Here is a 56,808-nt window from a genome sequence, read left to right as displayed (position 1 = left end):
CAAACGGCGCAACAATGCATTTTGCCGTTTTTGCTGATCCAGCAGCGCTTCAAGCAGCTCAATCTGCTCATTTGTACGCGAGCTGGCGCGATTGATAAAGAACCAAAGAACCAGCCCGACCAGCAGAACCACCAAAGAAACAACAATAGACGCAATATTAAGCGCGCCCGAATTTATGACTTCGTTCATTTCACCACCTCATGTTGACGCGACATTTTACCACTGGCGTCAAGGAAGGAAATCATTCACTGAGAAATTACCATTCATTACCAGGGGATGAATTTATTGACGATGCAGATTCCGCTGAAAAATTGTACATCCTGATCGCACATCACGTTAAGCATTTGAGTCCAGAGCAGCAGGCAGCCTACCAGCACGACAATCAGGATCAGCCACTTATATTTTCTCACTCCACTCTCCAGTACATTGTCAGGTGTAACCAGGTTAGCATGGCAACATTAAACCGCGACTAACTGTATCTCTATTCGCGATTTTTCGGAATGCATGACTTGTTTCAGTCAGTGAATCAGGTAGCTTTAAGATATGATTTAGTGTGAAGCAAGGAGCTGATATGCGAACACTTATTCGCGCCGTTATCGTTGTTGCGCTGCTGTGGATTGGGCTTCTGCTGAGCGGTTATGGTGTGCTGATTAGCAGTCACGAAAATGCTGGTGGGCTGGGATTACAATGTAAATATGTAACAGCGCGTGGCACCAGTACCGCACAATATGTACATTCAGACAATGGTTTTTTCGGGCTGGCAAATTGCCCTCTGATACGTAAAAGCGACACCGTTATCGACAACGGCTAGCATCGGGACAAAAAAACCGCCATGTCGGCGGTTTTTTTCTTTCGTTTGTCAGAACGGATACTGGTTATAACCCATCTGTTCTGAAATTTTGCGTGCAGCCTGATGAAGCATGGCCACATATTCATGCAGGCGCTCTTCAGAGAAACGCAGCGTCGGGAAAGAGATACTCAGACCGGCAATAACCACGCCAAAACGGTCGAAAACCGGTACGCCAATGCAGCGCAGGCCTTCTTCCTGTTCCTCATTATCTTCGCCGTAGCCTTGTTCACGCACAACATCCAGCATCGGCAGGAGATCTTCGGTGCTGGTAATCGTACGATCGGTGCTGCGCTTATATTCAACCCCTTCAAGGATCTGCTTAACCTCTTCACGATCGCGCCATGCCAGCAGCACTTTACCGATAGCGGTACTGTACAGCGGGTTGCGGCGACCAATGCGAGAGTACATGCGCAAGTTATACATCGAATCAATTTTATGGATGTAAACAATGCTGTCCTCATCAAGTGCGCCGAGGTGGATGGTCTCTTTCGTCAGACGAGAGAGCTCACGCATCTGGATATCCGCACTGCGGATCAGATCCACGTTTTGCAAAGCACGTGCGCCAAGCTCGAACAGCTTAAGCGTCAGGGAATATTTTTCAGATTCCCCTTCCTGCGCAACATAGCCTAATGATTTCATTGTTTGCAAAAAGCGATAGACGGTGCTTTTCGACATCATGACACGCTGCGACAGCTCGGTGATGCCGATTTCACGCTCTTCGCCGAGCGCCTGCAGAATGCCAAATACCTTCAATACTGAAGAGACAGAATCTGGCTGCTTGTCCAAATCTGCGATAGCCATTAATCACCTCATCGCGTGTGTTTTATAAAATTCAGAATCGGTTTTTATTATAAATTCGTCGCTCAGTCGCCGCAATGCACGTTTGTCAACTTCGTTACAATTCTGCGACATAAAGCCCGTTACAAATCTGCGACATAAAGCCGGAATGCAGATGATAGAATCATTATACAAATAACTGTGTGACATTAACCCTGAAATTTTTATGGATAAATCACCTCTGGACGGGCTCCCCGTTCCACTGCGCTACGGCGCAGTGTTGACCATTGTTATTGGTATTGCTATGGCAGTGCTTGATGGGGCTATTGCTAACGTCGCGTTGCCAACCATTGCACGCGATCTCAACGCTTCACCCGCAAGTTCTATCTGGATTGTTAACGCTTACCAGATTGCGATCGTGGTCTCCCTGCTCACACTCTCTTTTCTCGGCGACATGTTTGGTTACCGTCGGGTTTATCAGTGTGGCCTGGTACTGTTCACTCTCACTTCCCTGCTCTGCGCACTCTCTGACTCATTACTGACATTAACACTGGCGCGTGTGGCGCAAGGGTTTGGCGGTGCGGCGCTGATGAGCGTGAATACTGCGCTCATTCGTCTCATCTACCCGCACCGTAGCCTCGGGCGCGGTATGGGGATCAACTCTTTTGTGGTGGCGGTTTCATCGGCGGCGGGGCCGACAATCGCCGCCGCCATTCTCTCCGTGGCTTCCTGGCAGTGGTTATTCCTGATTAACGTACCGCTCGGCATTATTGCTTTACTGCTGGCAATTAAATTTTTACCACCGAATGCAGCTCGCACTTCAAAGCCCAAATTCGATCTGCCAAGCGCTGTAATGAATGCATTAACATTTGGCTTATTGATTACCGCGCTGAGCAGTTTTGCTCAGGGGCAATCAACCACACTCGTGGCGGCCGAGATTGTAGCATTGCTGATCATCGGCGGGTTCTTTGTACGCCGACAACTGCGGCTGCCAGTGCCACTTCTGCCAGTCGACTTACTGCGCATTCCACTTTTTTCGCTCTCTATCGGCACGTCAGTCTGCTCGTTCTGCGCGCAAATGCTGGCGCTGGTGTCCCTGCCCTTCTTTTTGCAAACCGTACTTGGGCGTAGTGAAGTAGAAACAGGCCTGTTGCTGACGCCATGGCCGCTGGCAACGATGGTTATGGCGCCGCTGGCCGGTTACCTGATTGAGCGCGTGCATGCCGGGTTACTGGGTGCTTTAGGGCTGGTGATGATGGCATGCGGGCTTTTCGCACTTGCGCTTCTCCCGGGATCACCGGCAGATATCGATATCATCTGGCGTATGGCGCTGTGTGGTGCCGGTTTTGGTTTGTTCCAGTCGCCAAACAACCACACAATTATCACCGCTGCGCCGCGTCAGCGCAGCGGTGGCGCTAGTGGGATGCTCGGTACGGCACGGTTGCTGGGACAAAGCTCCGGTGCCGCGCTGGTGGCATTAATGTTCAACATGTTTAACACCCACGGCACGCATGTTTCATTGTTGCTGGCAGGGACGCTGGCTACCGTAGCGGCCATCATCAGCGGACTGCGGATCTCACAGCCGAAAGCAGAGTAATCAATCATCATCTCCCCAGGGGTTTAGGGATGATAAAAAAAGCGCGCCAGTTGGCGCGCTTTGTAGTTCCTGCCGCTGCGTTATTTCAGATACTCACCAGAACGCAGCGCTTCAATACGTTTGTCCAGCGGTGGGTGCGTCATGAACAGCTCGCTCAGCGATTTAGATTTACCGTTGATGCAAAACGCCATCATGCTGCTCGCCTCCTGCGGCTCATAACTGGTTTTCAGACGCTGCAACGCAGCAATCATTTTCTCGCGGCCAACCAGTTTTGCAGAACCGGCATCGGCATGGAACTCGCGATAGCGAGAGAACCACATGGTAATAATGCTGGCCAGAATACCGAACACCAGCTCCAGTACGGTTGCGACCACGAAGTAGATCATCGGATTGCCGTTGCTCTCTTCGCCATCATCACGATTGCCGCTGAGAAACCCGGCTGCGACCTGGGCGATAATACGCGAAATGAAGATCACGAAGGTGTTCACGATCCCCTGAATCAGTGTCATTGTCACCATATCACCGTTGGCAATATGGCTAATTTCGTGGGCAATCACCGCTTCAGCTTCGTCGCGGCTCATGTTCTGCAACAACCCGGTGCTGACTGCCACCAGTGAAGCATCACGGCGCGCGCCGGTCGCAAAGGCGTTAATATCCGGTGCGTGATAAATGGCGACCTGAGGCATGGCGATGCCCGCCTGGCGAGCCTGTTGCGCCACGGTATCCATCAACCAGCGTTCCATGTCGTTACGCGGCTGTTCGATCACTTCACCACCTACAGATTTCAGCGCCATCCATTTCGACATCAACAGCGAAATGAACGAGCCACCAAAACCAAACAGCAGCGCCATAATCATCAAGCCCTGAACGCTGCTCGACTGAATGCCCGTCAGGCTAAGCACCAGGCCGAACACCAACATCACGGCCAGGTTAGTCAACAGGAAGAGCGCGATTCGCATCATAATTTTCTTTTAACCTCAACTTAACAAAACGCACAATGCGGTTACCCACATCGTATGGGTATACGCGCCATTTTCAAGCATCAGGGTGTTGTAAGTCACCAGAAAGACACAACTTTACATTTTGTAGCATAACGCTTACGCCAGTAAGGATGTGTTAAAAAAACAGGCACAATTTCTTGTGCCTGTATGGAGATTACTTCGCGGGGGCGGGGTCTTCCGCTGGCCGATCTTTTTCCTCATGAGCCAGGTCAAGAGCAATATGTACCGTCTCGTCGAGGTACGGATCCGGCTCCTGGTAATCCTTCGGCAGATCATCCAGTTTTTTCAGCAACGGCTTACCTTCTCGCTTGAAGCGGTCATTGAGGCGCGAAAGACGAATTGCATCATCTTCGGCGTTCTCTTTCTCACGCTGCGCCAGATTGAGCGATACGATATTACGTTTATCTTTCAGGGCATTGAAACGCGCAATGTCCTTCATGATGTACTGGAACTCAGGATCTTTCGCAATACGCTCTTCATGTTCCTTCAGCAACGTCGGTCCGAACGGTTTCAAATCACCGGACTTCACAAAGGTGGCAGCATTGATGCTGTCCCACGGCAGTGCATTGTCTTCGAATTTTTCCCCGGTCTCCGTCACCTGCGTGCCGGTCGGCATAATAATATCCGGCGTCACGCCTTTGCGCTGCGTACTGCCACCGTTAACGCGATAGAATTTCTGGATGGTATATTGCACCGAACCCAACGCAGGCCACTCAGGACGCAGCATCTGATCGTAAATACGGTTAAGCGAGCGGTACTGCTGAACGGTGCCTTTACCGAAAGTCGGTTCGCCAACAATCAACGCGCGACCATAATCCTGCATCGCCGCCGCAAAGATTTCCGACGCCGAGGCGCTAAAGCGGTCAACCAGCACCACCAGCGGGCCTTTATAATAGACCACGCCGTCCGTATCGCTGTCTTCGCGCACTTTGCCGTTATTATCGCGCACCTGCACAATCGGGCCGGACGGAATAAACAGGCCGGAAAGCGATACCGCTTCCGTCAGCGCACCGCCGCCATTACTGCGCAAATCAATAACCACGCTGCTGACGTTCTGTTTTTCCAGTTTTTGCAGTTGCGCTTTAACATCATCAGTTAGCCCAACATAGAAGCCCGGAATATCCAGTACGCCCACTTTCTCTTTGCCGACCGTCTTCACGGACATTTTCACCGCCCGGTCTTCCAGACGAATGCGTTCGCGCGTCAACGTCACAATGCGCGTCTTCGTCCCCTTACCTGCTGGCAAGATTTCGAGGCGCACTTTGCTGCCTTTTGGCCCTTTAATCAGCGCCACCACATCGTCAAGACGCCAGCCAATGACATCGACCATGTTCTGCCCGGTCTGGCCGACACCAACAATGCGATCGCCAACGGTAATCGCTTTGCTTTTCGCCGCCGGACCACCCGCCACCATCGAGTTGATGACGGTGTAATCATCGTCGCCCTGCAACACTGCGCCAATACCTTCAAGCGAGAGGCTCATTTCAGTATTGAATTGCTCAGTATTACGCGGTGAGAGGTAATTGGTATGCGGATCGATCTCACGGGCGAATGAGGTCATTGCCAGCGAGAACACATCTTCGCTATTGGTCTGCGCCAGGCGTCGAATCGCAAATTTATAGCGACGAGTCAGCGTCTCACGGATCTCTTTATCATCTTTCCCGGTGAGTTTCAGGCTCAGCTCATCATACTTAACTTTGCTGTCCCACAGCGCGTTCAGCTCCGCCTCATCTTTCGGCCACGGCGCTTTGCTGCGATCTAAGTTGAAGGTGTCGTTGCCGCTGAAATCCATCGGACGTTCCAGTACTTTCAACGCGTACTGATAACGTTCAAATCGACGCTTTTGCGCCAGATTGTACAGGTCGTAGAAGACGTCCAGTTTTCCGCTGCGCAGCTCATCGCCGAGCACGCCTTTCTTTTGCGAAAACTGCTCAACATCGCTGGCCAGCAGCACATTGTGGCTGTAGTCGAGCAGGTTGAGGTAACGGGTAAAGATCTTCGCGGAGAAAGCTTGATCCAAATCGAACTGGCGGTAGTGGGAACGGGTAAAACGTGAGGTAACCCGTTCACTCACCGTCGCGTGCTGAGTCTCTTCCTTCAAAATCGGAATTTGATCGGCACGGGTGATATCTTCCACAGCCAGTGCATGGCCTGTTACGAATAACAGACCCGCTAACGCTGTGCGCTTAAACAAAGTGTTCATGCCAGGCCAGGCCTCCGTTTCAGAACAATAAATGTTCTGCGCGTACGATCATCGACATACCCGAGCTAAGCTGTACGCGAACGCCATCTTTGGTGATTTCCAGCACCGTAGCATCCATCGCATTGTTCCCCGCTTTCACCTTCAGGTTCTGGCCCACGCTCAGTACAGATAAATCCGAAACAGGAGTATGGCGCTCTTCCTGCTGCTGCACCCGTGGCGTTTTCGCGACAGGTTTATCAGCGCGAGGTTTGCGCTCGGCACCCTCTTTACGACGCGGAGCCGGACGGGCTTTGCGTTCGCGACGCGGTGCGTCTTCCTGACCCGCAGCAGCGGCAGCTTCTCGTTTTTTAGCTTGCTGTTCAGCGCGTTGCGCCTGAACACGCGCTTTGGCTTCTTCAAGCTGCTTGCGAGCGTGCTCTACGTGTTGCTCATCCAGCACGCCGCAGGCGTTGCCGTCGAGATCGACGCGAGCCGCGCCGGCTTTGATACCGTACAGGTAACGCCAGCTTGAAGTATAAAGACGTAAAGCAGAACGAAGTTGGGTTTTGCTGAGATTCATCTCACCCTCAACGCGCTCAACCAGATCCTGAAAAATACCAATTTTCAGGGGACGTGCTTCACCTTCAGCACTGAAACAGTGAGGAAAGCGTTCGGCCAAAAAAGCGATAACTTCTTTACTGCTATTCAACTTAGGTTGATTTTCCATGAAATTTCCTGATTACAACGGACGTTGCCAACAAGCGCAGGCATGAACAGGCGTCATTATAATGACGCATTCAGTAAATGCTACGTTATCCGCTGATTATCCTGCGACGGTGGCAAAGATTTTTTGATAATCGGTCGCCGCGAGGACATTTTCCAGATGTGAAACCAGCTCGCTCAGCCCTTGTTCATCCTCAGCCGTGAAGCGAGAGAAGACGACGCTATCGATATCCAGTACACCAATAATCTGATTATTCACCGTGACAGGCAGTACGATTTCGGCGTTGCTGGCGGCATCACAAGCAATGTGTCCGTCAAATTGATGAACATCTTCCACGCGCTGCACACGCGCTTGCGCCACAGCCGTTCCGCAAACACCCCGACCGACCGGGATACGAACGCAGGCGATTTTGCCCTGGAACGGCCCTAACACCAGCGTGTCGCCTTCCAGCAGGTAAAAACCGGCCCAGTTCACGCCTTCAAGACGTTCAAACAACAGCGCACTGGTATTCGCCAGCGTAGCTAAAAAACTGGTTTCACCTGCCATTAACGCCTGAAAATCGCGATTAAGATCCGCGTAAAATTCTGTTTTGTTCATTACCTGACCATTTTGCTGTCTAACTTTGAGAAACTGCTTAGCCTATTAAAATAAGCATTAAATGCGTTGATGCTCAAGATGTTCCATTCATGAGTTAAGATAGTTTTATTCAAACCTTTTCTGAAGCATGCAATGGCTCTCAAGATACAACGCATCACACCTGCCAAAAAAATTGCCGTTCATCAGGTCGGTGAAGCTCTGCCCCGCGCACATTATCAGCGCTGCCCGCAATGCGATACGCTTTTTGCGTTACCGGTTATGAAATCGCACCAAAGTGCATTTTGCCCCTGCTGTGATGCGAAAGTCCGCGACGGTCGCGACTGGTCATTAACCCGCCTCGGCGCCATGGCCATCACGATGATTTTACTGATGCCCTTCGCCTGGGGCGAACCGCTACTGCATCTCTACTTACTCGGTGTGCGTATCGATGCCAACCTGCTGCAGGGGATCTGGCAAATGACTATGCAGGGCTCGCCGCTCACCGCTGCCATGGTGCTTTTTTGCAGCGTTGGCGCGCCGCTGGTACTGGTGACAGCTATCGCCTATTTATGGCTTGGCAACATTCTGGGAATGAACCTGCGCCCGGTGCTATTAATGCTGGAGAAGCTCAAAGAGTGGGTCATGCTGGATATCTATCTGGTCGGCGTCGGTGTCGCCTCCATCAAAGTGCAGGATTACGCCTTCCTGCAGCCAGGGATTGGGCTGTTTGCTTTTGGCTCTCTGGTCGTTCTCAGCATCATGACGTTAATCCATCTCAATGTGGAGCAACTCTGGGAGCGGTTCTATCCTCAACGGCCCGCAAAACGGCCGGATCCGAAGCTGGAAGTGTGTCTGGGCTGCCATTTCACCGGTTTCCCTGATATTCGGGGGCGCTGCCCACGTTGCCACATTCCGCTTACCCATCGACGCAAGCAGAGCCTGCAAAAATGCTGGGCGTCGCTGATTGCCTCTCTTATTTTGCTGTTCCCGGCGAACCTGCTGCCGATTTCAATAATTTACGTGAATGGTTCTCGTCAGGAGGATACCATTCTCTCCGGCATTATTTCGCTCGCACACAGCAATGTCGCGGTGGCTGGCGTGGTATTTATCGCCAGTATTCTGGTGCCGTTTACCAAGGTGATTGTGCTGTTTACACTGCTTGTCAGCATCCATTTTAAATTTGAACAGGGGTTACGCACTCGCATTCTGTTACTGCGTTTCGTGACGTGGATTGGGCGCTGGTCGATGCTCGATCTGTTTGTCATTTCATTGATGATGTCACTGATTAATCGCGACCAGCTACTCGCTTTTACCATGGGACCAGCCGCGTTTTATTTCGGCGCGGCGGTAATTTTGACTATTCTTGCTGTGGAATGGCTGGACAGCCGCTTACTTTGGGATGCACATGAGTCAGGAAACCCCCGCTTCGCCGACTGAAGCGCGAATTAAAACGAAACGGCGTATTTCGCCGTTCTGGCTGTTACCGGTTATCGCCCTGTTGATTGCAGGCTGGCTTATCTGGAGCAGCTACGAAGATCGCGGCAATACCATTACCATCGATTTTATGTCGGCTGACGGCATCGTCGCCGGGCGCACGCCGGTGCGCTATCAGGGCGTCGAGGTCGGGACTGTCCAGGACATTCGTCTCAGCGACGATCTGAAAAAAATCGAAGTGCGCGCCAGTATCAAATCGAATATGAAGGATGCGCTGCGCAACGAAACGCAGTTCTGGCTGGTCACGCCCAAAGCCTCGCTGGCGGGAATTTCCGGCCTTGATGCGCTGGTCGGTGGCAACTATATCGGCATGATGCCAGGCAAGGGCGACCCGCAGGATCACTTCACCGCGCTGGATACGCAGCCGAAATACCGGCTGAACAACGGCGAATTGATGATTCATCTGCACGCGCCGGATCTCGGGGCGCTGAACAGCGGTTCGCTGGTCTATTTCCGCAAAATCCCGGTCGGCCGCGTTTACGACTATTCGATCAACACCAATAAACAGGGCGTCACCATCGACGTGCTGATCGAGCGTCGCTTCACTAATCTGGTGAAAAAAGGCAGCCGCTTCTGGAATGTCTCCGGCGTGAAAGCCGATGTCAGTCTGAGCGGCGCGAAAGTGCAGCTTGAAAGCCTGGCGGCGCTGGTCAACGGCGCGATCGCTTTTGACTCTCCGGATGAATCACAGCCAGCGGTTCAGGATGATGAGTACGGCTTATACGAAGATTTAGCGCACAGCCAACGCGGCGTGCTGGTGAAGCTCGACCTGCCAGGCGGCCAGGGGCTGAAGGCCGGATCGACACCGCTGATGTATCAGGGGCTGGAAGTGGGTCAATTGACTAAAATCGACCTCAATCCGGGAGGGACGGTCAGCGGTGAAATGACCGTCGATCCGAGCGTGGTCAATTTGCTACGCGACAATACCCGTATCGAAATGCGTAACCCCAAAATTTCGCTCAGCGATACCAATCTCAGCTCGCTGCTGACCGGCAGTACGCTGGAGCTGATACCAGGCGAAGGCCAGCCGCGCAATCAATTTGTCGTGTTGCCAGCGGATAAAAACCTGTTGCAGGAGCCGGGGGTGATTACCCTGACACTTACCGCGCCGGAAAGCTATGGCATCGATGCCGGGCAACCGCTGGTGCTGCATGGTGTCAAAGTCGGCCAGGTGCTGGAGCGTAAACTGACGAATCAGGGCGTAACCTTTGCCATCGCTATCGATCCGCAATATGGCGACCTGGTCCACGGCGACAGTAAATTCGTGGTGAACAGCCGCATCGATGTCAAGGTCGGGCTGGATGGCGTTGAGTTTCTCGCTGCCAGCGCCAACGAATGGATAAACGGAGGCATCCGCATTTTGCCCGGAGTGAAAGGCGAAATGAAAAAGAGCTATCCGCTGTTTGCTAACCTCGATAAAGCGCTGGAAAACAGCCTCAGCGATCTGCCCACCACGACGTTGACGCTGACAGCGGACACCCTGCCGGACGTACAGGCCGGTTCGGTCGTTCTCTATCGCAAGTTTGAAGTGGGTGAAGTGATTACCGTACGCCCGCGCGCCAATGCCTTTGATATCGATCTGCATATCAAACCGGAATATCGCGATTTGCTGACCAGCAACAGCGTCTTCTGGGCAGAGGGCGGTGCGAAAGTGCAGCTTAATGGCAGCGGGCTGACGGTTCAGGCTTCTCCCCTTTCCCGAGCCATCAAAGGCGCCATCAGCTTTGACAACCTGAGCGGCGCGAACCGGGAACTGAAAAAGGGCGAGAAGCGTCAGCTTTATGCCTCAGAAACCGCGGCTCGCGCTGTCGGCGGGCAAATCACGCTGCATGCATATGATGCCGGGAAACTCGCGGCGGGCATGCCGATCCGTTATCTGGGCATCGATATCGGCCAGGTCCAGGATCTGCGCCTGATCACCGATAAAAATGAAGTGCAGGCCAGCGCGGTACTCTATCCGGAATATGTACGCAACTTTGCGCGCAACGGTTCGCGTTTCTCGGTGATCACTCCACAAATATCGGCGGCGGGCGTCGAGCATCTGGATACGTTGTTGCAGCCTTATATCAACGTCGAACCGGGCCGGGGCGATATGCGCCGCGACTTTGAAATTTCAGAAGCGACGATCACCGACTCCCGCTATCTCGATGGGCTGAACATTATCGTTGAAGCGCCGGAAGTGGGCTCAATGAATATCGGCACGCCGGTGCTGTTTCGCGGAATCGAGGTAGGTACAGTGACCGGAATGACGCTGGGCACCTTGTCGGATCGCGTTATGGTGGCCATGCGCATCAGCAAAAACTATCAGCATCTGGTGCGTAACAACACGGTATTCTGGCTGGCTTCCGGTTATACGCTGGATTTCGGTCTGGTCGGCGGCGTCGTCAAAACCGGGACATTCAATCAGTTCATTCGCGGTGGTATTGCTTTCGCCACGCCGCCGGAAACGCCGCTGGCGCCGAAAGCGCAGCCGGGTAAACACTTCCTGCTGCTGGAAAGCGAGCCAAAAGAGTGGCGCGAATGGGGCACTGCCCTTCCCCGCTAACCCTGCCTGCTCCGGCGTGTTTGCGCCGGAGCCTTTATGCTACACTGCGCGCCTGTTTTTCTCCTTGTGGTGCGCCCCGTGGCTCAAAACGCTGTCTACCTCCCTGAGGAATTCCTCGCGCAAATGCGCCTGGCAATGCCGGAACATCTCTCTTTCGATGAGTTTATCGCTGCCTGCCAGCGCCCGCTGCGCCGCAGTATTCGCGTTAACACGCTGAAAATCTCCGTCGCCTATTTTCTCACCCTTGTCGCCCCTTATGGCTGGCAACTGACGCCAGTACCGTGGTGCGAGGAAGGGTTCTGGATCGAGCGCGATGATGAAGAGGCGCTGCCGCTGGGCAGTACTGCTGAGCACCTGAGCGGGATGTTTTATATTCAGGAAGCGAGTTCAATGCTGCCGGTTGCCGCGTTGTTTGCCGATGGCGAAATGCCGCAGCGCGTGATGGACGTAGCCGCCGCACCGGGCTCCAAAACCACGCAGATCGCCGCGCGGATGAATAATTCCGGCACCATTCTTGCCAACGAATTTTCCGCCAGCCGCGTCAAAGTGTTGCACGCGAATATCAGCCGCAATGGCATCCGCAATGTAGCCCTGACACATTTTGATGGCCGCGTATTCGGCCCTGCGCTGCCCGAGATGTTCGACGCTATTCTGCTTGATGCGCCCTGCTCCGGCGAAGGTGTGGTGCGTAAAGATGCGGATGCGCTGAAAAACTGGTCCGTTGCCAGCAATCTGGAAATTGCGGCCACGCAGCGTGAACTGATTGATAGCGCTTTTCACGCGCTGCGTCCCGGTGGCACGCTGGTCTATTCCACCTGCACGCTCAACCGCGACGAAAATGAAGCCATCTGCCACTGGTTGTGGGAACAGTACCCGGATGCCGTCGAATTTCTGCCGCTGGATGGGCTGTTTGCCGATGCCGCTCGCGCTATAACAGCAGAAGGTTTCCTGCACGTATTCCCGCAAATTTACGACTGCGAAGGTTTTTTTGTCGCCCGTCTGCGTAAAACGGCGGCGGTCGAGCCTTTGCCTGCACCGACGTACAAAGTGGGCAATTTCCCCTTCACGCCGCTCAAAGCAAAAGAGGCGTCCCAGGTCGCAACGGCCGCTGCTGCCGTCGGCTTACGCTGGGACGACAGCCTGCACCTGTGGCAGCGCGATAAAGAGCTGTGGCTGTTTCCGACCGAAATCGAGCCGTTAATCGGCAAAGTCCGCTTCTCGCGCATTGGCCTGCGTCTGGCGGAAACGCACAACAAAGGGTATCGCTGGCAGCACGAAGCGGTGATTGCGCTGGCGGGCCAGGATAACCCGCTGGCGTTTTCCCTGACGCTCGCCGAGGCGGAAGAGTGGTATCGCGGACGCGATATTTACCCGCAAACACTGCCCGCGCGTGACGATGTGATTGTCACTTTCCAGGGGCAACCGCTGGGTCTGGCGAAAAAAGTGGGATCGCGGCTGAAGAACAGTTATCCGCGTGAACTGGTGCGTGATGGCCGATTGTTTGCCAGTAATGCGTGATGCCGCACAAAAAAAGCGCACATTCTGACTGGCATCTTTCTCCATGTTGTACCAGGCTGAAATTTGGACGGCTACACTGGTCGTACCACATTTCAACGTTCAACGGAGAGCATTATGACGAAAACCAGCGTGCGCATTGGCGCATTCGAAATCGATGATGCCGAGTTGCAGGGAGAGAACCAGGGGGAGCGAACGTTACATATCCCCTGTAGTTCCGATCCAGATTTATGCATGCAACTTGATGCCTGGGACGCGGACACCAGCATTCCCGCGCTCCTTAACGGCGAACATTCGGTCCTTTATCGCGAGCATTACGATCAACAATCTGATACCTGGGTTATGCGCCTTGCCTGATCCAATGGAAACCCGTCCGTAAGACGGGTTATTTACCCGCCTGATTTCCCCTGCCTGAATTCATCCCCTACACTTATCGTTACGTTGTACGGAACTGAGGGATGGAATGTTCGCTCTGGTCTTATTCGTTTGCTACCTGGACGGTGGATGTGACGACATCGTAGTCGATGTGTTTAATACGGAGCAGCAGTGCCTTGTTGCCATGGACAATCAACGCATACGCTATGGCGGCTGTTTTCCCGTCGAAGAGTTTATTGATGGTTTCTGGCACCCGGCCAATGAATTCAGCGATTTTTAGCTACTGTAACTGCACCAGCGTTAATTCACCGCCGAAGACAGCTCCGGTGTCGATGTAATGCTGGTTTTGTCTGTCAATGCGCGCTTTCAGCGGCGTATGACCAAACCAGAAATGATCGGCGCCCGCAATACGCTGCCCTTTTCCTGCCAGCCACTGGTTGAGCCTGTCGCGGCGCCACAGCACCGATTCACCGTCCACGGCTTGTTCCCACTGGTACTCTTCAGCCGGGTAATCCGCATGCGCGATGACGTTCACCGCGCCGCCGCAGCGTATCTCCAGAATATAAGGCAATTCAGCGCAGGTGCGCAGCGCGGCCAGCGCCTCTTGCTGTTCCGCCTCGCTGAGGGCACTAAACCAGCTACCACCATTGAGTTGCCACATCGCCATATCGCCAAAACGCAGGGCGTCAATCGCCATCTGCTCATGATTACCGCGCACGGTCTTAAACCAGCGTTTTTTGAGCAGCGCCAGGCAGCGCAGGCTATCCGGCCCGCGATCGATTAAATCCCCCACGCACACCAGCAGATCCTGGTACGGATCAAACTGGCGTGCGCGTAGCGCCTGCATTAAACGCTGGTGGCAACCGTGCAGATCGCCAACCAGCCAGATATGCCGCCAGCGCTCTCCATCAAGACGTTGATACATAATTTCCCTCCCTTTTTTGAGTATAGGAAAATCCTTGACAGATGGAGTAATAATTGCGCTCAGCCTGTTAATTAAATAAAGGTTAAATGAAAGCGAAATAAAACAAAGGCGCCTATTAATTTGTATTTTCCAGACCTCTAAAATATCAATATATTAATTAGAGGCCATTCATCGTGTCGAATATTAGTCAATCAACAGAACTTAAACAAAATAATAATTCACACATTATTGGTGATCTGGTGAGTGGTCGCCTCGTGCCTGGCCCCATCTGGAAAAAGCGCGAGTATCGCCTTAAGTTTCTGCTGCGTTCGCTGCTGTTCTGGTCTGCCACCAACCGCATGCTTAATGCCCTTTCCCGCCGCCCGGATTTCGACCGGCTGCTGGCGACCCAAATCACACTGCCGAGTAAATCGCACCGTCAGTATCTGACGCGCGGTTTACATGCCTCACAGCGTGCCGATGCCATTATCAACCACTACCACTGGCTTGATAACAACGTATCACCGCGACTGGCCGCGGCCCTCAGCGCGACAGAACCCACACAGATTATTGATTTTATGGGGAAAGATGATACGCATTTCACGGTGTATGCTTCTAACGCCAGCAAAGCGGAACGCGAAGGGGAAAGCACACTCTGGTTGTGCGATGGCGACAATACGTTACTGGCCAGCGCAACGTTCAGCGTGATCAGCGAAAAGGGGCAGCAAATTCTGGTCATTGGTGGTCTGCAAGGCCCGCGCAAAGAGGTCAGCCATGAGGTCATTAAACTGGCGACCCGCGCCTGCCACGGCATTTTCCCGAAAAAAATCGCCCTTGAAGTACTGAGCCAGCTCGCCACACTGACCGGTATTTCGGCAATCTATGGCGTAAGTGATAACGGGCATGTGTTCCGTGCGTTGCGTTATCGCCTGAGCAAAGGACGACATTTCCATGCCAGCTATGATGAATTTTGGGCGTCGATTGAAGGGGTAAAAGATAATACCTGGCGCTGGCGTTTGCCGCTAATTTTTTCACGTAAGTCGCTGGAAAGTATCGCCAGTAAAAAACGCGCAGAATATCGCCGTCGTTTTCAGTTACTGGATGATGTTGCAGAAAAAATGCATGCGTTGGTGCTGAAATAAATATAAACGGGCGGTGATTTACCCTGCCCGTTTATATTTTTTACAACAAAAACATCATTGCCGAATAATAATTCCGCAAGACGCGATCACCTGATTGTCTTATTTTCCATGGTGATAATTATCTTGCCTGACGGCCCACGCTCCAGATGTGCCAGCGCCGCTGGCAGCGCTTCCAGCGGATAAAGCTGGTCTATCACCGGAGCGAATCCCTGTTGGTCGACAGCAACGCAGAGATCTTCAAGCGCCCGTCGGTGTCCGGTGCCAATGCCATAAATATGCAGATCTTTAAACAGCAACGGTTCCAGCGGCGAAGAAACCTCGAAACCCGCCAACGCGCCAATCAGATAAATTTTTCCACCCACCGCCGCCATTGCGGCGGACTGACCCAGATGGCTGCCACCGACAAGCTCCAGCACGTGATCCACCCCACGATCGGCGGTTAATGCCAGAACCGTCGCCACAACATCCTGCTGGCGATCGATCACCTCATCCGCGCCCCACTGTTTCGCCTGTTCACATTTGCTGCTTCGGGTCACCAGCAAGGTGCGCGCCCCTTTCATGCGGGCAAGCTGCAGTGCGGCGAGCGCCACGCCGCCAGTTCCTTCGATCAGCACCGTTTCACCAGGCTGGATATTGCCGCGTTCGACCAGTGCGAACCAGGCCGTGAGCGTAGCGCAAGGTAAAGTGCTGGCTTGCACATGATCCAGAGAAATCGGTTTGCGTACCATCCAGCTCTCTTTCATTACGACATACTCTGCCAGCACGCCCGGATAGAATCCGCCCAGCGTCCGGTAAGACATTTCACGCGCATTACCCGGCCGTGGCCCGTCCTGCCACTCCGGCGTAAAGACAGAAATCACCTCATCGCCTGGCACAAAGCGGATCACATTCGCGCCGGTAGCCACCACACAACCTGAAAGATCAGAGCCGGGTGTAAAAGGAAAACGCAGGGGTAAACCGCGCCCATTTTCGATGACCATCAGGTCCCGATGATTGAGGGCAACTGCCATCACTTTTACCAGCACTTCATCCGCTGCGGGCTGTGGCCGGGCAACATGATTCAGCGCTAACGCGTCACGCCCTGTCTGGTTCATTTCCCAGCGTTTCATGGTCTGCATCGCTTCTTTTCCTCGGTTATTGATCTGTTTTGCATTCTGACAGCGCCGGGATTGCGAATTAATACCTTATAATCCGCATGAACTGGTGAATGAGGGGCAACAATGTGAAAGGAACCGAATACACGGAACTGGTCGCTTTTCTGGCGGTCGCCGAGGAGAAAAACTTCCGCCGCGCCGCGGGGAGACTGGGGTTATCCCCGTCAGCGGTGAGTCATACCATTCGCACGCTTGAAACCCGATTGCAGGTTCGCCTGTTCAATCGCACCACGCGCAGCGTTTCACCGACGCAAGCCGGGCTGGATTTTATTGCCCGACTCTCTGCGCCGATGCAGGCGCTGGAGAGCGCCGTTGAGTCCGTCAGCGAAACGGGTCCGGCGCTGCGGGGCAAGCTGCGCATCAACCTGTCACGTCTGGCCGCACAGCGCGCCATTCTGCCGAAGCTGCAACGGTTCATGTCGCTTTATCCCGGCATCCAGCTTGATTTGGTCATTGATGATCATCTTGAAGATGTGGTGGCCGCCGGGTTTGATGCCGGGATCCGCACCGGAGACCGCGTGCCAAAAGACATGATTGCAGCGCGCATGACAGACGATCTGCAAATGGTGATTGTCGCAGCGCCCTCCTGTTTCCGCGAGCAGCCTCTGCCCACGCGGCCTGAAGCCCTCAGCCAGTATCGCTTGATTAATTATCGCTGGAGCGAGAATGGCGCGCAGTATCGCTGGAAACTGCAACGCGGTAATGAAAAGGTCGAGGTTGCCGTCGATGCGGCATTAACCGTCAATGATATCAATGTGCAACTGGCTGCCGCTGAATCGGGCGTCGGGCTGGCGTTATTGGAAAAGCAGCAAGTCCACGTCGCCATCGAAGCGGGAACGCTGATTCACGTCCTGCCGCAGTGGCATAGACATGAAGAGGGATTCTTTCTTTACTATCCGCGCAACGCTTTTATGGCGCCAGCAATGCGCTTACTGATCGATTTTTTTCGCCTGCAGTCAGGCTCACGGCCGCGCAGCTGAACGGGGGCGGCAAAGCCCCCGCCCGCCTGCGGGTAAAATAAAGAGAGCAATTCTCTGTTTTCACCCGGCCCGCTCCGCTTCCGGCATATGCCGGTTTTCAGCTAGCGGCCAGATTTTCCCTGATAGCCTGAATGGGCTAATGGCGGTTTTCCGTCCCGCCCGCGGTTTTATGCCAGCTCAGCAGCAGGCTGAAGGCAGCGGGTAACACGGTCAGCGTGACCAGCGTGGCCACAATCAACCCGCCAATAATCGCGTAGGCCATCGGCCCCCAGAATACCTGATGCGAGATAGGGATCATCCCGAGAATCGCGGCACAGGCGGTCAACATAATAGGCCGCGCCCGGTGCTCCGTCGCCGCCACAATGGCTTCGTTTGCGGCCATCCCCTGCGCCAGATTGTTGTCCACTTCGCTAATCAAAATGACCGCGTTGCGAATAATCATCCCCGCCAGCGCAATCCCCCCCAGCAATGCCACAAAGCCCATCGGCGTTCCCGTCGGCAACATTGCCAGGACAATCCCCGGCAGACCGAAAGGGGCCATCAGCAGCGCAAGCAGCATGCGGGAAAAACGCTGCAACTGAAGCATTAACAACGTCAGCATGACAATGAGCGTCACGGGTAGCACAGCGTACACCGAGCGGTTTCCTTTATCGGATTCAGCCGCCGTCCCGCCTTCTTCGATTCGGTATCCGGCAGGCAGTTGCGCGCGCAGTTTATCCACTGCTGGACGCAGGCCAGCCGACACGCTTTCAGCGCGCACGCCGGGCGCCAGATCGGTCTGAACCGTGATAAAAGGCAGTCGCTGGCGACGCCAGATAACCGGATCGTCCACGCCCCAGGCCAGCGTGGCGACTTCGCTCAGCGGAATTTTTGTGCCCTTTGCCGTCGGTAACATCAACGTCGACAGCGTGCCAAAATCCAGCCGTTCGCGATCGTTGCCGCGCAACACCACCCCGACCAGGCGATCGTTATCCCGTACCGTGGTCACCGTGCTGCCGGACCAGACGGTATTCAGCATTTGCGCGATGCTCTCTGATGAAACCCCTGCCGCCCGCGCTGCCGTCTGGTTGACCTGAAGCGAGATCGTTCTCTCTGGCTCGCCAGCGGTCAGGTTCACTTCGCGAGTCAGTGATGACGTGCCTATTTCTGCCGCCAGGCGATGCGCAAGCCGTTGCACCTGCGCATAATCCGGCCCGCTCACCCGGTATTTCACCGGCCAGCCCACGGGCGGCCCTAACTCCAGCGGCGAAACACGGGTTGTCAGATCGGCGAACTGGCTGGTCAGCAGCGTCGTCAGTTGCTGGCGCAGGCGATCCCTCGCCGCCAGATTTTTCGCCACCACCACCAGCTGTGCAGTGTTTTCATTATCCAGCAACACATCCATCGGCAGATAAAAACGGACCGCGCCGGAACCGACATACGTGGTGTAGTGATCGATATCCGAATTCCCCTTGAGCGCCCTTTCCAGGCGTTCCGCCTGCCGCTCTGTTTCAGGCTGAGAGGCATTCGCTGGCAGAGCCAGGCTGACCAGCAGCTCCGGGCGATCCGAGGCCGGGAAAAACTCGCCCTGCATCCAGCGCGTACCGATCGCCGCCAGCGCCAGTGCAGCAACGGCAATCGCCAGGGTCGATAAACGGTGGCGCAGCACGCACGCCAGCAAAGCCCGATATGCACGCGCCAGCCGTCCTGCGCCGCGTTGGTGCCCGTTGATGTGGGCTGGCAGCAACCATGCGCCCGTCAGGGGAGAAAAGAGTATGGCGACCACCCACGAGCAGAGTAAGGCCATCAACACCACGGCAAACAGCGAGAAGCAGTATTCTCCGGCGCTGCTGGCAGCAAAGCCAACGGGGATGAAACCGGCGATCATCACCAGCGTTCCGGTGAGCATAGGAAATGCCGTGGTTTTGAATGCATAGGTGGCGGCACTTTTGCGTGACTCGCCAGCTTCCAGCCGGGCTACCATGGTTTCGACAGTGATCATCGCGTCATCCACCAGCAGCCCCAGCGCAATGATCAGCGCGCCCAGAGAAATGCGCTGCAACCCAATGCCAGCCAGCATCATCCCGGCAAAGGTCATCGCCAGTACCAGCGGTATCGCGGCGGCAACCACCAGCCCCGCCCGCATTCCCAGCGAAACAAAAGAGACGGCAAGCACAATCAGCACAGCCTCAACCAGCACCCGGACAAAACCGCTGACCGCGTCGCTCACCACCGCCGACTGATCTGCCACCTTAACCATCTCAATACCATGCGGCAACTGCGCCGCAACTTCAGCCATTCTTGCATTCAATGCCTGGCCGAAACGCAACATATTACCGGTGGCAGCCATCGAAATGGCTAACCCGATCGCAGGCTGGCCGTTGACGCGAAATACCGGCGCAGGCGGCTCGGCAATCTGGCGGCTTACCGTGGCAATATCGGTCAGCGGAATATAGCGGTCGTTGATATGCAGGGTGACCGCCCGCAGGCTCTCCTCGCTGGTCAGCGCGCCGCTGACGCGCAGCGCGACATTATCTTTGCCGGTACGAAGTGTCCCGGCCGGTTCGACGGCATTTTGCGCGGCCAGCGCATCGCTCACCTGCTGGATATCCAGCCCCATCCCCGCCAGTTGTCGGGGCGAAAAGGCGATCACTATCTGCTCCTGCTGTTCACCCAGCAGGGTCATTTTGCCCATGTCCGGCAGCGACATCAGGCCACGGCGGATCTCCTCCACGCGATCGCGCAGTTCACGCGCGCTATAGCCCTCCGCCGTGAAACCATAAATTGTGCCAAAGGTGTCATCAAACTCATCATTCACCGCCGGGCCTTGCGCGCCCTGAGGCAGCGAAGGGGCAATGTCCTGCATCTTTTTGCGGATCTGATACCAGATGTCCGGCACCTGCCGCGGCGGCGTATCGTCGCGCAGATTGACATAGATAACGGCGCTGCCAGACCGGGTTTCGCTTTCGATATAATCCAGCCACGGGATCTCCTGGAGTTTCTTTTCCAGCACATCGGTAACAAGCCGCGTGGTATCCGCAACCGTAGCGCCAGGCCACTGGGCAGAGACCACCGCCGTCTTGATGGTGAAGGCTGGATCTTCATTACGCGGCAGATTTTCGTAGCACAGCACGCCGGTCGCGATAATAAGCAGCATAAAAAAGCTTACCAGTTGCTGATGTGCCAGCGCCCAGGCAGAAAGATTAAAGCGTGGTTCAACAGGCTTCATGGCTGCGGCTCCCCGACAATTACCGGTTCACCGGCGCGCAGTTTGCTTACGCCTGCGGTGATGACTTTGTCGCCGACGCCCACGCCTGAAGCAATCACGGCGGATGTTGCAGAGTAACCGGCAAGCGCGACCGCGCGTAATTGCGCTTGTCCATGCCCGTCGATAATAAACACCGCCGGTTGATCGCCGATGCGGCTGAGTGCTGACGCCGGTACGGTATAGCCGCCAGGCATTGTTGACGGTATCTCAACGGTCGCGCTGGCTCCCAGCGCCATCGCCAAAGGCGGGGCCTCTAAAGTCACCCTGACCTGCCAAGTGCGGGTCTGCGGATCGGCCTGCGGGCTGATGTCGCGCAATTTTCCGCTGGCGCGGATAGCCGGGTTTGCCAGCAAAGCCACCGGAAACCGTAGTGTGTTTGACGATGATGCAGGCAAAAGCTGTGGATCGGCGATATCAAAAACCACATCTCGCGCATCGCTGGTCGCCAGCGTGAAGATCGTCTGCCCTGCGCTGACCACTTGCCCCGCCGAGGCGCTGACGCGAGTGATGATCCCATCGGCAGGCGCTGTCAGTTGGGTCCAGCCCAGATTCTCCTGCGCAGTATGCAATGCGGCGATACTGCTTTGCAGGCGGGATGCGGCCGCCTGCCAGTCGGCGCGAGCGCTATCAAGCTGAGTGCGGGCGATGGCCCCGGAAGGCATGAGCTTCTGCATTCGGTTCAGGTTAAGTGCCGCAACGCGTTCGGCGGCGCGGGCGCTTTCCACATCTGCGGCGGCACTGGTCAGTTGGTTTTTCCCGGTCTCACTTTCAATTGCAGCAAGTACCTGTCCGGCATGCACCCGTTCGCCAATATCGACCAGGCGGCTGACCATTCGCCCGTCGAGGCGGAAAGCCAGCGCCGTTTCATCATGGGCGCGGATCTCCCCGGTGCGCACTGTCACCGGATGCGCGGATGCCGCCCCGATAACCTGATAACGAACGGGTCTTGGCGGTGCGGGTTTTTCTGTCGGTTTATCTCCGCACCCCGTCAACAATGGCAGTACCCCCGCGAGAAGCAGCAGCGGAAGCAGAGAAAAGAGGGAAACCGTGCGTGCAACAGTAAAAAGATGATGCAGGCCCTGACGCAGATAATCGCTAAACTGTTCTGACATAACGCCACTCCGAATCGGTAATGGCGCCATTAAATCCGGCTTGCGTCGAGATTCGTTCCAGTTTTCGTCAAGAATCCATCAAGAGCGTGTGAATTACCCCGTCGCGTCTGTAGGAAGCGAGATGCTGACTTTCAGGCCGCCTTTTTCCGGTAATGAAGCGTTGATGCTGCCGCCATGCGCGTGGCAGATGGCGCGAGCAATGGAGAGCCCAAGACCGCTGCCTCCGGAATGTCGCGCCCGCGACGTTTCTGCGCGGGTGAAGCGCTCAAATATAAGCGGCAGAAAATCCGCCGTCACGCCCGGCCCGTCATCCTCAAAATCAATCCGGTAGAGATTATGCTGTTGCTGAAGAACGATGGATAAATGGCCGTCCCGCCGACCATAGCGCAGCGCATTTTCCATCAAGACAGTAAAAACCTGCCCCAGGCGGAACGCGTCGCCGATGAACATCGAAGGTGCGCTTGCGGTAACGGTAATCGCCAGACCGGCGCTATCCGCCAGTGGTTTCAGCCATGCCGCACGCTCATTTAACAGTTCCGCCAGAGACACCGGCTGGAGCGTAAGCGTAAGCTGTCCCGCATCAGCCAGCGATAACAGGTGGAGTTCATCCGTCAGCCGGCTGAGATACTGCAACTGCTTCATCACCATTCCCAGCTGCGCTTCGCTGGGTTCAAACACCCCATCCAACATACCCTGCAAACGACCAATGGCGGCCGTCAGCGGCGAGCGCAGTTCATGTGCCATCGCCACATGCGAAGCCCGAAGCTCGCGTTCATATCTCGCCAGTTGGCGCGTCATACTGTTGAAGTCGCTGGCGAATCGCACCATTTCCTCAGGCGCTTCTTTTACCAGCTCCGCCTGGCTACCAAACTGACCGTGCGAGACTTCGTCGGCCGCATCCCGCAGACGGCTGAATTGCAGCGCCAGCGGCCGCACATAGCGAAGCCCCATAATGACAATAAAGGGGATCATCACCAGCACCAGCACTGCGACCATTATCCAGTCCGCAGAGGCAATTGAGGGCGTGGAATAGCTCAGCCCCCACCATGTGTCGACAATATCGTGGAAGCGCGACGGATTGAGTTGCGGGTTCTCTTTCAGGGCAAGAAACTCGTCGCGCACCGGGGCGGGCATATGGTGCAGCACCCAGAAATTCTGCACGGCGTAACGCAACCACATACATAACGCGATGATGATGACAGAGCCGATCGCCAGCGCGAGGATACGCCCGCAAATCCAGCGCCAGAGCGACTGATAAACCGATTTTTTCATGGCTGCCGGAACCTGTAGCCGACCCCGCGCACATTGGCTAAAACGCCCGTTACGCCCGCACTTTCAAGTTTTTTGCGTAAATTATAAACGTGGGTATCGACGACCCTTTCCAGCGCCTCGCTTTCCGGCAGGCACTGCTCAAGCAGGAACTGGCGTGAGAAAGGTCGCGTCGGATGGCGCAGCAAAGTGGTTAAAATCGAAAACTCGGCTGGCGTCAGTTCGAGAAAACGCTCGCTGTTATCCGGCTGGATGACCGCCGCCGTAATGGCGGTAGTGTTCACTTCCAGATGATGCCAGCGCAGGATCTCTTCTCGCGTTTCTGTGCGGCCAGCGCGTCGCAGCACCGCCTGAACGCGTGCCACTACTTCGCCGGGATGGTAGGGTTTCACGACGTAATCATCCGCGCCGTAACGTAATGCTCCGATACGATCGGGCGCATCTCCCATCGCCGTCACCATAATCACCGGCACATCGCTTTTGCGACGCAGAGCCGCCAGCACTTCTGTACCATTCATTCCCGGCAACATCACATCCAGCAGGATAAGATCGGGCTTCCAGCGTTGCGCCAGCTCAAGCCCGCTAAGGCCATCGACGGTCAACGATACATCGTAATTTTCACGACGCAGGTAGGCTTCCAGCACGTTTGCCGCATCGACATCGTCTTCGATCACAAGAATTTTCCGGGACAGCATTTGCTCACCTTGACCGTTTCTTAACACTTTCCTGACCGTTTATTGATATGAGCCGGATATATTCCGCGCTCAGAAGATGGTAAAACCCTGCCGCAACAGCATGTTCCCCAATAAGCGAGATGTGATGATGATATCGATAAAAACCGCCTTGTACAGGAGCAGCCCATTACTGGCCGCCTTCGCATTTTCAGCCCATGCTGATGACGATACTGCCGCGCAAAATGCGTTCACCCTGGGCATCGGTGGGCAATATGCCCCTCGCTACAGTGGCTCAGACAAACAACGCCTGCAAATGGTTCCGGTGATACAGGCACGCTGGAATGCGCTCTTTTTTGATTCGCAAAAGGGGCTGGGTTACGACTTACAGGCCGATAACGGTCTCTATTTCGAACATACGCTCGGTTATGGTCTGGGTCGTGCTGATAGCAACTCCGGCTGGCGCGATGGCGCAAACAATTTAAAAGGGATGGGCAACATTGATGCCACCCTCAATACGGCCATGGCTGTCGGCTGGAGCATTACCCCGTGGCTTAACATTGAAGGCAAAGCCACCCTTCCCCTGACCGACGGCCAGGGCGTGCAATACCAGACATCGCTGGCGTTAATCCCGCTGCAAACCGCCAGCGATACGTTGGCTTTTCAGTCTGCCGCGCTGTTTGGCGATAGCCGATATATGAACACTTTTTATGGCGTCAGCAGAGAGCAAAGTCTGCGTAGTGGATACGCTCGCTATACAACGGCGGCGGGGTTCTATGGGGTGAACAGTGACCTGACGTGGAATCATCAATTTGATGAACACTGGGGAGCAATGATCAGTGTCGGTTATAGTTGGTTAAGCGACCATGCCGCAGACAGCCCGCTGGTGCAGCGCCGTAATGAAGGTACTGGCGTGTTGGCCATTCTTTATACCTTCTAGAGGGTTCAGAAAGGCAAACCTGCCCGCATTGCTCTGATGCCGCAGTCATTATGGACATAAGCCGCTCTCCGGCTTTTCTGCAACCTCCGGAGAGCGGGTTCCCCGCACTAGTCGCTTTGCACAACCCAATGGAGTTTATTGACCTGGAAACCCAGACGCTGCGCAACCGCGAGATAATGTTGCTTCACGGCATCCGGAATGGTCGGCGTGCGTGAGAGGATCCACAGGTAATCGCGGTTTGGCCCACTCACCAACGCGTAGTGATAGTCGTCATCGAGAGCAATAACGTTATAGCCGCCATAGAACGGGCCAAAGAACGAGACCTTCAGCGCGGCGGTCGTCGGCGACCCGGTAAACAAGGCTTTGCCTTCACTCTCACGCCACTTTTGCTTTTGCGGATCGTAACCCCGGTTCAGCACGCTGATTGCCCCGTCGCGGCGCTGGCCATAGGTCGCGGTAACCTGCTCCAGGCCGCGTTCAAAGCGGTTTTCCAGCCGTGCGATTTCATACCATTTGCCAAGATAGCGGCTGGCATCAAAGCCGGTGACGGGCTGTACGCCTTTCGGCGGAGTGGGCGACTTGCAAGCCACCAGCGTCAGTGCAACCGCTACGCCGGTCAAAACAGGCCAGAATTTCATGTGCGCTCCTTTTCTCTGCAGCATCAAGTGTGCGTGGATACCGGGCTTCTATTTTATCTATCCTCGCTGATAAATCGCCTAAGAAAGCGACCTATAACCAATTGAAATAAAATAGTAATCAAAATAATCTTTGTCAAAATTTGGACAAAATTTATCGATTGTATAGATTTTAACTATACTCCGGGACGCTGTTGTCCATCGTAAAGGTACGCATATGCAATCCGTCATTGAACGGTTGGTGGCTTACTATGGGCAGGAGATTGAAAAATTGCGTATACCCGCGCCTTACTGACTGAAAAATATCGGTATTCCTCCCCTTTTTCATGGGTTGTAAATTCGCAAAATCGGGACAAATGTTACGTTGAAAGATTTTCGATAAACTGGGCAAAAAGGAATTTATTCTGGTATAAAGTTGAAAAGTCCGAACATGAGAATTCTGACCAGCATGGGTCGTTTTCGGGCTTTGTGCTGTAACTGCTTGTAAAAAGTGCAGATAAAAAAAGACCGAATACGATTCCTGTATTCGGTCCAGGGAAATGGCTCTTGGGAGAGAGCCGTGCGCTAAAAGTTGGCATTAATGCAGGCTAAGTCGCCTGGCACTTTAAGAATAGATGACGGCGTCAGCTTTTCCAGTCCGCGACAAAAGTGGTCAGAAAAATTCGCTAATCGTCACGCTAAAAAATGCAAAAACCGCAAGACTTGCTCAGACAGGCTTGCGGTTTTTTATTAAATATCAGGCTCCTGATGTAGCCAGTTAACAAAGTTTCTCAGCCCGGGCGATAAACGGTTCAAGGCTCATCTTTTCGCCGGGTTTTGCGGGATCATTAACCTGAATAATGCTGATCGGCTGCCCACTGGCTTTACCGCTGGCGACCTGCTTTTCCGCCACATCATTCAGTGGGTATTGCACCAGCGTGCTGGGATTGATGGCATAAAGCGCGTGTCCGGGACGGCAGGTCAGCATGATCTCTTCGCGATCAAATGCCCATTTGTCTTTGCCAATTTCAAAGCGGCTGACGGTGATCACCTGCGGTGCAGCCAGTGCCACACCTGAACATGTCAGCATTAACAATCCTAATAAGTTCTTTTTCATTCTTTCCGCCAGGTTCAGTCAAAAAGGTTCCCATGTCGCAAAAAGGCTCACTGCGGCAAGCACCAGCGCGCCCAACCCCAGTTCGGCCCAGGTCAGGATGATAAATCGCTGCCGCGCGGCATCATTATGCCGATTCAGACGCGGCACCAGAACATACCGATTCACAAGGGCAATTACCACCATCAGCGCCACAAGCGCACATTTCAGCAACAGCATCCGCCCCCAGTCATTTTGCCAGGGGCGCGCTACGCCTTCGATCAACAGTGTATTAACCACACCAGTGGCCAGCACGCCCGCGACCGCAAAATGGCCATAGTGGGAAAAACGCAGCATGGCCGAGATGGCCGCCGGGCGTGACTGCCCATGGGCCAGGCGCATGCAAAACAGTACCGGCAGCAATCCGCCGATCCACATCGCTGCGCAAAGCAGATGCAGCGCATGATTGCCACGCTGAAGAACGCCCATCGCCCCTTCGCGCATTGCAGCGTGTCCGACTCCCGCCGCCAGCAGAAACTGGATCGCCAGCAGCACGAAGATGCGCCGCTGTTGTTGAGGCTGAAGGAACAGGCTTATCAGCGTCAGGAGGGAAAAAATAATTTGCCATGCCCAGATTGTGCCAAAACCGGTCGCCGCTACCGCCAGCCAGGTCGAGGGTTGCCAGACATCTCCCCATCCCTCCCCCATTAGCCCCCCCTGGAAAGCAAACATCAGGATCGCGCTAAGGGCGCTCAGCCATAAACATCCACGCAGAAGAGGAAGAAAGTGGCGGGTCATCAGATGCTCCAGGCTGCGCGGAGCCAGCCACGCGCTGAACAGCGCGCAGCCAAACGAAAGCATCAGGGCAGCGAAATGCACAAATCGCAACCCAACAAAAGCGGTCTCCAGCATTTGTTACTTCACAGAAAAGTGATACTGGCCGCTGGTTTTGTGCCCATCAACGGAAACCACATGCCAGTTAACGGTATAATCGCCCGGCGTCAACGGTTGCTCCAGCGGAACGATCATCTGCTTTTTGTCATTCTCATTGCGCTTTACTGTGCCGGTCCTGATAATTTGTTGCTGCGCACCGGTTACCGAGATGCCGCTGAATTTCGGTTCGATACCTTCCGAGAAATTCAGCGTTAGCGCCTGCGGCGCAGCGGTTACCGCCGCATCGGCGGCCGGATATTGCCCCTTGAGATGCGCATGTGCCAGCACTGCAGGTGCCGTAAAAAGGCTGGCGATGAGCACCGCTGTTCGCCAGTGTGCGTAAGAAGAGATGGACATAGAGTTCATTCCTTTTTGTTATACATTTAGGGGAAAGAATAACCCTGTACAATATTCGCGTCGAGTATCATTGCCGGTGTACTTGTCTTTCTGCGACAGGCTTAGTAACTTTTGCCGCGTGAACCCAGGAGAAAATCATGATTACCAATCTTGCGCAGCTTGAACAGGATGAGATGGACAAGGTCAATGTCGATCTTGCTGCCGCGGGCGTTGCCTTTAAAGAACGCTACAACATGCCGGTGATTGCGGAAGCCGTGGAGCGTGAACAACCGGAGCACCTGCGTAACTGGTTTCGCGAGCGTTTAATCGCTCATCGTCTGGCTTCCGTTTCGCTTTCACGTCTGCCTTATGAGCCTAAAGCTAAATAACGGAGCCGGTTATGTTACGTGTTATCGATACCGAAACCTGCGACCTGCAAGGCGGGGTGGTGGAAATTGCCTCCGTTGACGTGGTTGACGGAAAGATAGTCAATCCGATGAGCCATCTGGTCCGGCCCGATCGCCCTATCAGCCCGCAGGCGATGGCCATCCATCACATAACAGAATCGATGGTGGCTAATCAGCCGTGGATTGAAGAGATTGTGCCGCACTACTATGGCAGTAACTGGTACGTGGCGCATAACGCCAGTTTTGACCGCCGCGTTCTGCCAGAAATGCCGGGCGAATGGATCTGCACCATGAAGCTGGCGCGCCGTCTCTGGCCGGGAATTAAATACAGCAACATGGCCCTATATAAATCCCGCAAACTGAGCGTACAGACGCCGCCGGGGCTGCATCATCACCGCGCGTTATACGACTGCTATATCACCGCCGCGTTACTGATAGATATTATGCAGGTTTCCGGTTGGACGCCGGATCAGATGGCGACCGTGACCGGCCGCCCGGCGCTGGTAACCACTTTCACCTTCGGTAAATACCGCGGCAAAGCGGTGTCTGAGATTGCCGACCGCGATCCGGGTTACCTGCGCTGGCTGTTCAATAACCTGGAGCGCATGAGCCCGGAACTGCGACTGACGTTAAAGCACTATCTCGGCGACGATTAATGTACCTCGTGTCCGGGTAAGGTGCCCTGCGTCAGGGCAATCAGAAAAGCATACTCCAGCGCCACGCCTTCATAGGATTTAAAACGCCCGGATTTTCCTCCGTGCCCGGAATCCATATCGGTACAGAGCAGCAGCAAATTATTGTCCGTTTTATACTCACGCAGTTTTGCCACCCACTTCGCCGGTTCCCAGTACTGCACCTGCGAATCATGCAGCCCGGTCGTTACCAGCATGTGCGGGTAATCGTGAGCCTCGACGTTGTCATAAGGGCTGTAGCCTTTGATGTAGTGATAGTACGTTTCATCCTGCGGATTCCCCCACTCTTCAAACTCACCGGTGGTCAGCGGAATAGATTCATCCAGCATGGTGGTCACAACATCAACAAAGGGCACCTGGGCAATAACGCCATGAAATAGCGCGGGACGCTGATTGATGACTGCGCCGATCAGCATACCGCCAGCGCTTCCCCCCATGCCGTAGCAGAAGAGCGGCGAACCATATCCCTGCGCCAGCAGCGAATCGGTGACATCAATAAAATCATTGAAGGTATTTTTCTTGTTGAGGAATTTTCCCTCTTCATACCACGATTGCCCCAGCTCACCGCCGCCGCGTACGTGCGCGATGGCAAACACAAAGCCACGATCGAGCAGGCTCAGGCGGCTGCTGCTAAAATCTGCATCCATACTGGCGCCATAGGATCCATACCCGTAGACCAGCAGCGGATTTTCACCTTTGCGGAATAAGGTGTGGTTGTAGACCAGCGAGACCGGTACTTCGACGCCATCTCTGGCGTGAATCCACAGGTGTTCACTGCGATAGTGGCTGGCATCGAAACCAGCGACTTCAACCTGCTTCAGCACGCGCCGCTCGCCGGTATCCATATCCAGTTCAAAAAGCGTATCCGGCGTGGTCATCGACGAGTAGCCGTAGCGTAAACGCGAGGTTTCCGGTTCCGGGTTATATGCCAGCCAGGTGACATAGGCTGGATCGTCAAACGCAATGCCTACCACTTCCCGAGTCTTACGGTTGATCTGCCGCAGGCTGGTTAAACCACGTTGCCGCTCCTCAACCACCAGCCAGTCGCTGAAGAGCGTAAACCCTTCCAGCATCACCTGTTCGCGCGCCGGAATCAGCACTTCCCAGCGTCTTTCATCGCGCACTTTGGTGCGATACAGGCCAAAGTTTTTGCCTTCGCGGTTAGAACGCAGGTAAAAAGTGTGCTGGAAATGGTCAAGGTTGTACTCATGCTCTTTGCGTCTTGGCAAAAAGCAGAGCGGCTGCGCATCAGGTAGCTCTGCGTCGAGAAGCAGCACTTCGCTGGTGGTAGCGCTGGAAAGGTGGATTGTGATGTAGTGCTGCGAGGTCGTTTTGCCCAAACCGACATAGAAGGTCTCATCCTGCTCTTCGTACACCAGTTCATCCTGCTGCGCCGGTTCTCCGACGGTGTGGCGCCACACCTGATAAGGTAACAGCGTGGTTGCATGCTTGCGCACATAGTAGAGCGTTTCGGAGTCATTAACCCAGACAAAATCCGGTGAGACGTTATCCAGCACTTCCGGGTACCAGTTGCCGGTTTCAAGGTTACGAAAACGCAAACCATACTGGCGGCGCGATAAAAAGTCTTCGGCTATCGCCATGATGGCATTGTCTGGCGAAACTTCCAGGCCGCCGAGCGTATAGAATTCGCTGTGTGATGCGCGCTGGTTGGCATCCAGCAGCACCGTCCACTCATCCCACTCGGCGCTCAGTACCGACTGACGCTGGTAGATTGCATACTCATTACCCGGTTCGTAAATGTGCCGATAGCGATAACCATTTCTGACATAGGGCGCGGAAACTTCACGTTGCGGTATGCGTGAGATGATCTCCTGCAGCACCTCATCCTGTAACGCCTGTTGTGACGACATCATTTTGCGGCCGTAATCATTTTCCTGACGCAGATAGTCAAGCACCTCTGGCTGCGAGCGGGTATCGTCCCGCAGCCAGTAATAGTTATCAACGCGCGTATCGCCATGCGTGGTGATTGCGTGTGGGATCAGTTTTGCTTTCGGCGGCATAGTATTGTTCTTTTTTGTTTAACACACTTGTAAGGTTGGCAAAACCCGCGCGTGATGCAAGCGAAACCACACTGTAATCAGAATCAAGCGGTAAGTTTTTGCTGCTTTATATCCTCTTCTATCTCCTCACGAACTGCCTGCGGGATCTGTAACGCATCTCCCAATGCATTCAGATAGCTGCGTTCCATAAAGTGATCGATATCGATAACGGCACAGCTGAGATACCAGAGTTCCAGCGCCTCTTCTTCATTCTGTACGCCCTGCGCCAGGCGTGCGGGATCCAGCGGTTGTTCAATTGCCTGCGCAACCAACTGCCGCCCCTGCTCTTCCACCCCGGCTTCACGAAGTTGCTGCTCGATAGCGGCTCGTTCTTTGTCGTCGATATGACCATCGCTTTTCGCCGCAAAAACCAAGGCCAGGATCAGCCGCTCCGTGCGCACATCCAGCGGAGATTGCTGCTGACCGTATTGCGGCTCACCCTGATGCGCGTTACGGATACGGTCTTTGTATTTATTCCACAGCACCGTACCGGCGACCGCGCCGCCGCCAACCAGCAGTGCGCTGGTACCGTATTTAGCAAGAAACTTACGTGAGGATTTACTGGCAACGAGCAGCCCGGCAAGGCCACCCAGAGCGCCCGGCGCCAGCAGGTTATGTAACCTCTGCTCGCCTGAAGATGAGGGATCCGCATTATCTTTCGAACCCAGCAACGACTGTATTTGATTCAACCAGCTCATAATGCCCTCGCTTATCTATGTGTGGTTGCCCAGAGTAAGCGAGGGGGATGTCAGGAAGTGTCTGTAGCGGCAAAAGATGAGAAAATTATTGCGTTACGGCTGTGGCTGGTACTCTGCCGTACCCGCTTTGCAATCGACGGCCACGCGGTAGTGAATATCCATATTTTTACCGCGAACCGTGAGCGGTACCGTCCATTTATCACGCTTGCCGACGATCTCTTTCGGATTCACCCAGGCAACCGGATCGGCCTGCCCCAGTTTTTTCTGATCGTCAGCCCAGCGCACAATGCGATTTTGCAGATAGTCACGCTTAACGCTGGCCGCGATCCCATCGGCATCAAGACCTTCACAAGAAGGAAACTTTACCGATTTATCCGTTGTAGCGTGCGCCATGGTACTGCCTGCCAGCAAAAGCAGACCTGTAAAAACTCCTGCTATTTTCATGCTTATCTCCTGGTACTTACTTGTCCAGTCAAAAGCATGGTACAAATTGCTGGCAGCGCAAGATCAGGCGACTTTCGCGCGCTTCTGCGCGCTTTTAATATCCACTGCGTCTGTCGGTTCAGCATCATCAGAAGTAGCCGCTGCAGCAGGTTCTTCCGCTTCAGCACCTGGCAATTTGCCGGATTTCAGAATACCGCTCAGCGCATCTTTCTGTTCGGCAAGCCACAGCGCCATTTGATCGCGCATCTCATCTTCCAGCGCTACCGGGCCGGTACCTAACCAGTCGCCCAGCACTTCCGCCAGATCGAGCATTTTATCGTAAGCATCAGCTTCCTTTTTGCTGGCAAAAGACATTTTTTCCTCACCTTCACGAATGACTACGTATTTAACTTCTACCGCCATGATGCAGCCTCATTCAACTGTGTATTTATACAGTATAGTAGCGCGATGAAAAAAGCATCGCAAGGGATAAAAGACAGACGCAAACGTTTTCGTTTATACTGCGCCCAGTTTTTTTCCCCAACGGTAAGATGCTATGACTCTTTTAGGTACTGCGCTGCGCCCTGCAGCTACTCGCGTGATGTTACTCGGCTCTGGCGAACTGGGTAAGGAAGTGGCCATTGAATGTCAACGACTGGGCATTGAAGTGATCGCGGTTGATCGCTACGCCGATGCGCCCGCCATGCATGTGGCGCACCGTTCACATGTGATCAATATGCTTGATGGTGATGCGCTGAAGGCGCTGGTCGCGCAAGAAAAACCGCATTTTATCGTGCCAGAAATCGAAGCTATCGCCACCGACACGCTGCTGGAACTGGAAGCGCAAGGCCAGCATGTGGTGCCCTGCGCCCGTGCCACAAAGTTGACCATGAACCGTGAAGGCATTCGTCGCCTGGCGGCGGAAGAGTTGCAGTTACCGACATCCAGCTACCGCTTTGCCGACAGTGAAGCGGCTTTTCGCGATGCCGTCGCTGAGATAGGTTTGCCCTGTATCGTAAAACCGGTGATGAGCTCCTCCGGTAAAGGCCAGAGCTTTATTAAAAGCGCAGAGCAACTGACGAAAGCCTGGGAATACGCCCAACAGGGCGGTCGTGCGGGTGCCGGGCGGGTGATTGTCGAGGGCGTGGTCAACTTTGATTTTGAAATCACGCTTCTGACCATCAGCGCCGCTGATGGCGTCCATTTTTGCGCGCCGGTCGGCCACCGCCAGGAAGAGGGTGATTATCGCGAATCCTGGCAGCCGCAGCAGATGTCGCCGCTGGCGCTGGAACGCGCGCAGGCGATTGCCAGCAAAGTCGTACTGGCGCTGGGCGGCTATGGGCTGTTTGGCGTTGAGCTGTTCGTTTGCGGCGATGAAGTGATTTTCAGCGAGGTCTCTCCTCGCCCGCATGATACCGGGATGGTGACGCTGATTTCACAGGATCTCTCGGAGTTCGCGTTGCATGTCCGTGCTTTCCTCGGTTTACCGATTGGCGACATCCGCCAGTACGGCCCGGCTGCTTCGGCAGTGATCCTGCCGCGCCTGCGCAGCCAGAATGTGACCTTCGATAACGTGCAAAATGCGCTCGCAGCCGGTGTGCAACTGCGTCTTTTTGGAAAACCTGAAATCGACGGCTCCCGCCGCATGGGCGTTGCGCTGGCTGTGGCAGAAAATGTCGAAACGGCCGTAGAGCGCGCAGTTGCCGCCGCCGCGGCAGTTCAGGTTAAAGGCTAAAAAAAGCCCGGAGGCGCTCATCGCTTTCCGGGCTTTTCTGCACAAGGCGGGTAAACACCCGCCCGCGAGATTACTGTTTCGCGCCTTCTACCGCTTCGCGCGCCAGTTTGGTGATGCGATCGTAATCACCCGCTTCCAGCGCATCTGCCGGCACCAGCCAGGAACCGCCGATGCACAGTACGCTTTTCAGCGCCAGGTAATCACGGTAGTTAGCCGGGGAGATCCCGCCAGTCGGGCAGAAACGAACCTGAGAGAACGGACCCGCAATCGCCTGCAACGCTTTAGTGCCGCCGTTTGCTTCCGCCGGGAAGAATTTGAACTCTTTCAGACCGTAGTCCATGCCCAGCATCAACTCAGAAACGGTGCTGATGCCCGGGATCAGCGGGATAGTACCTTCGGTCGCGGCTTTCAGCAGCGGCTCGGTCAGACCCGGGCTGATAGCGAACTGCGCGCCAGCAGCGGTGACTTCCGCCAGTTGCTGCGGGTTCAGTACCGTACCGGCACCGATAATTGCGTCGGGCACTTCTTTTGCGATAGCGCGGATAGCATCAATTGCACAAGCCGTACGCAGGGTGACTTCCAGTACGCGAACGCCACCAGCAACCAGCGCTTTTGCCATCGGCACAGCGTGTTCCAGTTTGTTCACTACAATCACCGGCACTACCGGACCTGTTTTCAGAATTGCTTCTGCACTCGTTTTCCAGTTTTTCATCAGAGTTTTTCTCTCGCCAGAACTAAATCTTATCGTCTTAAAAAGTGATACAGGTTGCGCCCTGCTCCGCACCGGAGAGTTTCTCCCGCAGCGCGCCGAACAATTCGCGGCCTGTGCCCACGCGCATCGCGCTCAGGTCAGGAATATGCGGCTGACGTGCGGCAAGTTCGTTGTCATCAACCAGCAGCGTTAACTCGCCTGTCTGCCCGTTTACCCGGATAATATCGCCATCACGCACTTTCGCCAGCAATCCGCCATCGTATGCTTCTGGTGTAACGTGGATCGCCGACGGCACTTTACCTGATGCGCCTGACAGCCGTCCATCGGTAACTAATGCAATTTTGAAACGGCGGTCCAATAATACACCAAGTGGCGGCATGAGTTTATGTAATTCTGGCATGCCGTTCGCTTTTGGCCCTTGGTGACGAACAACCACCACGCAATCACGGTCCAGAAGGCCTGCTTCGAAGGCCGGTAAAACATCATGCTGGCTTTCAAAAATCACCGCTGGCGCTTCAATAACCTGATTTTCAACCGGTACTGCCGAGGTTTTCATCACTGCGCGCCCCAGATTGCCGCTCAGCACTTTGGTGCCGCCATGTTTCGAGAATGGCTGTTCGATGGTCGCAATGACGTCGGCATCCAGCGATGCAGCCGCGCCGTCACGCCAGTCCAGTTCGCCATTATTGAGCCACGGCTCCTGGGTGTAGCGCGTCAGGCCAAAGCCCGCCACGGTGTGAACATCTTCATGCAACAGACCGCCTTTCAGCAGTTCACGCATCAGCACCGGCACACCGCCGGCCGCCTGGAAGTGGTTAATGTCCGCCGGGCCATTCGGGTAGAGACGCGCCAGCAGCGGAACCACATCAGAAAGATCGGAGAAGTCATCCCAGTTGATGATGATCCCTGCTGCGCGCGCCATCGCCACCAGGTGCATAGTGTGGTTGGTGGAGCCGCCTGTCGCCAGCAGCGAGACGATACCGTTCACTACGACTTTTTCATCAATCATTTTACCGAGCGGCATCCACTCGTTGCCATTGCCGGTCAGGCGGGTCACCTGACGGGCTGCCGCTTCAGTCAGTACACGGCGCAGAGGTGCATCCGGATGGACAAACGATGAGCCAGGCAGTTGCATACCCATAAACTCGATCACCATCTGGTTAGTGTTTGCGGTGCCGTAAAACGTACAGGTGCCTGGCGCATGATATGACGCGGCTTCTGATTCGAGCAGCGCCATACGATCGACTTTGCCTTCAGCATAAAGCTGGCGAATGCGTACTTTCTCTTTATTCGCCAGACCGCTCGCCATTGGACCTGACGGGATAAACACCGCCGGTAAATGACCAAATGACAGCGCCGCCATGGCCAGCCCTGGGACGATTTTGTCGCACACGCCAAGGTACAGCGCGCCATCAAACATATTGTGAGAAAGCCCTACCGCTGCCGACATCGCAATCACTTCGCGGCTCAGCAGGGAAAGTTCCATACCGTCCTGCCCCTGGGTTACGCCGTCGCACATTGCCGGAACGCCCCCCGCTACCTGACCTACCGCGTTCACCGAATGCAACGCTTTACGGATAATCTCCGGATAGACTTCGTAGGGCTGGTGAGCAGAAAGCATGTCGTTGTAGGAGGTGATAATGGCAATATTGTTGCGCAACATGCTTTTGAGGGAGGCTTTGTCGTCAGGCTGGCAGGCTGCAAATCCGTGTGCCAGGTTACCGCAGGCCAGTGTGGAACGGCGCACGGTGTTCGTTTTCGCCTGTTCGATGCGTGCGAGATAGGCTGAGCGGGTTTCGCGCGAACGTTCAATAATGCGATTTGTTACGCGTAACATTGTTGAGTTCATAAAGGCTCCTGAAATTTATCTGTCCGGGGGACCGCGTCAACAATGCCATAAGCCATAGTTATCAGACTGTAAACACCAAAACGCCGCGCCCCAAAGGCAAAATCGCTTCAGCCAGTGTAATAAAAAAAGCCCCGCTGGTGAATCCAGTCGGGGCCTGAAAGGTGAAAAATTATTCTGATATCTGTGCTAGATCATGTTACCGGTAAAATGAAATAACATTTGCCGCCAGAAAATCACTCAAACTCGTTCCACGAACGGCCGTCGCGGGTGATCATTGCCACCGATGCAACCGGTCCCCAGGTACCTGCCTGATACGGTTTCGGCGCATCGTTGTCTGCTGCCCACGCTTCGGTGATGGAATCGACCCATTTCCAGGCCTCTTCTACTTCGTCACGACGCACGAACAGGGCCTGAATACCACGCATGGTTTCCAGCAGAAGGCGCTCGTAAGCATCAGCAAGATGCGTTTGATTAAAGGTTTCGGAGTAGCTGAGGTCGAGTTTGGTAATTTGCAGGTTGTGCTTATGATCCAGACCAGGAACCTTGTTAAGTACCTGAATATCCACACCTTCGTCCGGCTGCAAGCGAATGGTCAGTTTGTTCTGCGGCAGATCCTGCCAGGACTCTTTAAACAGGTTCAGCTCAGGAGTTTTAAAGTAGACCACAACTTCTGAACATTTGGTCGGCAGACGTTTACCGGTGCGCAGATAGAACGGCACGCCAGCCCAGCGCCAGTTATCGATATCGACACGAATAGCGACGAACGTTTCGGTATTACTGGATTTGTTCGCCCCTTCTTCTTCCAGGTAACCCGGCACTTTTTTGCCTTGCGCAAACCCGGCGGTGTACTGACCACGCACGGTTTTTTCGCGCACGTTGGTGCGATCGATGCGGCGCAACGATTTCAGCACTTTCACTTTTTCATCACGAATACTGTCCGCAGTCAGATCGGACGGCGGCGACATGGCAATCATGCAGAGGATCTGCAACAGGTGGTTCTGGATCATGTCGCGCATCTGCCCGGCCTGGTCAAAATAGCCCCAGCGGCCTTCGATACCGACCTCTTCCGCCACGGTGATTTCCACGTGATCGATGGTACGGTTGTCCCAGTTGTTAACAAACAGGGAGTTGGCAAAGCGCAGCGCCAGCAGGTTAAGTACCGTCTCTTTACCCAGATAATGGTCGATGCGGTATACCTGGCACTCTTCGAAGAACTCGCCCACCTGGTCGTTAATTTCCCGTGATGTCGCAAGCGATGTCCCCAGCGGCTTTTCCATCACGACGCGCGCCGGTTTCGCATTCAGTTTTGCCTCACCCAGCCCCTTACAGATGGCGCCAAAGGTGCTCGGCGGCATGGCAAAGTAGTTGATAGTGGTGCGATTTTTCTGGTCCAGCATCGCACCGAGACGTTTGAATGCGGAGGTTTCGTTAACATCCAGATTGCAAAAATCCAGACGGCCACTCAGCTTATCCCACAGACTTTCGTCAATTTTTTCCTTCATAAAGGTTTCAAGCGCTTCACGAACAACCTTGGTATAGGCTTCCTTATCCCACTCGGCGCGACCGACCCCCAGGATACGTGTATCCGGATGGATCTGCCCCGCTTTTTCCAGTTGGTACAGTGAAGGCAGCAACTTCCGGCGTGCGAGGTCACCTTTCGCGCCGAAAATGACCAGGTCACACGCCTGGGCTGTTTGTACTACCGCCATGTCAATCTCCTCAGTTGGCTGTCCTGGAGCGTTAGCCAGGCCTTAGTTGTAATTTTATTACAGTACACTGTACTGCGTTTACGTAATTCCCGAAACTGTTACGCATTGTCAGGACGTGCGTTATTTTGTTGTGACAAAAAATCTGTTTTTTCGCCCTGAAAAAGCCGGTTATTTGCCCTGGAAACAGACGATAAAATCTGACTCTGATCATGTAATGAAAAAAAACAACATCATTTCTCATCATCACTTACCTTTCTGCTTCCCGCGGGGGTAATATCTGTTTAAAACGCATCACGATTCCATCTATCAGTGTAATCGTTTCACCATGAGCGCTTTATCACCCATGAATATGCTGGAAAAAATCCAGTCACGGCTGGAACACCTTAGCAAATCCGAACGGAAGGTCGCGGAAGTCATCCTCGCCGCTCCGGACCAGGCCATCCACTCCAGCATCGCTGCGCTGGCACAGGAAGCAGATGTCAGTGAACCGACGGTGAACCGTTTTTGCCGCAGCCTTGATACTCGTGGTTTCCCGGACTTCAAGTTGCATCTCGCGCAAAGTCTCGCCAACGGCACGCCCTATGTTAATCGAAATGTTGACGAAGATGACAGCGTAGAAGCCTATACCGGAAAAATCTTTGAGTCGGCAATGGCCAGCCTCGATCACGTCCGCCAGTCGCTGGATATGGCCGCCGTCAATCGCGCCGTCGATCTGTTGACCCAGGCGAAAAAAATCTCATTTTTCGGTCTCGGCTCGTCTGCCGCCGTTGCGCACGACGCCATGAACAAATTTTTCCGCTTCAACGTACCGGTGATTTACTCCGACGACATCGTGCTGCAACGCATGAGTTGTATGAATTGTAGCGATGATGACGTAGTTGTGCTGATTTCCCATACCGGAAGAACAAAAAACCTCGTTGAACTTGCGCAACTGGCGCGTGAAAACGACGCCATGGTCATTGCCCTGACGTCAGCGGGGACGCCGCTTGCGCGCGAGGCTACGCTTGCTATCACGCTTGATGTACCGGAAGATACTGACATTTATATGCCCATGGTTTCCCGACTTGCGCAACTGACCGTCATTGACGTGCTGGCCACCGGTTTTACCTTGCGCCGAGGCGCAAAATTCAGGGATAACTTGAAGCGAGTCAAAGAAGCCCTGAAAGAATCGCGCTTTGATAAGGAGCTACTTATCAAAAGTGATAACCACTAATAGTTAATAACAAAGCAGTAACCTCTTACGCTGTTCGGTCAGGCGCATTGCCCTTCACAGCGGGGCGCTAAATGGCCGAATTCATGTTCACGCAACACCAAGTTGTTTCAGTCAACGGAGTATTACATGTCCAGAAGGCTTCGCAGGACCAAAATCGTAACCACTTTAGGCCCGGCCACTGACCGCGATAACAACCTTGAGAAGGTTATCGCTGCTGGCGCTAACGTGGTGCGTATGAACTTCTCACACGGAACACCTGAAGATCATAAATTACGTGCGGATAAGGTGCGTGAGATTGCGGCAAAACTGGGACGTCATGTTGCTATCCTTGGCGATTTGCAGGGCCCCAAAATTCGCGTTTCCACCTTCAAGGAAGGCAAAGTTTTCCTGAACGTTGGCGATAAATTCCTGCTTGACGCTAACCTGGGTAAAGGCGAAGGCGACAAAGAAAAAGTCGGCATCGACTATAAAGGCCTGCCAGCCGATGTGGTGACGGGTGATATCCTGCTGCTCGACGATGGTCGCGTACAGCTGAAAGTGCTCGAAGTTCAGGGCATGAAAGTGTTCACCGAAGTGACTGTCGGCGGGCCGCTCTCCAACAACAAAGGCATCAACAAACTGGGCGGCGGTCTCTCCGCTGAAGCCCTGACAGAGAAAGACAAAGCGGATATCGTTACTGCGGCGCTGATCGGCGTTGATTATCTGGCTGTCTCTTTCCCGCGCTGCGGCGAAGACCTGAACTACGCCCGCCGCCTGGCACGCGATGCAGGTTGCGACGCGAAGATCGTAGCGAAAGTCGAGCGTGCGGAAGCCGTTTGCGATCAGGACGCGATGGACGATGTGATCCTTGCTTCTGATGTCGTGATGGTGGCCCGTGGCGATCTCGGCGTTGAAATCGGCGATCCGGAACTGGTCGGTATTCAGAAAGCGTTGATCCGCCGTGCCCGTCAGCTGAACCGTGCGGTGATCACCGCCACGCAGATGATGGAGTCGATGATCACCAACCCGATGCCAACCCGCGCGGAAGTGATGGACGTCGCTAACGCCGTGCTCGACGGTACCGATGCCGTGATGCTCTCTGCGGAAACCGCCGCCGGTCAGTATCCATCTGAAACCGTAGCGGCAATGGCGCGCGTTTGTCTGGGTGCGGAAAAGATCCCAAGTATCAACGTTTCTAAACACCGCCTGGATATTCAGTTCGACAACGTAGAAGAAGCGATCGCGATGTCGGCGATGTACGCGGCCAACCATCTGAAAGGTGTAACCGCTATCATCTCCATGACCGAATCCGGCCGCACCGCCCTGATGACCTCACGTATCAGTTCCGGCCTGCCGATTTTCGCCCTCTCCCGCCATGAGCGCACCCTTAACCTGACAGCGCTCTATCGTGGCGTAACGCCGGTCTATTTCGACAGCGTTAACGAAGGTGTTGCCGCCGCTAACGATGCCGTTAATCTGCTGCGTGACAAAGGCTACCTGCTTTCCGGCGATCTGGTGATCGTGACTCAGGGTGATGTGATGAGCACCGTGGGCACCACCAATACCACGCGTATTCTGACCGTCGAATAACCGGCAGCCAGAAAAGCAAAAGGCCTCTCGCTGGAGAGGCCTTTTTTTATTTCTTCGGGAACAGTTCTTTGCGCTTATAAGGCTCTGTTTCACCAGGTTTGCGCGTTTTCAGCAACTTCAGGATCCAGGTGTACTGCTCCGGACGAGGCGTGACAAATACCTCCACCTCTTCATTCATACGCCTGGCGATCGTGTTGTCGTCCGCTGTCAGCAGATCATCCATCGGCGGCCGCACCTGGATAATCAGACGATGCGTTCTGGCGTCATAGGCCGGGAACAACGGTACAACACGTGCACGGCAGACTTTCATCAGGCGGCCAATGGCCGGAAGCGTTGCTTTGTAGGTGGCAAAGAAATCGACAAACTCGCTGTGCTCCGCGCCGTGATCCTGGTCCGGCAGATAGTAACCCCAGTAGCCCTGACGCACCGACTGGATAAAAGGCTTAATGCCATCGTTGCGCGCATGCAAACGCCCGCCAAAGCGGCGACGCACGGTATTCCAGACATAATCAAAGACCTTGTTACCTTGATTATGGAACATGGCCGCCATCTGCTGCCCCTGCGAAGCCATCAGCATCGCCGGAATATCCACGCCCCAGCCGTGCGGCACGAGGAAAATCACTTTCTCGTTGTTACGCTGCAATTCATCGATAATATCTTTGCCCTGCCAGTCGACGCGCGGCAATACCTTTTCCGGCCCACGAATCGCCAGCTCCGCCATCATGACCATTGCCTGTGGCGCAGTAGCGAACATCTCATCAATGATGGCTTCCCTTTCGGCTTCGCTTTTTTCAGGAAAGCAATAGAGCAAATTGATCTGTGCGCGACGACGCGCGCTTTTGCCAAATTTTCCGGCCAGACGACCAAGATTCCCCAGCAGGGGATCGCGTACCGACGGAGGAACCAGCGCTACGCCGGCAAATGCCAGTACGCCCAGCCACGCGCCCCAGTTGCGCGGGTGACGGAATTCACTTTCGAACTCCGGAATATATTCACTGTTATTTTTTTTCGTTTCCATGCATCGTCCGCAGGCCAGAAATCAAGTCACTCAGGATAAGGAGATAGTGTAGCGAGGCGTTATCTTTCACACAAAAGAAAAAGCCGGCGCGCAGCAGGCACCGGCTTCGAACGCATATTTGTTAAGCGAATCAGTCAAAACGCAATTGCGGAATAACCTCTTTCACCTGCGACAGATAATCCGTACGATCCGAACCTGTCAGCCCTTCGGTTCGCGGCAGTTTTGCCGTTAACGGGTTGACAGCCTGTTGGTTGATCCACATTTCATAATGCAAATGCGGCCCGGTGGAACGGCCAGTGTTACCCGACAAGGCGATGCGATCGCCGCGCTTCACTTTCTGACCCGGTTTTACCAGCAGCTTACGCAGATGCATATAACGGGTTGTGTAAGTACGACCGTGGCGGATAGCAATGTAGTTCCCCGCCGCGCCACTGCGTTTCGCCACCACAACTTCACCATCGCCGACAGCAAGCACCGGCGTGCCCTGCGGCAGCGCAAAATCGACGCCTTTGTGCGGCGCAACGCGTCCGGTAACCGGATTCAGACGGCGCGGATCAAAGTTTGACGAGACGCGGAACTGTTTCGCAGTCGGGAAGCGCATAAAACCTTTTGCCAGCCCGCTACCATTGCGATCGTAAAATTTACCGTCTTCGGCGCGAATGGCGTAGTAATCTTTGCCGTCAGAACGCAGGCGAACGCCGACTAACTGGCTCTGTTCCTGCTTACCTTCCAGCATTTCGCGGGACATCAGCACGGAAAACTCATCGCCTTTTTTCAGCTTACGGAAATCCATCTGCCACTGCATTGCTTTGATCACCGCGCTAACTTCAGCACTGGTTAAACCGGCTTCACGGGCGCTGGCGACGAAGCTGGCGCCAACCGTGCCTTTCATCACCGAATTCACCCAGTCGCCCTGCTGCATCTCGCTGCTCATTTTAAAACCGCCATCGACGCGGTCATACGTGCGGGTTTCGCGACGGGACATCTCCCACGTCAGGCGTTGCAGATCGCCATCGGCGGTGAGCGTCCATGAAAGTTGTTGACCAATCTTCAGGTTACGCAGTTCCTTGTCGGCGGCGGCTAGCTGGCTGATATCTCCCATATCAATGCCGTACTGATTGAGGATACTGCTGAGCGTATCGCCGGTAGAAACCACATATTCGTGAACGCCAACTTCATTGGCAGTTTTATCATCCAGTTCATCTTGCGGGATATCATCCACATCATCAGAAGTGGTTTGATCGATAGGTTCGCTGGCTTCTGGCAGCAACGAGCGGATTTCATTTTTCGGCAGCTCAATCGCTTTCACGATCGGGGCTGTGGCTTCGGGATGATAAACGTAAGGCCGCCAGACGGCGACCGTGAGTGTAAGAACTGTAAGCGACCCCAGCATGACACGGTGGGGTCGGGGCAGACTGTTAAATGCCAGAGCGACAGAGCGGGCTATCTGTTGCACGTATTCACTTCCTCGTTATTCTCCTTTCAGGCAGCTCGCATACTGATGAGTCAGTTGGGCAAGGAACTGCGGGTAGCTCTCTTTGCCTAACTTGATACTGATTCCAAGTGGATCCAACGTTCCCATTCGAACGGATGTCCCTCTGGCAACAGCTTCAACGACCGCTGGCCTGAACTGTGGCTCAGCAAAAACGCACGTGGCTTTTTGCTCAACCAACTGTGTTCTGATTTCATGTAAACGCTGCGCACCAGGCTGAATTTCGGGATTGACGGTAAAGTGCCCCAATGGGGTCAGCCCGTAGTGTCTTTCAAAGTAGCCGTAGGCGTCATGAAAAACGAAATACCCCTTCCCTTTCAGCGGTGCCAGCTCGTTACCAGCTTGCTTATCCGCCTGAGTTAATGATGCCTCAAAGGCCTGCAAGTTGGCGTCAAGCCTGGCTCGACTTTGCGGCATAACTTCCACTAATTTATCGTGGATTGCAACCGCCGACAGCCGCGCAATCTCTGGGGAAAGCCACAGATGCATGTTGTAATCGCCGTGATGGTGATGTTCGTCACTTTTTTCGCCGTCGTGGTGGTCATCACCATGCTCATGCTCATCTTCATCGCCCCCTTTCATCAGCAGCGGTTTTACACCGGCAAGCCCGGCCATTGTCACCCGTTTCTGCTCAGGGATTTGTTGTACGGAACGCGCCATAAAGGCTTCCATTTCCGGGCCGACCCAAAAAACTAAGTCCGCGTTTTGTAAGCGTTTTACATCTGAAGGACGCAGTGAATAATCATGCTCGGATGCGCCATCTGGCAGCAGCACTTCGGTAGTCGTCACCCCGTCGGCGATGGCAGAAGCGATAAACCCTAATGGTTTGAGGGAAGCCACCACAGCAGCATTAGCGGTTTGTGCTGTACCGGCGAGAAGAGCAGCAGATAGCGCTGCGCAAAGAAGCGTATTTTTATGTAACATAATGCGACTGTTCATCGTAATGAGTGTGTGGGGTGTGATATTATAACATCCGACAACTTGTGCAACCTGTTAAATGCTATGACGAATCTTGTAACGCTCGAAAATGTCACCGTTGCTTTTGGCCAACGGCGCGTCCTGTCTGATATTTCGCTCAACTTACGCGCAGGAAAAATTTTAACATTGCTCGGCCCCAATGGCGCGGGTAAATCCACACTGGTGCGCGCAGTGCTGGGCCTGGTAGCACCGGATGCAGGGATGATCAAGCGTGAAAAGAACCTGCGTATCGGCTATGTGCCGCAAAAATTGCATCTTGACGCCACCTTGCCGCTGACAGTAGGCCGCTTTATGCGTTTACGCCCCGGCACCCGCAAAGACGACATTATTCCGGCGCTGAAACGCGTACAGGCCGCACATCTGGTGGATGCTCCGATGCAAAAACTTTCCGGAGGCGAAACGCAGCGTGTTTTACTGGCGCGCGCCCTGCTTAACAGCCCGCAGCTTTTGGTGCTGGATGAACCCACCCAGGGTGTCGACGTTAATGGCCAGGTCGCGCTCTACAACCTGATAGATCAACTGCGTAAAGAGCTCAACTGTGCAGTTCTGATGGTTTCCCACGATCTGCATCTGGTAATGGCGAAAACGGATGAAGTCCTGTGCCTTAATCACCATATTTGCTGTTCTGGTACGCCAGAAGTGGTTTCCATGCATCCGGAATTTATCTCTATGTTTGGGCATCGCGGTGCGGAACAGCTTGGCATTTATCGCCATAACCATAACCACCGCCACGATCTGCAGGGCCGCATTGTTCTGCGCCAGGGTAATGGACACTCATGATTGAATTATTACTGCCCGGCTGGCTGGCCGGGGTTATGCTCGCCTGCGCTGCCGGGCCGCTGGGCTCATTTGTCGTCTGGCGACGGATGTCCTATTTTGGCGATACTCTGGCGCACGCTTCTTTACTTGGCGTTGCATTTGGTCTCCTGCTGGATGTGAATCCATTCTACGCTGTTATTGCCGTGACGTTGCTGCTGGCTGCGGGTCTGGTGTGGCTGGAGAAACGTCCACAACTAGCGCTCGATACTTTGCTCGGCATTATGGCGCACAGTGCGCTCTCTCTCGGTCTGGTCGTGGTCAGCCTGATGTCAAACATTCGCGTCGATTTGATGGCTTATCTGTTTGGCGATCTGCTGGCGGTGACGCCGGACGATCTGATGCTCATTGCTCTTGGCGTGGTGCTGGTGCTGGCGATCCTGCTCTGGCAGTGGCGCAACTTACTGTCGATGACCATCAGCCCGGAGCTTGCATTTGTTGACGGTGTGAAACTGCAACGCGTCAAGCTGTTGCTGATGCTGGTTACCGCCCTGACTATTGGCGTCGCCATGAAATTTGTTGGCGCGCTGATCATCACTTCGCTGTTGATTATCCCGGCAGCGACAGCACGTCGATTCGCGCGAACGCCAGAGCAAATGGCGGCGGTTGCCGTCGGCGTCGGGATGATTGCGGTGACCGGCGGTCTGACCTTCTCCGCCTTCTACGATACGCCAGCAGGCCCGTCAGTCGTGCTGTGTGCGGCGCTGTTGTTTGTCTTCAGCATGACAAAGAAACCCGTTAGCTAACTATATCGGGCGCAGCCGGATGAGACCATCCGCAACCGCCACTGACATAAAGGCCGGAAGCAGACGCTTACCGGCCTTTATGTTTATGGCATTTCCGGGGGTGTGATGCCGAAGTGGTTCCAGGCCCGCACCGTCGCCATGCGTCCGCGCGGAGTCCTCTGTAAAAAACCTTGCTGAATCAAATACGGTTCCAGCACATCCTCAATGGTTTCCCGCTCCTCGCCGATTGCCGCCGCGAGGTTATCCAGCCCGACGGGACCACCGAAGAATTTATCAATCACTGCCAGCAGAAGTTTACGATCCATATAGTCGAACCCTTCCGCATCAACATTCAGCATATCCAGCGCTTTCGCCGCGATTTCAGCCGTGATGTCGCCATCATGTTTCACTTCGGCAAAATCGCGCACGCGCCGCAGCAGGCGGTTGGCGATACGCGGCGTACCGCGAGAACGACGCGCCACTTCCAGCGCGCCCTCTTCGCTCATCTCCAGCCCCATATAGCGGGCACTGCGACCGACAATATGTTGCAAATCGGCCACCTGGTAAAACTCCAGTCGCTGCACAATGCCAAAACGGTCACGCAGTGGCGAAGTCAGCGACCCCGCTCGCGTTGTCGCGCCAATCAGCGTAAATGGTGGAAGATCGATCTTGATGGAACGCGCCGCCGGACCTTCACCGATCATAATATCGAGCTGGTAATCTTCCATCGCCGGATAGAGCACTTCTTCCACTACCGGCGAAAGACGGTGAATTTCATCGATGAACAGTACGTCGTGCGGTTCGAGGTTGGTGAGCATCGCCGCCAAATCGCCCGCTTTTTCCAGCACCGGGCCGGAAGTGGTGCGTAAATTAACGCCCAATTCGTTGGCGACAATATTCGCCAGCGTGGTTTTTCCAAGGCCGGGAGGACCAAAAATCAGCAGATGATCGAGCGCGTCGCCGCGCAGTTTTGCCGCCTGGATAAAAATCTCCATCTGCGAACGAACCTGCGGCTGGCCGATATACTCATTGAGCATTTTCGGGCGAATAGCGCGATCCACAACCTCTTCCACATCAGTACTGGCAGGGGCCACCAGACGGTCTGCTTCAATCATCCTCTACCTCACAACGCCGCGCGCAGCGCTTCACGGATCAGGGTTTCACTGTTGGCATCCGGGCGGGCAATCTTACTGACCATCCGGCTGGCTTCCTGAGGTTTATATCCCAGCGACACCAGCGCAGCAACCGCTTCCTGCTCTGCGTCATCTGTCGCCGGGCTGGCCGGAGAGGTGAGAACCAGATCGGCCGCCGGGGTGAAGAGATCGCCATGCAGACCTTTAAAGCGGTCTTTCATTTCAACAATCAGGCGTTCGGCGGTCTTTTTACCGATACCTGGCAGTTTGATCAGCGCAGCCGGATCCTCTCGTTCAACGGCGCTAACAAATTGCTGTGCCGACATACCGGACAAAATCGCCAGCGCCAGTTTCGGCCCGACGCCATTCGTTTTAATCAGCTCACGAAACAGCGTGCGTTCCTGCTTATTGTTAAAACCGTACAGTAGCTGCGCATCTTCACGCACCACAAACTGGGTGAAAACCGTCGCCTCTTTACCGGCATCCGGCAATTCATAAAAACAGGTCATCGGCATGTGCACTTCATAACCCACACCTCCCACTTCCAGCAGAACCAACGGGGGTTGTTTTTCTACAATAATGCCTCTGAGTCTGCCTATCACGTGACGCTCCTGCGCTATGGGCTAAGGTGTAATGCTGTATCATAAAAAAAGGCTGGATAGATATCCAGCCGAATATAGAAAGAAAAGCGCGAGGGCGGTTCAGGAATTGGCGTAATACGCCTCATCGCTCAGATCGGCTAACAGCGTACGCTGCGTTGGCTGCCAGCCCAGCACCTGGCGGGTCTGCTCGCTTGATGCTGACATCTCCCCGGCCGCAAAATTAGCGAACCAGCCGAAATGTGCGGCTTCACGCGGTTCAGCTGGTAAACCAAGCATTTTGCCGATGGCAATGGCGATATCGCGCATGGCAATCGCCTCCTCCGCGACCGCGTGGTAAACCGGCTGTGTCACGCCGCATTCCAGCGCCAGCCGGTAGACTTTCGCTGCATCAATGCGGTGTACCGCCGCCCAGTGATTGTTCGCCTCTGCAGGCCAGGCGGCAACGCCGGTTTGTTTTGCCAGTGCGATCAGAATGGGTACAAAGCCGTGATCGCCGACGCCATGCACGGTGGGTGCCAGGCGAATACTCGCCGTGCGTACGCCTTTTTCAGCCAGCGCCTGCGCCGCCTGTTCGGAACGACGAAGATAGTCCGGCCCTTCGGCTGGCTTGTCTGATTCCGTTGCCGGGCGTCCCTGCACCAGCCTTGCCAGCCCTGACGTCACCAATAGTGGACGATCGGAGCCAAGTAATGCCTCTCCCAGTACTTCAATTGCGCGTTGATCCTGCGCGCAATTCTGTGCAAAGCGCGAGAAGTCATGATTAAACGCGGTATGGATCACGGCATCGGCTTTTGCCGCCGCCGCAAAAAGAACATCGTGATCATCCAGCGTCCCGTGAACCACTTGCCCGCCGGCGGCAAGCAGTGCCTGCGCCTTGTCTGCATTTCGCGCCAGACCACTTACCTGGTGTCCGGCGGCCAGTAACTCTGCCGCCACTGTTGCGCCGACCCATCCGGTCGCGCCAGTCAGAAAAACATGCATGCGTGTGCCTCCTGATGTTGACTCGCGCCGTTATCCTTATAAATATCCGTGATAGAGAAAAGTAGTGACTTTATCGTGGTATAAGGACTAACAGGATGCAGAGCGTTACTCAGCCAAAAGATCTGGGCAGTTACCTGAAATCCCGCCGCGCGCAGTTGGATCCCAACGCGCTGGGATTTCACACCGCACGCCGACGCACGCCGGGGCTGCGGAGGGAAGAAGTCGCGCATCTGGCCTGCATTAGCGCCACCTGGTATACCTGGCTTGAACAAGGACGCGGCGGCACACCCTCGGCAGAAGTGCTGGACAGAATTTGCCAGGCGCTGCGCCTTTCCGAACGGGAACGGGAGCATGTTTTTCATCTGGCTCTCGGGCGCGCACCGGGCATACATTACGCAGCAACCGGTACAGTGACCGAACGGCTGCAAAAGGTGCTGGACTGTATGCCCATCAGCCCGGCGGTGATCCGCAACGCCACCTGGGATGTGCTGGCATGGAACAAAGCCGCCACCGTGGTTCTATCCGATTACCCCACATTACCCGCACAGGAGCGCAATATTCTGCGCCGCATTTTCCTTAATCCGCAGGCTCGCGCAGCCCAAAGCGACTGGTACGCGTTAGCGCGCTATCTGGTGGCGGCGTTCCGTGCCGATGCGACCCGTGCTGGTGCGTCGGCGGAGATCCGCCCTCTGGTAGAAGAGCTGAGTTCGGCCTCTCCTGAATTCGCCGAGTTATGGCAAAGCAATGATATTGGCGGAATGGGAGAAGGCACCAAAATTCTGCTGCACGGGAATGTCGGCAAGTTGTCGCTGGAATATTCGAGTTTTTCTGTTGAAGGACAACCCGATTTGACGATGGTGGTTTATAACCCATCGGAGGAAGAGGATGCGCAGAAAATCCGCTCGTTATTATAAAAAAAAACGCCATTAACTGGCGCTTGTTAGCGTAATCTCCCGCGAGCAAGATTAAGCCGCGTACTACTCACCTGTAAGGCGTTCTGACTGACATGGCAATGCGTAATGGCAATCGCCAGCGCATCCGCGGCATCCGCCTGCGGATTGGCCGGAAGCTTCAGCAAGGTTCGCACCATGTGCTGCACCTGGCTTTTTTCCGCGCTGCCAATACCGACAACCGTCTGTTTAACCTGACGGGCAGCATACTCAAAAACGGGGAGATCCTGATTGACGGCGGCAACGATCGCCACGCCGCGAGCCTGTCCAAGTTTTAGCGCTGAATCGGCATTTTTCGCCATAAACACCTGTTCGATGGCGAAAAAATCCGGCTGAAACTGGGTGATGATTTCCGTCACGCCTGCGTAAATGAGCTTGAGGCGCGACGGTAAATCCTCGACCTTCGTGCGGATGCAGCCGCTGCCGAGGTAGGTCAGTTGCCTTCCTGTCTGGCGGATCACACCGTAACCGGTGACGCGCGAACCCGGGTCAATACCGAGAATAATCGCCATTATGCGCCTCCGGCCAGGGGTGATTTAGTCAGCGACATTACAGCGTCGCCGCAACCTCATCGGAGATCTCACCGTTATGGTAGACTTCCTGCACGTCGTCGCAATCTTCCAGCATATCGATCAGACGCAGCAGTTTCGGCGCAGTTTCTGCATCCATATCTGCTTTGGTAGACGGAATCATCGACACTTCAGCATTGTCCGCTTTCAGGCCAGCCGCTTCCAGCGCATCGCGCACGGCACCCATCTCTTCCCACGCGGTATAGACGTCGATAGCGCCGTCATCAAAGGTCACCACGTCTTCAGCACCGGCTTCCAGCGCCGCTTCCATGATGGTGTCTTCGTCGCCCGCTTCAAAGGAGATCACCCCTTTTTTGCTGAACAGATAAGCCACGGAACCGTCAGTCCCCAGGTTACCACCGCATTTGCTGAAAGCATGACGCACTTCGGCAACGGTACGGTTGCGGTTGTCACTCAGACATTCAACCATTACCGCGGTGCCGCCAGGGCCGTAACCTTCATAAATGATGGTTTCCATATTCGCGTCGTCATCGCCGCCCACGCCGCGCGCGATAGCACGGTTTAAGGTGTCGCGGGTCATGTTGTTGGACAACGCTTTATCCACCGCCGCGCGCAGACGCGGGTTGGAACCGATATCGCCGCCGCCCAGACGGGCAGCCGTAACCAGCTCGCGAATGATTTTGGTAAAGATCTTACCGCGCTTGGCATCCTGTGCTGCTTTGCGGTGTTTGGTGTTGGCCCATTTACTGTGACCTGCCATAAAAAACTCTCCAATAAAGCCATTTCCCTTCGCCTTTCAGCCCTCAGGTGCGTTGGCAGCCCATCCGCATCAGTCACTCACCGAAGTAAGCTTCTGGCGACGTCCGGGTTTGCCGCCTTCCTGAGAACCAAAATTCCGGGGAAATTTAGTCGGCGTTAATAACAAATTCTTCAATCGCCTGCCGGTTGCTCCATGATTTGGTTAATGCCGCCGCTGCGGGGGCATCAAGCCAGCGGTACGTCAGATGTTCGGTAAAAACAATCGGACGTTCATGGGGCAGCGCAAGACAAAACCAGGATTCGGTATTGTGCGTTACGCCCGGCGCATAGCGATGACGTAAATGACTAAAGATTTCATACTCCACCGTGCGCTGACAGTCGACTAAGGTCAGTTGCTCACAGACAACATCGATTTCGACCTCTTCCTTTACTTCACGCAGAGCGGCTTGCGTTGCGCTCTCCCCCGCTTCCAGGCTGCCGGTTACCGACTGCCAGAAATCGGGGTCGTCGCGTCGCTGTAACATCAGCACCCGTTTCGTGTCCTGCGCGTAAATCACCACCAGCACGGAAACGGGATGCTTGAATGGCATCTTATTTATTCTCCGGGGTCTCTTTTTTGACCACCGCAATGCCCAACTCCGCCAGCGCGGCCGGGTTAGCGAAACTCGGCGCTTCGGTCAGCAGACAGGCTGCCGCCGTGGTTTTCGGGAAGGCAATAACGTCACGGATGTTATCAGTGCCGGTCAGCAGCATGGTCAGACGATCCAGGCCGAATGCCAGGCCCGCATGCGGCGGCGTACCATATTTCAACGCATCCAGCAGGAAGCCGAACTTCTCGCGCTGTTCCTGCTCGTTAATCCCCAGAATGCTGAACACAGTCTGCTGCATTTCACCGCTGTGGATACGGACAGAACCGCCGCCCACTTCGTAACCGTTGATCACCATGTCGTAGGCGTTAGCCACCGCATCTTCCGGTGCCGCTTTCAGCTCAGCAGCGGTCATGTCTTTCGGCGAGGTGAACGGATGGTGCATCGCTGTCAGACCACCTTCGCCGTCATCTTCAAACATCGGGAAGTCGATAACCCACAGCGGCGCCCACTTCGCTTCGTCGGTCAGATTCAGATCTTTGCCGAGCTTCAGACGCAGCGCGCCCAGTGCATCGGCAACTACTTTCTTGTGGTCCGCGCCGAAGAAGATCATGTCGCCGTCCTGCGCGCCCGTGCGCTCAAGGATCGCGCTGACAATATCAGCATTCAGGAACTTGGCCACCGGGCTGGTGATGCCTTCCAGGCCTTTCGCCGCTTCATTGACCTTGATGTACGCCAGGCCTTTCGCGCCGTAGATTTCAATAAATTTGCCGTAGTCGTCAATTTGTTTACGGCTAAGTTGTGCGCCACCTGGCACACGTAGCGCGGCAACACGACCTTTTGCATCATTTGCCGGGCCGGAGAAGACTTTAAATTCGACTGCTTTCAGCAGGTCTGCCACGTCCACCAGTTCCATCGGGTTACGCAGATCCGGTTTATCAGAACCATAGCGGCGCTCTGCTTCAGCAAAGGTCATGATCGGGAAATCACCCAGATCAACACCTTTGATTTCCAGCCACAGCTGACGCACTAACGCTTCCATCACTTCACGCACCTGCGGCGCAGTCATGAAAGAGGTTTCGACATCAATCTGGGTAAATTCCGGCTGACGGTCAGCGCGCAGGTCTTCGTCACGGAAGCATTTGACGATTTGATAATAACGGTCAAAACCGGACATCATCAGCAGTTGTTTGAACAACTGAGGAGACTGCGGCAACGCGTAGAATTTGCCTTTATGCACGCGCGAAGGTACGAGGTAGTCGCGTGCGCCTTCCGGCGTGGCTTTCGTCAGCATCGGCGTTTCGATATCGAGGAAACCATGATCGTCCATAAAGCGACGCACGAAGCTGGTGATTTTCGCACGGGTTTTCAGGCGCTGCGCCATTTCCGGACGACGCAGATCGAGATAGCGATATTTCAGACGCGCTTCTTCGGTGTTGACGTGGTTGGAATCCAGCGGCAGCACGTCGGAACGGTTGATGATGTTCAGCTTAGTGGCGAACACTTCAACTTCGCCGGTAGCCATATCTTTGTTGACGTTTTTCGCGTCACGGGCACGAACGGTACCGGTAATCTGAATACAGAACTCATTACGCAGTTCAGAGGCGAGCTGGAACGCATCCTGACGGTCCGGGTCGAAAAACACCTGCACGATGCCTTCACGATCGCGCATATCAATAAAGATAAGGCTACCGAGGTCACGACGACGATTGACCCACCCACAAAGCGTTACTTGCTGTCCCACATGGGACTGATTGAGCTGCCCGCAATATACTGTACGCATGAGATATCCCTTAAATTAGCTGCGCGCGACCTGGCACCTGCGCGGCAGGCATTCTGGTGGCAGCTATTTTCGTATGTCACTACTGGATGAAAAAAGGGGGTTATTATACTGGAAATTCTGACCAACGATAAGCCCGCTACTGACTGTACGCACGTTTGCTGCGCGCTTATTGCGCATTCTCACAAAATTTAACAAAATTTCCACACCGCGCTGGCGTACATAACGCGTAAGGTATCCACCGACGTCATTCATTTTTCAGGAGTTATGATGCTGAAGCTCAATGCTGAGAAAACCGCTCTGGTAGTGATCGATTTACAGGAAGGGATCCTGCCTTTCGCCGGTGGTCCTCACACGGCACAGGACGTGGTAAAACGCGCTGCTGCCCTGGCGGAAAAATTTCGTGCCAACGGTGCGCCTGTTGTACTGGTGCGCGTAGGCTGGTCAGCTGATTTCGCCGAAGCGCTGAAACAACCGGTTGATGCCGCGACAGGCGGGCATGCGTTGCCGGATAACTGGTGGACTTACCCGCAGGCGTTAGGGAAAAAAGAGAGCGACATCGAAGTAACCAAACGTCAATGGGGTGCCTTTTACGGCACCGATCTGGAACTGCAACTGCGCCGTCGCGGGATTGACACCATTGTGCTGTGCGGCATTTCCACCAATATCGGGGTGGAATCCACCGCCCGTAATGCCTGGGAACTGGGCTTCTCGCTGGTGCTTGCTGAAGATGCGTGCAGCGCGGCGAATGCCGAACAGCATCAGGGCAGCATGAAAAATATCTTCCCGCGGATCAGCCGCGTGCGCAGCACGGACGAGATCCTCAGCGCGTTATGATGTATGTCGGCCTGCCGCAATGGGCGCACCCGAAATGGGTGCGCCTTGGCATTGACAGTCTTGAGGCGTATGCCCGCCACTTCAACTGTGTCGAAGGCAACACCACGCTGTATGCCCTTCCCAAAGCGGAGGTCGTCGCGCGCTGGTACGCGCAGACCAACGATGATTTTCGCTTCTGTTTTAAATTTCCGGCCACCATTTCGCACCAGGCGGCGCTGCGAAATTGCGACGATCTGACAGCAGAGTTTTTCAGCCGCATGTCGCCGTTAGCAGGGAGAATAGGCCAGTACTGGTTACAGCTTCCGGCCGTTTTCTCACCGCGCGATTTGCCTGCGCTGTGGGCATTTCTTGATGCGCTTCCCGGGGAATTTACCTACGGTGTTGAAGTGCGCCACCCGCTCTTTTTCGCCAAAGGCGAAGAAGAAAAAGCCCTTAATCAGGGTTTGCATGCCCGCGGCGTCAACCGCGTGATCCTTGACAGCCGTCCGGTGCACAGCGCAATTGCGCACAGTGAAGCTGTGATTGAAGCCCAGCGCAAAAAACCGAAAGTGCCGGTACATGCGCTGGTCACCGCCCGTCATCCCATGGTGCGCTTCATTGGTAGCGACAATATGGCGCAGAATCGGCAGCTTTTCGCCGCCTGGCTGGAAAAGCTGCCGCTATGGGAGCAAACCACCACACCGTATCTTTTCCTGCATACCCCGGATATCGCCCAGGCGCCCGAACTGGTTGAAACGCTGTGGCAGGATCTTTACGCCGCCATCCCCGCTATTGGCGCGGCACCTTCCCTGCCGCTGCAATCTTCTCTTTTTTGAGTGAAGCACCTATCATTGAGAAGCCATCGCCATCATCGTAAAGGGAGTTAGTATGGTTAGCGCGCTCTACGCCGTGCTGGGTGCATTATTACTGCTGAAGTTTTCCTTTGATGTTATCCGCCTGCGTTCACAGTATCGCGTCAGTTATGGCGACGGCGGGTTCAGTGAACTGCAAAGCGCGATACGCATCCATGGTAATGCCGTGGAATATATTCCTGTCGCGCTGCTGCTATTGCTGTTCATGGAGATGGACGGCGCAGAAACCTGGATGGTGCATATCTGCGGGCTGATGTTGATTGTCGGCCGCCTGATGCATTATTACGGATACCACCACCGGCTGGTTCGCTGGCGTCGTTCTGGTATGGGCGCAACGTTTTGTTCGCTGTTGCTGATGGTGCTGGCCAATCTGTGGTATATGCCCTGGGAGTTGGTTTTCTCCCTGCATTAGCGCACAATACGCCCCTTTGTTTTCCCGGATATTTACACTATGTCTCACCGCGACACGCTTTTTTCTGCGCCTATCGCCAGCCTGGGCGACTGGACTTTCGATGAACGGGTAGCCGAAGTCTTCCCGGATATGATCCAGCGTTCCGTACCGGGTTACTCCAATATTATTTCGATGATCGGCATGCTGGCGGAGCGCTTTGTGCAGCCCGCCACGCAGGTTTACGATCTCGGTTGTTCACTCGGTGCCGCCACGCTGTCGGTACGCCGCAACATTCATCAGGATGGCTGCAAAATTATCGCCGTGGATAACTCGCCGGCGATGGTCGAACGCTGCCGTCGCCATATCGATGCCTACAAAGCGCCGACGCCCGTTGAGGTGATCGAAGGCGATATTCGCGATATTCAGATCGAAAATGCCTCGATGGTGGTGCTCAACTTTACGCTGCAATTTCTCGAGCCGGACGATCGCCTGAAGCTGCTGCAAAAGGTCTATCAGGGGCTGAATCCGGGCGGTGCGCTGGTGTTGTCGGAAAAATTCAGTTTTGAAGACAGCACTGTCGGCGAACTGCTGTTCAATATGCATCACGACTTTAAACGCGCCAACGGTTACAGCGAGCTGGAGATCAGCCAGAAACGCAGCATGCTGGAAAACGTCATGCTGACAGACTCCGTCGAGGCGCATAAAGCGCGCCTGCATACCGCCGGGTTTGAACACAGTGAATTGTGGTTCCAGTGCTTTAACTTCGGTTCGCTGGTCGCACTGAAAGCGGAGAAGGCATGATCGAGTTTGGCCGTTTTTATCAGCAAATTGCCGTTGGCCCATTAGCTCACTGGCTCGACACGCTGCCGCCGCAGATTTCCGCCTGGCAGCGCGAGGCTCTGCACGGGCAGTTTAAACAGTGGAACAATGCGGTCGAATTTCTGCCGCAGCTTACGCCAGCAAAGCTGGACCTGCTCAATGGCGTGACGGCGCAAAGTGATGAGCCGCTGAGCGCCGGTCAGCTCAAGGGCATGGAAACGCTGCTGCGTAACCTGATGCCGTGGCGCAAAGGGCCGTTTTCTCTGTATGGCATTGATATTGATACTGAATGGCGCTCCGACTGGAAGTGGGATCGCGTGCTGCCGCACCTGTCGGACTTACGCGGACGTACCATCCTCGATGTCGGTTGCGGCAGCGGTTATCACCTGTGGCGCATGATTGGCGCCGGAGCGTCGCTGGCAGTCGGGATCGATCCGACGCAACTCTTTTTGTGCCAGTTC

General features: G+C 54.7%; 57 protein-coding genes (2 of these 57 running past the window's edge). 23 read left to right on the top strand and 34 right to left on the bottom strand.

Annotated elements, in window-relative coordinates; translation table 11 throughout:
- Both Y71_RS10950 and mgrB read right to left on the bottom strand, forming a co-directional pair.
- Positions 1-189 carry the 5' portion of a YebO family protein gene (locus Y71_RS10950; RefSeq protein ID WP_007371631.1) on the bottom strand. Its footprint begins 102 nt before the window's first position, so 189 of the gene's 291 nt are visible here — the first part of the coding sequence; the start codon lies at positions 187-189; its stop codon lies off the left edge, out of view.
- 77 nt (positions 190-266) lie between these two features.
- A complete protein-coding gene (mgrB, locus tag Y71_RS10945) occupies positions 267-410 on the bottom strand; it encodes a PhoP/PhoQ regulatory lipoprotein MgrB (RefSeq protein ID WP_007371630.1) in 144 nt (47 codons plus the stop codon).
- Between the two features lie 161 nt (positions 411-571).
- On the opposite strand from mgrB, the gene Y71_RS10940 reads away from it, so the two are divergent.
- Entirely contained in the window at positions 572-811 is a 240-nt protein-coding gene (locus tag Y71_RS10940) for a YobH family protein (protein ID WP_007371629.1), read from the top strand.
- Between the two features lie 48 nt (positions 812-859).
- On the opposite strand, the gene kdgR is transcribed toward Y71_RS10940, so the two are convergent.
- Positions 860-1,651, bottom strand: coding sequence for a DNA-binding transcriptional regulator KdgR (gene kdgR / locus Y71_RS10935; protein WP_007371628.1), 792 nt, complete (start codon positions 1,649-1,651; stop codon positions 860-862).
- A 202-nt stretch (positions 1,652-1,853) separates the two neighbouring features.
- Here kdgR and Y71_RS10930 point away from each other — a divergent pair, with 202 nt between their 5' ends.
- Complete coding sequence (locus Y71_RS10930; RefSeq protein ID WP_007371627.1) at positions 1,854-3,224, top strand: MFS transporter; 1,371 nt, start codon at positions 1,854-1,856, stop codon at positions 3,222-3,224.
- Between the two features lie 80 nt (positions 3,225-3,304).
- Here the strand turns inward: Y71_RS10930 and htpX are convergent, their stop codons facing one another.
- The 4 genes from htpX to Y71_RS10910 form a co-directional block, all read right to left on the bottom strand.
- Positions 3,305-4,186, bottom strand: a complete 882-nt coding sequence (gene htpX / locus Y71_RS10925; RefSeq protein WP_007371626.1) for a protease HtpX — start codon at positions 4,184-4,186, stop codon at positions 3,305-3,307.
- A 193-nt stretch (positions 4,187-4,379) separates the two neighbouring features.
- On the bottom strand, positions 4,380-6,428 hold the full coding sequence (gene prc, locus Y71_RS10920; protein ID WP_007371625.1) for a carboxy terminal-processing peptidase: 2,049 nt from the start codon (positions 6,426-6,428) through the stop codon (positions 4,380-4,382).
- A gap of 19 nt (positions 6,429-6,447) precedes the next feature.
- Complete coding sequence (gene proQ, locus Y71_RS10915; protein WP_007371624.1) at positions 6,448-7,134, bottom strand: RNA chaperone ProQ; 687 nt, start codon at positions 7,132-7,134, stop codon at positions 6,448-6,450.
- Between the two features lie 96 nt (positions 7,135-7,230).
- Entirely contained in the window at positions 7,231-7,728 is a 498-nt protein-coding gene (locus tag Y71_RS10910; RefSeq protein WP_007371623.1) for a GAF domain-containing protein, read from the bottom strand.
- A 132-nt stretch (positions 7,729-7,860) separates the two neighbouring features.
- Here Y71_RS10910 and yebS point away from each other — a divergent pair, with 132 nt between their 5' ends.
- The 5 genes from yebS (at position 7,861) to Y71_RS10885 (ending at position 13,916) form a co-directional block, all read left to right on the top strand.
- Entirely contained in the window at positions 7,861-9,144 is a 1,284-nt protein-coding gene (gene yebS, locus Y71_RS10905; RefSeq protein WP_007371622.1) for a membrane integrity lipid transport subunit YebS, read from the top strand.
- Positions 9,113-11,746 (top strand): PqiB family protein, encoded by a 2,634-nt coding sequence (locus Y71_RS10900; RefSeq protein WP_007371621.1) that lies wholly within the window; start codon positions 9,113-9,115, stop codon positions 11,744-11,746. Before yebS ends, Y71_RS10900 begins: the two co-directional genes overlap by 32 nt.
- A gap of 36 nt (positions 11,747-11,782) precedes the next feature.
- Positions 11,783-13,264, top strand: a complete 1,482-nt coding sequence (gene rsmF, locus Y71_RS10895) for a 16S rRNA (cytosine(1407)-C(5))-methyltransferase RsmF (RefSeq protein ID WP_035942235.1) — start codon at positions 11,783-11,785, stop codon at positions 13,262-13,264.
- A 114-nt stretch (positions 13,265-13,378) separates the two neighbouring features.
- Entirely contained in the window at positions 13,379-13,618 is a 240-nt protein-coding gene (locus Y71_RS10890) for a YebV family protein (RefSeq protein ID WP_007371619.1), read from the top strand.
- Positions 13,619-13,724: 106 nt separating this feature from the next.
- Positions 13,725-13,916 (top strand): YdfD/YebW family protein, encoded by a 192-nt coding sequence (locus Y71_RS10885; RefSeq protein ID WP_007371618.1) that lies wholly within the window; start codon positions 13,725-13,727, stop codon positions 13,914-13,916.
- On the opposite strand, the gene pphA is transcribed toward Y71_RS10885, so the two are convergent.
- Positions 13,917-14,561 (bottom strand): protein-serine/threonine phosphatase, encoded by a 645-nt coding sequence (gene pphA, locus Y71_RS10880; RefSeq protein ID WP_007371617.1) that lies wholly within the window; start codon positions 14,559-14,561, stop codon positions 13,917-13,919. It abuts the gene before it with no gap.
- A 173-nt stretch (positions 14,562-14,734) separates the two neighbouring features.
- On the opposite strand from pphA, the gene Y71_RS10875 reads away from it, so the two are divergent.
- Positions 14,735-15,682: a VirK/YbjX family protein gene (locus Y71_RS10875; RefSeq protein WP_007371616.1), complete on the top strand. Its 948-nt coding sequence runs from the start codon at positions 14,735-14,737 to the stop codon at positions 15,680-15,682.
- Positions 15,683-15,768: 86 nt separating this feature from the next.
- On the opposite strand, the gene Y71_RS10870 is transcribed toward Y71_RS10875, so the two are convergent.
- Positions 15,769-16,800 carry a zinc-dependent alcohol dehydrogenase family protein gene (locus tag Y71_RS10870; protein ID WP_007371615.1) on the bottom strand — a complete coding sequence of 344 codons (1,032 nt, stop codon included), beginning with the start codon at positions 16,798-16,800 and terminating at the stop codon, positions 15,769-15,771.
- A 104-nt stretch (positions 16,801-16,904) separates the two neighbouring features.
- Here Y71_RS10870 and Y71_RS10865 point away from each other — a divergent pair, with 104 nt between their 5' ends.
- Entirely contained in the window at positions 16,905-17,816 is a 912-nt protein-coding gene (locus tag Y71_RS10865) for a LysR family transcriptional regulator (RefSeq protein WP_007371614.1), read from the top strand.
- A 136-nt stretch (positions 17,817-17,952) separates the two neighbouring features.
- On the opposite strand, the gene Y71_RS10860 is transcribed toward Y71_RS10865, so the two are convergent.
- The 4 genes from Y71_RS10860 to Y71_RS10845 form a co-directional block, all read right to left on the bottom strand.
- Positions 17,953-21,024: an efflux RND transporter permease subunit gene (locus tag Y71_RS10860; RefSeq protein ID WP_007371613.1), complete on the bottom strand. Its 3,072-nt coding sequence runs from the start codon at positions 21,022-21,024 to the stop codon at positions 17,953-17,955.
- On the bottom strand, positions 21,021-22,175 hold the full coding sequence (locus tag Y71_RS10855) for an efflux RND transporter periplasmic adaptor subunit (protein ID WP_007371612.1): 1,155 nt from the start codon (positions 22,173-22,175) through the stop codon (positions 21,021-21,023). Before Y71_RS10855 ends, Y71_RS10860 begins: the two co-directional genes overlap by 4 nt.
- Positions 22,176-22,268: 93 nt before the next feature.
- Positions 22,269-23,447, bottom strand: coding sequence for a sensor histidine kinase (locus tag Y71_RS10850; RefSeq protein ID WP_007371611.1), 1,179 nt, complete (start codon positions 23,445-23,447; stop codon positions 22,269-22,271).
- A complete protein-coding gene (locus tag Y71_RS10845; protein WP_007371610.1) occupies positions 23,444-24,139 on the bottom strand; it encodes a response regulator in 696 nt (231 codons plus the stop codon). The genes Y71_RS10850 and Y71_RS10845 overlap by 4 nt, the downstream gene beginning before the upstream one ends.
- Before the next feature lie 127 nt (positions 24,140-24,266).
- Here Y71_RS10845 and Y71_RS10840 point away from each other — a divergent pair, with 127 nt between their 5' ends.
- Positions 24,267-25,055, top strand: a complete 789-nt coding sequence (locus Y71_RS10840; RefSeq protein ID WP_007371609.1) for a MipA/OmpV family protein — start codon at positions 24,267-24,269, stop codon at positions 25,053-25,055.
- Positions 25,056-25,162: 107 nt separating this feature from the next.
- Here the strand turns inward: Y71_RS10840 and Y71_RS10835 are convergent, their stop codons facing one another.
- From Y71_RS10835 to yobA, 4 genes are all read right to left on the bottom strand, one after another.
- Positions 25,163-25,693: a lipocalin family protein gene (locus Y71_RS10835; protein WP_007371608.1), complete on the bottom strand. Its 531-nt coding sequence runs from the start codon at positions 25,691-25,693 to the stop codon at positions 25,163-25,165.
- 754 nt (positions 25,694-26,447) lie between these two features.
- The gene (locus Y71_RS10830; RefSeq protein ID WP_035887479.1) at positions 26,448-26,786 is read right to left on the bottom strand and encodes a YebY family protein; all 339 of its coding nucleotides are present in this window, start codon (positions 26,784-26,786) and stop codon (positions 26,448-26,450) included.
- Between the two features lie 18 nt (positions 26,787-26,804).
- On the bottom strand, positions 26,805-27,674 hold the full coding sequence (gene copD / locus Y71_RS10825) for a copper homeostasis membrane protein CopD (protein WP_007371605.1): 870 nt from the start codon (positions 27,672-27,674) through the stop codon (positions 26,805-26,807).
- Between the two features lie 3 nt (positions 27,675-27,677).
- Entirely contained in the window at positions 27,678-28,052 is a 375-nt protein-coding gene (yobA, locus tag Y71_RS10820; protein ID WP_007371604.1) for a CopC domain-containing protein YobA, read from the bottom strand.
- Positions 28,053-28,189: 137 nt separating this feature from the next.
- Between yobA and Y71_RS10815 the strand changes: the two genes are divergently transcribed.
- Positions 28,190-28,420 carry a DNA polymerase III subunit theta gene (locus Y71_RS10815; RefSeq protein ID WP_007371603.1) on the top strand — a complete coding sequence of 77 codons (231 nt, stop codon included), beginning with the start codon at positions 28,190-28,192 and terminating at the stop codon, positions 28,418-28,420.
- An 11-nt stretch (positions 28,421-28,431) separates the two neighbouring features.
- Entirely contained in the window at positions 28,432-29,094 is a 663-nt protein-coding gene (gene exoX / locus Y71_RS10810) for an exodeoxyribonuclease X (protein ID WP_007371602.1), read from the top strand.
- Here exoX and ptrB read toward each other — a convergent pair.
- The 4 genes from ptrB to Y71_RS10790 all read right to left on the bottom strand — a co-directional run bounded on the left by ptrB (position 29,091) and on the right by Y71_RS10790 (position 32,734).
- On the bottom strand, positions 29,091-31,151 hold the full coding sequence (gene ptrB / locus Y71_RS10805; RefSeq protein ID WP_007371601.1) for an oligopeptidase B: 2,061 nt from the start codon (positions 31,149-31,151) through the stop codon (positions 29,091-29,093). The two genes, exoX and ptrB, sit on opposite strands and share 4 nt — an antisense overlap.
- Before the next feature lie 83 nt (positions 31,152-31,234).
- The gene (locus tag Y71_RS10800; protein ID WP_035942234.1) at positions 31,235-31,891 is read right to left on the bottom strand and encodes a tellurite resistance TerB family protein; all 657 of its coding nucleotides are present in this window, start codon (positions 31,889-31,891) and stop codon (positions 31,235-31,237) included.
- A 90-nt stretch (positions 31,892-31,981) separates the two neighbouring features.
- Positions 31,982-32,332: a protein YebF gene (yebF, locus tag Y71_RS10795; RefSeq protein WP_007371599.1), complete on the bottom strand. Its 351-nt coding sequence runs from the start codon at positions 32,330-32,332 to the stop codon at positions 31,982-31,984.
- Between the two features lie 63 nt (positions 32,333-32,395).
- A complete protein-coding gene (locus tag Y71_RS10790) occupies positions 32,396-32,734 on the bottom strand; it encodes a YebG family protein (protein WP_007371598.1) in 339 nt (112 codons plus the stop codon).
- A 133-nt stretch (positions 32,735-32,867) separates the two neighbouring features.
- Here Y71_RS10790 and purT point away from each other — a divergent pair, with 133 nt between their 5' ends.
- Positions 32,868-34,046 (top strand): formate-dependent phosphoribosylglycinamide formyltransferase, encoded by a 1,179-nt coding sequence (purT, locus tag Y71_RS10785; protein WP_007371597.1) that lies wholly within the window; start codon positions 32,868-32,870, stop codon positions 34,044-34,046.
- Positions 34,047-34,116: 70 nt separating this feature from the next.
- Here the strand turns inward: purT and kdgA are convergent, their stop codons facing one another.
- The 3 genes from kdgA to zwf all read right to left on the bottom strand — a co-directional run bounded on the left by kdgA (position 34,117) and on the right by zwf (position 38,316).
- Positions 34,117-34,758 carry a bifunctional 4-hydroxy-2-oxoglutarate aldolase/2-dehydro-3-deoxy-phosphogluconate aldolase gene (kdgA, locus tag Y71_RS10780; RefSeq protein WP_007371596.1) on the bottom strand — a complete coding sequence of 214 codons (642 nt, stop codon included), beginning with the start codon at positions 34,756-34,758 and terminating at the stop codon, positions 34,117-34,119.
- Positions 34,759-34,795: 37 nt separating this feature from the next.
- Positions 34,796-36,607 (bottom strand): phosphogluconate dehydratase, encoded by a 1,812-nt coding sequence (gene edd, locus Y71_RS10775; RefSeq protein ID WP_007371595.1) that lies wholly within the window; start codon positions 36,605-36,607, stop codon positions 34,796-34,798.
- Between the two features lie 233 nt (positions 36,608-36,840).
- Complete coding sequence (zwf, locus tag Y71_RS10770; RefSeq protein ID WP_007371594.1) at positions 36,841-38,316, bottom strand: glucose-6-phosphate dehydrogenase; 1,476 nt, start codon at positions 38,314-38,316, stop codon at positions 36,841-36,843.
- Positions 38,317-38,659: 343 nt separating this feature from the next.
- On the opposite strand from zwf, the gene Y71_RS10765 reads away from it, so the two are divergent.
- Together Y71_RS10765 and pyk are read left to right on the top strand one after the other, a co-directional pair.
- A complete protein-coding gene (locus tag Y71_RS10765; RefSeq protein ID WP_007371592.1) occupies positions 38,660-39,529 on the top strand; it encodes a MurR/RpiR family transcriptional regulator in 870 nt (289 codons plus the stop codon).
- Positions 39,530-39,655: 126 nt separating this feature from the next.
- Positions 39,656-41,098 carry a pyruvate kinase gene (gene pyk, locus Y71_RS10760; protein ID WP_007371591.1) on the top strand — a complete coding sequence of 481 codons (1,443 nt, stop codon included), beginning with the start codon at positions 39,656-39,658 and terminating at the stop codon, positions 41,096-41,098.
- Positions 41,099-41,144: 46 nt separating this feature from the next.
- Here pyk and lpxM read toward each other — a convergent pair whose 3' ends face one another.
- The 3 genes from lpxM to znuA form a co-directional block, all read right to left on the bottom strand.
- Positions 41,145-42,116 (bottom strand): lauroyl-Kdo(2)-lipid IV(A) myristoyltransferase, encoded by a 972-nt coding sequence (gene lpxM, locus Y71_RS10755; RefSeq protein WP_007371590.1) that lies wholly within the window; start codon positions 42,114-42,116, stop codon positions 41,145-41,147.
- Between the two features lie 130 nt (positions 42,117-42,246).
- Complete coding sequence (gene mepM, locus Y71_RS10750; RefSeq protein ID WP_071531997.1) at positions 42,247-43,572, bottom strand: murein DD-endopeptidase MepM; 1,326 nt, start codon at positions 43,570-43,572, stop codon at positions 42,247-42,249.
- Between the two features lie 15 nt (positions 43,573-43,587).
- Positions 43,588-44,532, bottom strand: a complete 945-nt coding sequence (gene znuA, locus Y71_RS10745; protein ID WP_007371588.1) for a zinc ABC transporter substrate-binding protein ZnuA — start codon at positions 44,530-44,532, stop codon at positions 43,588-43,590.
- Positions 44,533-44,610: 78 nt separating this feature from the next.
- Here znuA and znuC point away from each other — a divergent pair, with 78 nt between their 5' ends.
- Both znuC and znuB read left to right on the top strand, forming a co-directional pair.
- A complete protein-coding gene (gene znuC / locus Y71_RS10740; RefSeq protein ID WP_035887496.1) occupies positions 44,611-45,366 on the top strand; it encodes a zinc ABC transporter ATP-binding protein ZnuC in 756 nt (251 codons plus the stop codon).
- Positions 45,363-46,148: a zinc ABC transporter permease subunit ZnuB gene (gene znuB, locus Y71_RS10735; protein WP_007371586.1), complete on the top strand. Its 786-nt coding sequence runs from the start codon at positions 45,363-45,365 to the stop codon at positions 46,146-46,148. The genes znuC and znuB overlap by 4 nt, the downstream gene beginning before the upstream one ends.
- A gap of 83 nt (positions 46,149-46,231) precedes the next feature.
- Here the strand turns inward: znuB and ruvB are convergent, their stop codons facing one another.
- The 3 genes from ruvB to Y71_RS10720 form a co-directional block, all read right to left on the bottom strand.
- On the bottom strand, positions 46,232-47,242 hold the full coding sequence (gene ruvB, locus Y71_RS10730; protein ID WP_007371585.1) for a Holliday junction branch migration DNA helicase RuvB: 1,011 nt from the start codon (positions 47,240-47,242) through the stop codon (positions 46,232-46,234).
- Positions 47,243-47,250: 8 nt separating this feature from the next.
- Entirely contained in the window at positions 47,251-47,862 is a 612-nt protein-coding gene (gene ruvA, locus Y71_RS10725; RefSeq protein WP_035887502.1) for a Holliday junction branch migration protein RuvA, read from the bottom strand.
- Between the two features lie 99 nt (positions 47,863-47,961).
- Positions 47,962-48,843 (bottom strand): SDR family oxidoreductase, encoded by an 882-nt coding sequence (locus Y71_RS10720; protein ID WP_007371583.1) that lies wholly within the window; start codon positions 48,841-48,843, stop codon positions 47,962-47,964.
- A gap of 95 nt (positions 48,844-48,938) precedes the next feature.
- Here Y71_RS10720 and Y71_RS10715 point away from each other — a divergent pair, with 95 nt between their 5' ends.
- Positions 48,939-49,757, top strand: a complete 819-nt coding sequence (locus tag Y71_RS10715) for a helix-turn-helix transcriptional regulator (RefSeq protein ID WP_007371582.1) — start codon at positions 48,939-48,941, stop codon at positions 49,755-49,757.
- A gap of 26 nt (positions 49,758-49,783) precedes the next feature.
- On the opposite strand, the gene ruvC is transcribed toward Y71_RS10715, so the two are convergent.
- From ruvC to aspS, 4 genes are all read right to left on the bottom strand, one after another.
- A complete protein-coding gene (gene ruvC / locus Y71_RS10710) occupies positions 49,784-50,305 on the bottom strand; it encodes a crossover junction endodeoxyribonuclease RuvC (RefSeq protein WP_007371581.1) in 522 nt (173 codons plus the stop codon).
- A 37-nt stretch (positions 50,306-50,342) separates the two neighbouring features.
- Positions 50,343-51,083: a YebC/PmpR family DNA-binding transcriptional regulator gene (locus tag Y71_RS10705; RefSeq protein WP_007371580.1), complete on the bottom strand. Its 741-nt coding sequence runs from the start codon at positions 51,081-51,083 to the stop codon at positions 50,343-50,345.
- Positions 51,084-51,228: 145 nt separating this feature from the next.
- Positions 51,229-51,672: a dihydroneopterin triphosphate diphosphatase gene (gene nudB, locus Y71_RS10700; RefSeq protein WP_007371579.1), complete on the bottom strand. Its 444-nt coding sequence runs from the start codon at positions 51,670-51,672 to the stop codon at positions 51,229-51,231.
- 1 nt (position 51,673) lies between these two features.
- Positions 51,674-53,452, bottom strand: coding sequence for an aspartate--tRNA ligase (gene aspS / locus Y71_RS10695; RefSeq protein ID WP_035942233.1), 1,779 nt, complete (start codon positions 53,450-53,452; stop codon positions 51,674-51,676).
- A gap of 267 nt (positions 53,453-53,719) precedes the next feature.
- Here aspS and Y71_RS10690 point away from each other — a divergent pair, with 267 nt between their 5' ends.
- The 5 genes in view from Y71_RS10690 to cmoB are tightly spaced (at most 52 nt apart) and all read left to right on the top strand, a layout consistent with a single transcriptional unit that may run on beyond the window.
- A complete protein-coding gene (locus Y71_RS10690) occupies positions 53,720-54,286 on the top strand; it encodes a hydrolase (RefSeq protein ID WP_007371576.1) in 567 nt (188 codons plus the stop codon).
- Entirely contained in the window at positions 54,283-55,101 is an 819-nt protein-coding gene (locus Y71_RS10685) for a DUF72 domain-containing protein (RefSeq protein ID WP_007371575.1), read from the top strand. Before Y71_RS10690 ends, Y71_RS10685 begins: the two co-directional genes overlap by 4 nt.
- A 52-nt stretch (positions 55,102-55,153) precedes the next feature.
- Positions 55,154-55,549 (top strand): MAPEG family protein, encoded by a 396-nt coding sequence (locus Y71_RS10680; protein WP_007371574.1) that lies wholly within the window; start codon positions 55,154-55,156, stop codon positions 55,547-55,549.
- A gap of 39 nt (positions 55,550-55,588) precedes the next feature.
- Entirely contained in the window at positions 55,589-56,329 is a 741-nt protein-coding gene (gene cmoA, locus Y71_RS10675) for a carboxy-S-adenosyl-L-methionine synthase CmoA (protein WP_007371573.1), read from the top strand.
- On the top strand, positions 56,326-56,808 hold the 5' portion of the coding sequence (cmoB, locus tag Y71_RS10670; RefSeq protein ID WP_007371572.1) for a tRNA 5-methoxyuridine(34)/uridine 5-oxyacetic acid(34) synthase CmoB. The gene runs 489 nt beyond the window's last position; the window shows 483 of its 972 coding nt (coding positions 1-483); it begins with the start codon at positions 56,326-56,328; its stop codon lies off the right edge, out of view. The genes cmoA and cmoB overlap by 4 nt, the downstream gene beginning before the upstream one ends.

The organism is Kosakonia radicincitans DSM 16656, from assembly GCF_000280495.2.
Lineage (GTDB): Bacteria > Pseudomonadota > Gammaproteobacteria > Enterobacterales > Enterobacteriaceae > Kosakonia > Kosakonia radicincitans.
Note: the sequence above shows the minus strand (reverse complement) of the source record. Positions and strands in the feature narration are given on the sequence as shown.

Bases quoted from the DNA above. Each gene is read 5' to 3' on its own strand.
- kdgA (WP_007371596.1), bottom strand. From the start codon at position 34,758: ATGAAAAACTGGAAAACGAGTGCAGAAGCAATTCTGAAAACAGGTCCG.
- cmoA (WP_007371573.1), top strand. From the start codon at position 55,589: ATGTCTCACCGCGACACGCTTTTTTCTGCGCCTATCGCCAGCCTGGGC.
- yebF (WP_007371599.1), bottom strand. From the start codon at position 32,332: ATGAAAATAGCAGGAGTTTTTACAGGTCTGCTTTTGCTGGCAGGCAGT.
- proQ (WP_007371624.1), bottom strand. From the start codon at position 7,134: ATGGAAAATCAACCTAAGTTGAATAGCAGTAAAGAAGTTATCGCTTTT.
- znuA (WP_007371588.1), bottom strand. From the start codon at position 44,532: ATGTTACATAAAAATACGCTTCTTTGCGCAGCGCTATCTGCTGCTCTT.
- Y71_RS10910 (WP_007371623.1), bottom strand. From the start codon at position 7,728: ATGAACAAAACAGAATTTTACGCGGATCTTAATCGCGATTTTCAGGCG.
- Y71_RS10765 (WP_007371592.1), top strand. From the start codon at position 38,660: ATGAATATGCTGGAAAAAATCCAGTCACGGCTGGAACACCTTAGCAAA.
- prc (WP_007371625.1), bottom strand. From the start codon at position 6,428: ATGAACACTTTGTTTAAGCGCACAGCGTTAGCGGGTCTGTTATTCGTA.
- Y71_RS10715 (WP_007371582.1), top strand. From the start codon at position 48,939: ATGCAGAGCGTTACTCAGCCAAAAGATCTGGGCAGTTACCTGAAATCC.
- yobA (WP_007371604.1), bottom strand. From the start codon at position 28,052: ATGTCCATCTCTTCTTACGCACACTGGCGAACAGCGGTGCTCATCGCC.
- Y71_RS10940 (WP_007371629.1), top strand. From the start codon at position 572: ATGCGAACACTTATTCGCGCCGTTATCGTTGTTGCGCTGCTGTGGATT.
- Y71_RS10900 (WP_007371621.1), top strand. From the start codon at position 9,113: ATGAGTCAGGAAACCCCCGCTTCGCCGACTGAAGCGCGAATTAAAACG.
- aspS (WP_035942233.1), bottom strand. From the start codon at position 53,452: ATGCGTACAGTATATTGCGGGCAGCTCAATCAGTCCCATGTGGGACAG.
- Y71_RS10870 (WP_007371615.1), bottom strand. From the start codon at position 16,800: ATGCAGACCATGAAACGCTGGGAAATGAACCAGACAGGGCGTGACGCG.
- pyk (WP_007371591.1), top strand. From the start codon at position 39,656: ATGTCCAGAAGGCTTCGCAGGACCAAAATCGTAACCACTTTAGGCCCG.
- zwf (WP_007371594.1), bottom strand. From the start codon at position 38,316: ATGGCGGTAGTACAAACAGCCCAGGCGTGTGACCTGGTCATTTTCGGC.
- Y71_RS10835 (WP_007371608.1), bottom strand. From the start codon at position 25,693: ATGAAATTCTGGCCTGTTTTGACCGGCGTAGCGGTTGCACTGACGCTG.
- Y71_RS10850 (WP_007371611.1), bottom strand. From the start codon at position 23,447: ATGAAAAAATCGGTTTATCAGTCGCTCTGGCGCTGGATTTGCGGGCGT.
- Y71_RS10885 (WP_007371618.1), top strand. From the start codon at position 13,725: ATGTTCGCTCTGGTCTTATTCGTTTGCTACCTGGACGGTGGATGTGAC.
- Y71_RS10890 (WP_007371619.1), top strand. From the start codon at position 13,379: ATGACGAAAACCAGCGTGCGCATTGGCGCATTCGAAATCGATGATGCC.
- purT (WP_007371597.1), top strand. From the start codon at position 32,868: ATGACTCTTTTAGGTACTGCGCTGCGCCCTGCAGCTACTCGCGTGATG.
- ruvC (WP_007371581.1), bottom strand. From the start codon at position 50,305: ATGGCGATTATTCTCGGTATTGACCCGGGTTCGCGCGTCACCGGTTAC.
- Y71_RS10720 (WP_007371583.1), bottom strand. From the start codon at position 48,843: ATGCATGTTTTTCTGACTGGCGCGACCGGATGGGTCGGCGCAACAGTG.
- znuB (WP_007371586.1), top strand. From the start codon at position 45,363: ATGATTGAATTATTACTGCCCGGCTGGCTGGCCGGGGTTATGCTCGCC.
- Y71_RS10840 (WP_007371609.1), top strand. From the start codon at position 24,267: ATGATATCGATAAAAACCGCCTTGTACAGGAGCAGCCCATTACTGGCC.
- Y71_RS10705 (WP_007371580.1), bottom strand. From the start codon at position 51,083: ATGGCAGGTCACAGTAAATGGGCCAACACCAAACACCGCAAAGCAGCA.
- Y71_RS10815 (WP_007371603.1), top strand. From the start codon at position 28,190: ATGATTACCAATCTTGCGCAGCTTGAACAGGATGAGATGGACAAGGTC.
- exoX (WP_007371602.1), top strand. From the start codon at position 28,432: ATGTTACGTGTTATCGATACCGAAACCTGCGACCTGCAAGGCGGGGTG.
- lpxM (WP_007371590.1), bottom strand. From the start codon at position 42,116: ATGGAAACGAAAAAAAATAACAGTGAATATATTCCGGAGTTCGAAAGT.
- Y71_RS10790 (WP_007371598.1), bottom strand. From the start codon at position 32,734: ATGGCGGTAGAAGTTAAATACGTAGTCATTCGTGAAGGTGAGGAAAAA.
- Y71_RS10930 (WP_007371627.1), top strand. From the start codon at position 1,854: ATGGATAAATCACCTCTGGACGGGCTCCCCGTTCCACTGCGCTACGGC.
- znuC (WP_035887496.1), top strand. From the start codon at position 44,611: ATGACGAATCTTGTAACGCTCGAAAATGTCACCGTTGCTTTTGGCCAA.
- Y71_RS10860 (WP_007371613.1), bottom strand. From the start codon at position 21,024: ATGAAGCCTGTTGAACCACGCTTTAATCTTTCTGCCTGGGCGCTGGCA.
- Y71_RS10855 (WP_007371612.1), bottom strand. From the start codon at position 22,175: ATGTCAGAACAGTTTAGCGATTATCTGCGTCAGGGCCTGCATCATCTT.
- htpX (WP_007371626.1), bottom strand. From the start codon at position 4,186: ATGATGCGAATCGCGCTCTTCCTGTTGACTAACCTGGCCGTGATGTTG.
- rsmF (WP_035942235.1), top strand. From the start codon at position 11,783: ATGCTACACTGCGCGCCTGTTTTTCTCCTTGTGGTGCGCCCCGTGGCT.
- Y71_RS10830 (WP_035887479.1), bottom strand. From the start codon at position 26,786: ATGAAAAAGAACTTATTAGGATTGTTAATGCTGACATGTTCAGGTGTG.
- Y71_RS10680 (WP_007371574.1), top strand. From the start codon at position 55,154: ATGGTTAGCGCGCTCTACGCCGTGCTGGGTGCATTATTACTGCTGAAG.
- Y71_RS10685 (WP_007371575.1), top strand. From the start codon at position 54,283: ATGATGTATGTCGGCCTGCCGCAATGGGCGCACCCGAAATGGGTGCGC.
- Y71_RS10690 (WP_007371576.1), top strand. From the start codon at position 53,720: ATGCTGAAGCTCAATGCTGAGAAAACCGCTCTGGTAGTGATCGATTTA.
- pphA (WP_007371617.1), bottom strand. From the start codon at position 14,561: ATGTATCAACGTCTTGATGGAGAGCGCTGGCGGCATATCTGGCTGGTT.
- Y71_RS10845 (WP_007371610.1), bottom strand. From the start codon at position 24,139: ATGCTGTCCCGGAAAATTCTTGTGATCGAAGACGATGTCGATGCGGCA.
- ptrB (WP_007371601.1), bottom strand. From the start codon at position 31,151: ATGCCGCCGAAAGCAAAACTGATCCCACACGCAATCACCACGCATGGC.
- nudB (WP_007371579.1), bottom strand. From the start codon at position 51,672: ATGCCATTCAAGCATCCCGTTTCCGTGCTGGTGGTGATTTACGCGCAG.
- edd (WP_007371595.1), bottom strand. From the start codon at position 36,607: ATGAACTCAACAATGTTACGCGTAACAAATCGCATTATTGAACGTTCG.
- kdgR (WP_007371628.1), bottom strand. From the start codon at position 1,651: ATGGCTATCGCAGATTTGGACAAGCAGCCAGATTCTGTCTCTTCAGTA.
- ruvB (WP_007371585.1), bottom strand. From the start codon at position 47,242: ATGATTGAAGCAGACCGTCTGGTGGCCCCTGCCAGTACTGATGTGGAA.
- copD (WP_007371605.1), bottom strand. From the start codon at position 27,674: ATGCTGGAGACCGCTTTTGTTGGGTTGCGATTTGTGCATTTCGCTGCC.
- yebS (WP_007371622.1), top strand. From the start codon at position 7,861: ATGGCTCTCAAGATACAACGCATCACACCTGCCAAAAAAATTGCCGTT.